General features: G+C 39.5%; 23 protein-coding genes (1 of these 23 running past the window's edge). 21 read left to right on the top strand and 2 right to left on the bottom strand.

Annotation, left to right across the window (positions count from 1 at the left end; genetic code table 11):
- Positions 1 to 1,185: the 3' portion of an L-rhamnose isomerase gene (locus tag ACRD69_RS04040; RefSeq protein WP_430813780.1), read on the top strand. 84 nt of this gene lie to the left of the window's left edge; the window shows 1,185 of its 1,269 coding nt (coding positions 85-1,269); the start codon falls outside the window, past its left edge; its stop codon occupies positions 1,183 to 1,185.
- Positions 1,186 to 1,426: 241 nt separating this feature from the next.
- Here ACRD69_RS04040 and ACRD69_RS04045 read toward each other — a convergent pair whose 3' ends face one another.
- Together ACRD69_RS04045 and ACRD69_RS04050 are read right to left on the bottom strand one after the other, a co-directional pair.
- Complete coding sequence (locus ACRD69_RS04045; protein WP_489685664.1) at positions 1,427 to 2,785, bottom strand: transposase; 1,359 nt, start codon at positions 2,783 to 2,785, stop codon at positions 1,427 to 1,429.
- Positions 2,786 to 3,023: 238 nt separating this feature from the next.
- A complete protein-coding gene (locus ACRD69_RS04050; protein ID WP_430813782.1) occupies positions 3,024 to 7,061 on the bottom strand; it encodes a hybrid sensor histidine kinase/response regulator transcription factor in 4,038 nt (1,345 codons plus the stop codon).
- Between the two features lie 367 nt (positions 7,062 to 7,428).
- On the opposite strand from ACRD69_RS04050, the gene ACRD69_RS04055 reads away from it, so the two are divergent.
- The 20 genes from ACRD69_RS04055 (at position 7,429) to ACRD69_RS04150 (ending at position 46,306) form a co-directional block, all read left to right on the top strand.
- A complete protein-coding gene (locus ACRD69_RS04055) occupies positions 7,429 to 10,557 on the top strand; it encodes a SusC/RagA family TonB-linked outer membrane protein (RefSeq protein ID WP_430813783.1) in 3,129 nt (1,042 codons plus the stop codon).
- 48 nt (positions 10,558 to 10,605) lie between these two features.
- Positions 10,606 to 12,444 carry a RagB/SusD family nutrient uptake outer membrane protein gene (locus ACRD69_RS04060; protein WP_430813784.1) on the top strand — a complete coding sequence of 613 codons (1,839 nt, stop codon included), beginning with the start codon at positions 10,606 to 10,608 and terminating at the stop codon, positions 12,442 to 12,444.
- Between the two features lie 33 nt (positions 12,445 to 12,477).
- Entirely contained in the window at positions 12,478 to 15,519 is a 3,042-nt protein-coding gene (locus ACRD69_RS04065) for a SusC/RagA family TonB-linked outer membrane protein (protein ID WP_430813785.1), read from the top strand.
- A 27-nt stretch (positions 15,520 to 15,546) separates the two neighbouring features.
- Complete coding sequence (locus tag ACRD69_RS04070; protein ID WP_430813786.1) at positions 15,547 to 17,283, top strand: RagB/SusD family nutrient uptake outer membrane protein; 1,737 nt, start codon at positions 15,547 to 15,549, stop codon at positions 17,281 to 17,283.
- A gap of 43 nt (positions 17,284 to 17,326) precedes the next feature.
- Positions 17,327 to 18,352, top strand: a complete 1,026-nt coding sequence (locus tag ACRD69_RS04075; protein WP_430813787.1) for a DUF5627 domain-containing protein — start codon at positions 17,327 to 17,329, stop codon at positions 18,350 to 18,352.
- Positions 18,353 to 18,363: 11 nt separating this feature from the next.
- Positions 18,364 to 20,016, top strand: a complete 1,653-nt coding sequence (locus tag ACRD69_RS04080; protein ID WP_430813788.1) for a cellulase family glycosylhydrolase — start codon at positions 18,364 to 18,366, stop codon at positions 20,014 to 20,016.
- Between the two features lie 105 nt (positions 20,017 to 20,121).
- Positions 20,122 to 22,668 carry a T9SS type A sorting domain-containing protein gene (locus tag ACRD69_RS04085; RefSeq protein WP_430813789.1) on the top strand — a complete coding sequence of 849 codons (2,547 nt, stop codon included), beginning with the start codon at positions 20,122 to 20,124 and terminating at the stop codon, positions 22,666 to 22,668.
- 90 nt (positions 22,669 to 22,758) lie between these two features.
- A complete protein-coding gene (locus tag ACRD69_RS04090; protein WP_430813790.1) occupies positions 22,759 to 24,948 on the top strand; it encodes a sulfatase-like hydrolase/transferase in 2,190 nt (729 codons plus the stop codon).
- A 33-nt stretch (positions 24,949 to 24,981) separates the two neighbouring features.
- Entirely contained in the window at positions 24,982 to 28,587 is a 3,606-nt protein-coding gene (locus tag ACRD69_RS04095; RefSeq protein ID WP_430813791.1) for a T9SS type A sorting domain-containing protein, read from the top strand.
- A gap of 171 nt (positions 28,588 to 28,758) precedes the next feature.
- Positions 28,759 to 32,373 (top strand): T9SS type A sorting domain-containing protein, encoded by a 3,615-nt coding sequence (locus tag ACRD69_RS04100; RefSeq protein WP_430813792.1) that lies wholly within the window; start codon positions 28,759 to 28,761, stop codon positions 32,371 to 32,373.
- A 67-nt stretch (positions 32,374 to 32,440) separates the two neighbouring features.
- Positions 32,441 to 34,078, top strand: coding sequence for a hypothetical protein (locus tag ACRD69_RS04105; RefSeq protein WP_430813793.1), 1,638 nt, complete (start codon positions 32,441 to 32,443; stop codon positions 34,076 to 34,078).
- 90 nt (positions 34,079 to 34,168) lie between these two features.
- Positions 34,169 to 35,350 carry a hypothetical protein gene (locus ACRD69_RS04110; protein ID WP_430813794.1) on the top strand — a complete coding sequence of 394 codons (1,182 nt, stop codon included), beginning with the start codon at positions 34,169 to 34,171 and terminating at the stop codon, positions 35,348 to 35,350.
- A gap of 7 nt (positions 35,351 to 35,357) precedes the next feature.
- A complete protein-coding gene (locus ACRD69_RS04115) occupies positions 35,358 to 37,175 on the top strand; it encodes a sulfatase-like hydrolase/transferase (RefSeq protein WP_430813795.1) in 1,818 nt (605 codons plus the stop codon).
- 185 nt (positions 37,176 to 37,360) lie between these two features.
- The gene (locus ACRD69_RS04120; RefSeq protein ID WP_430813796.1) at positions 37,361 to 38,794 is read left to right on the top strand and encodes a sulfatase family protein; all 1,434 of its coding nucleotides are present in this window, start codon (positions 37,361 to 37,363) and stop codon (positions 38,792 to 38,794) included.
- A gap of 490 nt (positions 38,795 to 39,284) precedes the next feature.
- Positions 39,285 to 42,050: a glycoside hydrolase family 78 protein gene (locus ACRD69_RS04125; protein WP_430813797.1), complete on the top strand. Its 2,766-nt coding sequence runs from the start codon at positions 39,285 to 39,287 to the stop codon at positions 42,048 to 42,050.
- Between the two features lie 167 nt (positions 42,051 to 42,217).
- Positions 42,218 to 42,358: a hypothetical protein gene (locus ACRD69_RS04130; protein WP_430813798.1), complete on the top strand. Its 141-nt coding sequence runs from the start codon at positions 42,218 to 42,220 to the stop codon at positions 42,356 to 42,358.
- A gap of 129 nt (positions 42,359 to 42,487) precedes the next feature.
- Complete coding sequence (locus ACRD69_RS04135; RefSeq protein WP_430813799.1) at positions 42,488 to 43,156, top strand: corrinoid protein; 669 nt, start codon at positions 42,488 to 42,490, stop codon at positions 43,154 to 43,156.
- Between the two features lie 41 nt (positions 43,157 to 43,197).
- A complete protein-coding gene (locus ACRD69_RS04140; protein WP_430813800.1) occupies positions 43,198 to 44,559 on the top strand; it encodes a uroporphyrinogen decarboxylase family protein in 1,362 nt (453 codons plus the stop codon).
- A 132-nt stretch (positions 44,560 to 44,691) separates the two neighbouring features.
- A complete protein-coding gene (locus ACRD69_RS04145) occupies positions 44,692 to 45,606 on the top strand; it encodes a GTP-binding protein (RefSeq protein WP_430813801.1) in 915 nt (304 codons plus the stop codon).
- Positions 45,607 to 45,616: 10 nt separating this feature from the next.
- Positions 45,617 to 46,306, top strand: a complete 690-nt coding sequence (locus tag ACRD69_RS04150; RefSeq protein WP_430813802.1) for a vitamin B12 dependent-methionine synthase activation domain-containing protein — start codon at positions 45,617 to 45,619, stop codon at positions 46,304 to 46,306.
- The last annotated feature ends 593 nt before the right edge of the window (positions 46,307 to 46,899 follow it).

The following is a 46,899-nucleotide window of genomic DNA, read 5'->3' on the forward strand; positions in this document are numbered from 1 at the left end:
TTAACGCAAATGCAAAAAATAGCCATCTCCTTACATTGTTGGCAAACCGATGATGGGGGTGGATTAGAATACGATGGCGCTGAGCTTTCCGGAGGAGGTATTCAGGCAACCGGAAATTTTCCGGGAAAATCACGGAATATGGGTGAGGTGCGCCAGGACCTTGAAAAAGTGTTTTCACTCTTGCCTGGAAATCATCGTTTAAACCTTCACTCTATTTATGGCGATTTCAGCAAGGGCTTGGTTGAACGCGATCAGTTCGGGCCCGAACATTTTGAAAGTTGGGTTGAATGGGCCAAAAAGCAAAATATAGGGATGGATTTTAACTGTACGCTTTATTCGCACCCTAAATCAGAATCGGGTTATACCTTATCTGATCTGAACAAAGAAACCCGTGATTTCTGGATTCAGCACGTCAAACAATGCCGTAAAATAGCTGCTTATATTGGAAAGGAATTGGGGAGCAGATGTGTGCATAATATTTGGATTCCAGATGGTTCGAAGGATGTGACCGTTAATCGCTTTAAGCACCGTGCCTTTTTAAAAGATTCGTTAGATCAGATTCTGGCTGAGCCGCAAAATCCCGAATATATGGCCGATGCTGTTGAGGCTAAACTTTTTGGTATTGGAGTGGAAGCTTTTACTGTAGGATCGCATGAATTCTATTTGGGTTATGCCGTAGATAAAAAGATGATGCTATGTCTCGATATTGGTCACTTCCACCCAACCGAGCAGGTGTCGGATAAAGTATCAGCAGTTTTTCAATTTATTCCCGAACTATTGTTCCATGTTACCCGTCCAATTCGTTGGGACAGTGATCATGTTGTAACACTCAGTGATGAAGTACGTAATTTATTTGAAGAGATCGTTTGGGCTGACAAACTCGATAAAGTAAACATTGGGCTCGATTTCTTTGATGGCAGCCTAAACCGCATTGGTGCCTATGTTGTGGGTACACGTGCTGCACAAAAGGCGATTCTTATGGCTTTGCTAAATCCAAGCGATGAAATACGATCCTACGAAGAAAAAGGGAAAAACTTCGAAAAACTAGCCAAGATGGAAGAAGCCAAATCTATGCCATTTGGTGCCATATGGGATTATTTCTGCCTGAAAAACAATGTTCCTGCAGGAGATGATTATATCGCGGAAATTCAGGAATATGAAAAAAACATATTGAGTAGGCGATAAATCCGGGCGAATATGGCTATTCGGGATCTCTCGGATCATATTTCCAGCCTTTTGGGGCATAATAGCAAAGATGTATATTCAGGCGATTTCAGAAGTGCCGCTAAAATAAAAAATATGAGGTTAATCGTGATTGGTCAGCCTCATTTGTTTTTCATAACTATATTATTGCTGTAAATAGACGAATATCAGTCACGAAAGGGCATACCGATCTCATTAATGAAATTTATTTTCGATAATTGATTTAGGCTGCTATGATTGCTTGATTCTGCATTCGTCTGCCTATTTCAAGGGCATTGCCAACATGGATGCCCATGAATATCCAGAGAGTCTCAGTGTCTTTTTTTCGGGCTTTAATTCGATTCAAGTAATAATGTTGCTTATCCTTTCCAAAACTACCTTCCAGGCGTGTTGCCCGCTCCTTTTTAATTTGTGCTGCCAATTGCTTACGGTGATGTTCGTGTTTGCCAGCCCGTCCTTTTCTCACAAAATCAGTTCGGATATTGTTAAAGGAGGCAAACCTTCGGTTAGCATTGGTAGCATAAATAGCATCTGCACCAATGATCTTTACTTTTGTATGAGTCAATGATTGAGCAAAGTATACCGATGACTTAAAATGAGTTCCTTCATTAAAGGCATCAAAACTAAGGTGCTCAATAAAACTGATGCCATTAATTTGTATTTTATTGACCTTGGCACCGAACTCTACAGCTTTCGTTTCTTTACCTCTGACAATGGGCCGAATATAGCTTTTTGAAAGACTGACAATCCGGTCTTCTGGTGATTTGCCCGTTGCAAACCTATAGCTTTGCTGCTTCAATACTTTTTCAATGATAGCGTATTGAGTATAATATCTTTCAGGCATTTGAACATCCAGCTGCTTAAGCATGACAACCAGTTCTTCCAGAAGTTTTTTAAGCAATTTCAATAATCCCCTGGTAATAGCAGTGCGTTCTTTTTTCGACTTCCGACGTTTACGACTATAGTTCCAATAGCGCTGTTTCCACTTATTATACTTGCTACGAGGCATGGCTTGTTTGCCATATGAGCAAAGTAGCTTCAACTGATTCTGGCACCAATCAGTAGCTTCCCATAGCAACTTCTGATCGGTTGGAAAACGTAAGCTGCTTTCGTAACAGGTGGCATCAGTGACAACCTGATCTAACTCTTCCATATAAGGCAGCCAATGCTTGGCTAAACACTTTTGTACTTTGTCAATATCCAACTTGGCTGACAGCTCGCATCGTATTTGACTAATGATTTTAAAATTATTGATTTGTTCTCCAATGCCGAGCAGTAAACGACAAAATAGCTGGTAATGGATATTGGAGTTTAACTGCTCCATTAAACGTTCATCTGAACAGCAGGCATAGTTCTTTAGAAACATTAAAGCTAGTTTACCTTGGGGGCTAAATATACAGTCTGGCCCCATTTTACTTTCAGTGATGCCGAATGAATCAACTAGCTCATCCCATGGGATGGCTTGGTAAATTTTGCCTAATGAAGTAGCAAGAAATTGATTGTAGACAAGCTGGAAATTATCTTCAATAGAAAAAAGTGGATGATGAGCCTGAAATTCTGGAATACTTTGTAATTTTATCACTAAGAGAAAAAAAGTAAACCCCGATTTATGGCAAAAGTGCCTGTTTTCGGGGTTTTGTTATACTTTTAAGATAGTGATAATTATCTAATTATCAAAGATGTAAATCAACTTCTGAATATCCCTATTCAAATAGATACCCCGTAAGCTTTCGACTGGGTATCTATTTGAATTACATATAAAGTCTGTTTGGGGGAATGGACTGCATATTACTGGCTTCGTCATCTGGATATATTTTGTTTTAACGATTTTTCTCTTTGTATTCTTTAGGGGTATTACCAACATGTTTTTTGAAAGCAGTAGAGAAGTTGGATTGCGAACTAAAGCCTAATTTATAGGCAATTTCTGAAATTGATAATTCATCTTGTTTTAGAAATTCTACAGCTTTATTAAATCTTATTTTTTGGGTGTATTCTTTGTACGAGATTCCGATGAGAGCTTTAAATTTTTTGTAAAGACTAGATTGGCTTAACCCCATTTCTCGACTCAGAGAAACCACACCGTAATCTTTGTTAGCCAGATTCTCAGAGATGATATAAGTCACTTTTTCTATAAATTCTTTATCTCTTGGATGCATTGCGATAGGGGTATCATTCACCTCTTCTGAGTCGGTTGTTTCTAATGATGCATTCCGTTTTTTGATGTTTTGTCTTATTGTTAAAGTGTTATTAATAATGGCAAACAAACTCTCTGGAACAAAAGGCTTACTAACATAATTGTCAGCCCCTGTTTTATAACCTTCTAATTGACTCTCAATGTCAGATTTCGCCGTCAATAGAATGATGGATATATGACAGGTGTTTATGTTCGATTTAAGCTTTCTACACAGCTCTATGCCATTCATTTCTGGCATCATAACATCACTAATAATGAGGTCGTAATCATTGTCATTAGCCATTTTTAGACCTTCTCGTCCATTAATAGCACTATGCACATTGTAATTCTCTTGCAATAGAGATGACAGGTAATCGCGTAGTTCATCATCATCCTCAACAATGAGTAAATGAGGTGTGTTCTCCTTAAAAGATGTTTTTTGCTCAAAAGGCGTATGGCTATCGCTTAACGGCAAGATGCTGTGCCCTTGCAAGCCCTGTGGTCGCCCCATGATTGTGTGTTCTTGCAGCTGGCTATTGGGCTCCTCAAAAGGGAAAGTGAGGAGTGCTTCTGTACCCACACCTTCTTCACTATTTATCTCAAAACTGCCACCATGAATTTCGATCAAACGTTTAGCATAGGCAATGCCTATGCCTGAACCATCGATATGTTCAGTGCCTGATCCTCTTACAAAGCGGGCTGTTATTTTACTGATTGTTTCACTTGTCATGCCAGAACCAGTGTCTCTAATGATTATTTTGATGTTGGTGTTTTCAATTTTTAGGTAAGTGAAAACTTGTCCTCCTTTGTTTGTATATTTTAAGGCATTATGAATAATGTTATTAACGATTTTTTCAATTTTATCTTTGTCAAAATAAGCCACACAAGTATTCATCTCAGATTTAAACTGTAAATTAATACCTTTTTGTTTAGCAAAGTCTGAGAAGAGTTCAACTGTATAAGCAACGCTTTGGACAATGTCAGCATTTTCTTTATAGAGCGGAAGTATGTCCTGCTCCATTCGTCTGAAATCGATGAGTTGATTAACTAAGTTCAATAAACGGTTTGAGTTATTGTGAATCTTGTTTAACTTCTTCTTTATGCCTGAGTTACCATGCAGGTGGTGGTCGGCCATAATCTCTCGTATTGGAGAAATAATAAGCGTAAGAGGTGTTTTAAACTCATGCGAAATATTAGTAAAAAAATTGACTTTCAGCTGGGTTAATTTTTCGTTTTGTTCTTTCTTAAGTCGTTCTAACGCTAAAGCATTTTTCATCTTTTGCTCATGGAGAATAAAGAGTCGTGATAAGTAGGTGATGGCTAAAATAATTAGGACATATAGGGTATAAGCCCACCAGCTCAACCAAGGCGGTCGTTTAATGATAAACGAAAACTCAGCACTATCTTCAGACCATATATTTTCGTTGTTAGTGGCAATTACCTTAAATGTATATTTTCCAGGAGGAAGTTTTGTATAAGTAACTTGATTGAGTTCTCCAACGTGTTGGAAGTCATTATCCAGGCCAATTAGTTTGTAGGCATACTGACTTTTACGTATTCTGGAGTAATTGAGGGTAGAATAATCAATACTTATGGTGTTTTCATTATACTTTAATTCTATGGGAGTGCCATTTAAAATAGCTGACTTTATTATAGTATTATTATTGTCGTGTGTTACTGCGCCATTGTTAACCGCTACGTTCTCAATATATAAAGGCAATTGAGTTTTAAAATTCTTTACCACATTGGGGTCGAATGCAACAATTCCATCTATTTTACCAAAAATTATTTGTCCATCTTCGGTCTTATAAGAACTGTTATCCAGAAATTCGCTATTGTTCAGCATGTCTGATAGAGTGTGGTTGCTTATCTCTCCACTAGAGTGGTTTAATTTTGAAATACCCAATTTTGAGGTCAACCATAAATTGTTGTCATTATCTTCTTCTATAGAGAGAATGTTATTGGAGGGGAAGCCTTGCTCTGTTGAATATTGAATAAAAGAATCTGTTTCACTTTCGTAGCAAAATAAACCATTGAATTCAGTACCCACCCATAGCTTGTCTTTGGAATCAACAAAAAGAGTTTTATAACGATACTCTGGCAGGTTGGGATAACGAGTGTTGCTGATATGCTCAAAATAGTTATTCTCGTTTTTTTTGTATAAACCATTAAGTGATGAGAGGACATACACCTCCCCTTTTCTGGTTTGCTCAATATTTACGATAGAAGGTATAAATTGGGGTTGATACTGGGTTATTTTTTCTGTTTCGGGGGCCATTGAGAAAATCTCATTAGTAGAACTAAACCATACTTGATCATCATTTCCTAATTCTATGTCACTTACTACTCTTTCCGCTAGAAATTTATAATTGTCGATTTCATAATAGTGTACTTTCTTTGCTTTCGTTTCGATTCTAGCTAAGGTTGAATAACCGCCACCAACCCATATATCTCCATTCTTTCCCTCCGTTATAGATAGTATAGAGATATCTTCTAATTTTTCTGCGTTTTTAAATAGAGATCCAATGCTTACGGGTTTCTGGTTTTTATCAAAGGCTAATAGGCCATTGTTCCATGTTCCAACTGTCCAAATTCCAGAATCATCTATGGATAAGCCTTCCACGCGCGAACTTGTTTCCTGAAGGTAGTTGTTTATTTTGGCGTGTTTAATCGTTTGGAAGGTTGTTTCAGAATATATGCATATTCCGCTATTGAAAGTGCCAAACCAAAGTTTATTTTGACTTCCGCTAGCACCACATGTAAAAGAATTTCCGGAAAATATCTCCACTTTAGGTGTGAAATCTAAGCCTGCCTTAATCTCGGAATACTTGATGAGCTGCTTTCCTCCCAACCAAACATCACCCATTCTACTTCTTATGGCAAATTGAATATTCAAGTCCTGCTGATTGTCAAGTCCTAAATATAATGGCTGTATTTTTTTACTCTTTTTGTTGAGCGTGAAAATACCGTGCCTGGCACACAACCAAAGGGTCTGATCATCGTATTCAAAGATGTGGTTAATATTCCCATAAGCGGGAGAGTTGAATAGGCTAAGTTTATTATTATTATAATCATAAAGGTAAAGGTGCTCCTGGGCGGCGACAAGCAAGGAGTTGTCATCTAACTGAACAACTGCACTGGCGCTAAATTCGGTTTCATTTTCAGGGAATATATGTTTATAACCAGTTGAATCGACACGACAAAGTTCACCAGTGTAACTCACCCAGATGTTCTCGTAGGAGTCTTTGTAGATATCCCTGATATATCGATTGATTAATTTTTCTTCAGAGTGAGTTTTTACTAGCACAAACTTATCATTCTCTCTATCATACCGGTACAAGCCATCGGACCATACGCCAAGCCATAATGTACTATCGGGGGCTTCGTAAAGACAAGTGATTTGATGGTAGCGCAGACCATTATCTTTTCCATCATCACTGCGGTAGGTCACAAACTCATACCCGTTATATTTGCAAAGTCCTTCTTCTGTGCCAAACCATAAGTATCCTTTGTAGTCTTGAAGAGCAGAAATGATGTAGCTGTTGGGCAGCCCATCTTTTCTGTCGAGGTATGAAAAATTCTCGTCAAGAATGTTCTTGGATAATATGTGGGAGGTAAAAGTAAATAAGAATAAAACCAGTAGAGCTTTAATTATTGAAGTGTAGCGTATGCTAATCAAATCCATATAGAGGAGTACTAATTGTAATTATTAATCAAGTTTTGTAAAAATACATTTATTTGTTTTTGAAATCATAAAAGTACTGTTTTTAAAACATTTTATACAGCAAGTCAAAATAGCTAATGCTTCTAAAACTCTTTATTTTACTAGTGTTGTAGCTTTGCTTTATTCTTTTTATGGTTTTAAATATGAGTGGTGTAATAAGTGTTGTTGTGGTCAAAAAAAACAATTTTCAAACATAAAAAACGAATTTTAACACATCTTCTTTTTCTTTTTATGACTTATTTGCATCATCAGAATTTACAGTTTATTTGGTCTGGCTTTTTGATAATAAAAAGGTCATTTATAACAACAATTTAAATTCAAATCTTAGATGAAAAGATCAGTGTTTGGCAAGAATAAGAAGTTAATAGTTATGCTTCTTTTTTGTTTAATTAATATTCCTATAATAGCTCAGAATGGCTATATATCAGGTAAAGTGACAGATTCAGGGGGCGAAGCAATACCTGGTGCAACAATTTTGTTGAAAGGAACAGTTCAAGGTACCATATCAGACATTGATGGCAACTATTCAATAAAAGCGAGTTCTGCACAAACTCTTGTTTTCTCTTTTATAGGTATGAAAAGTCAAGAAATTATGATTGGCAACCAAAAAGTAATAGATGTTGTATTGCTTGCAGATGCCATTGGTCTTGAGGATGTTGTTGTTGTGGGGTATGGTATTCAAAAGAAAGAAAGTGTCGTTGGTGCTATTGCTCAGGTCAAAGGTGATGATTTGATGCAAGCCGGTGGAGTTACAAATGTTGGGGAGGCGCTTCAAGGACGTTTACCAGGAGTAACAACACTATCTACCAGTGGTATGCCTGGAGAGGGTGATCCACAGATATTCATTAGAGGTCAAAGTTCCTGGAATGGAGGAGGGCAACCTCTTATTCTTGTGGATGGTATTGAGCGCCCTATGAGCGACATTGACATGAATGAAATAGAGCAGATGTCGGTACTAAAGGATGCTTCCGCTACAGCGGTATTTGGTGTAAAGGGTGCAAATGGTGTAATTATGATTACCACTAAGCGAGGGCAAACAGGTAAAGCAACACTTTCCCTTTCGGCCAATGCTACCACAAAGTTTTACTCTAAACTCCCCCAAAAGATGGATTCCTTTGACGGTATAAATATAGCCAATGAAGCCATTACGCGGGAGTTGGCCATGGAACCCACCTCCTGGAACGATATTGTTCCTTATGAAATCTTAACAAAATATCGTAGCCCATCATCAGTAGAGGAGGGTTATATGTATCCCAATGTTGATTGGGAGGATGTTGTATTGAAAGATTATGCGATGGATTATCGGGTTAACCTTACTGTAAGAGGGGGGTCGGATTTTGCCAAGTATTTTGGTAGTCTGGCCTACCAATCAGTTGGTGATTTATTCAATGCTTCGGGAAATCCCAATGGTAAAGGTTATGTGCCTGAGAATACCTATGACCGCTTTAACTACCGTAGTAACCTGGATTTTGAAATTAGCAAAACGACCAAGTTTTCAGTTAACCTTTCTGGTTTTCTTGCTTTTCAGCAAAAAACTTCCGGTGACTGGCATAGAATACTTTCCAGTATTTACATTCTACCCCCTTCTATTTATACACCTGTTTATCCTGATGGGTACTATGGAAGGACTGAGGCTGATACATGGATACACAAGAATCCTGTGGTGTTAATGAGCTCATCTGGTTACCAAAAGAATACTAAATTCCAGATGAATACCGATTTTGTGTTGGACCAAAAGCTGGATTTTATAACAAGAGGTTTAAGTTTTAAAGGTCGCTTATCTTATGATAATAGCATGATAAGTGTGCAAAACTTGCATGATGGATATGATAATGTCATATACAGATACTATGACAGCAATGGAAATGAAGTTATACATACGAAGCCTGGTATTAACGATTTTGACTTTGTCGTTAATCCATGGACTCTCAGTGCTTCTAATGTAAATAGTCATAGTCGATTGCGAAGGCTTAATTATGAGCTATATTTAAATTACAACCGCACTTTTTCTGAAGTACATAATACCACTGCATTATTCTTATTTAAACGGGAAGAATTTGCTGTAGGAGGCATGTTTCCCCGGTTTCGTGAAGATTGGGTAGGGCGTGTTACCTACAATTATGATACACGTTATTTTCTGGATGTCAATGGTGCTTATAATGGTTCTGAAAAATTTGGATCAGAATATCGCTTTGAGTTATTTCCATCGGCAGCATTAGGCTGGATGGTTTCAAATGAATCTTTTATGAGCGGATTTGAATGGCTTGACAAGTTAAAGATAAAAGGTTCTTATGGACTTGTGGGTGATGATAATTTTGCGGGGCGTTGGAAATACATGACACAATGGGCAAGTGGAGGCTATGCTTACTTGCAATCAAATGATGTACAGGGGCAATCGCCATATCTATGGTACAGAGAGGACGTGGTGGGTAATCCTGATCTGCATTGGGAAACGGCTGTGAAATCTAATATTGGTTTTGAAGTCTCTGTATTCAGAAATATGTTCTCGATAGATTTTGATTATTTTATGGAAGATCGCGACGACATCCTTATTCCTGGTGGTGCACGGGCTATTCCTGATTTATTTGGTTCCAGATCACGACCTGATGCCAACAGTGGTTCTGTTGAGGTACGTGGTTATGAACTGTTACTTGGTTTCAATCATCGATTTAATAATGACCTGAATCTTTGGGCAGATTTTAATTATACTGATGCCAGAGATGAGGTTACCTTCGGTGATGACCCCATGCTCAAACCAGCTTACCAGAAGGCAGAAGGCTATCCAATTGGGCAGTCCAGATCAGCTATTCCTGGAGATATTATGCGCAGTTGGGACGATGTTTATATGTCCACTCCGCTCAACCTTTATCAGGAAGCCCGCCGGCCTGGGTATTATGACTTGGCGGATTATAACAGTGACGGTAACTATGACGATTACTACGATATTGTTCCTTTTGGCTACCCTATTCGTCCACAAAAAACATGGTCGCTTACAGCAGGTGTAGGTTATAAAGGGTTTAACCTAATGGCGCAGTTCTATGGGGCACAAAATGCCACACGACTGTATGAAACTCTTACATTCGAGGCAAAGATGCCGGTGTATTTTGAGCACATGAAGGACTACTGGTCAGTAGATAACCCGGATGCTGAATATGCGCTAGAGCCATGGTCTTTAAACTCCGGCCCTGGCAACGACCCCCGTTCTTATTACTATGATGCTTCACTTGTACGATTAAAGACATTGGAGTTATCCTATGACGTTCCGAAAAGTTTCAGTAAGAAAATTGGGCTGGATGCACTTCGTCTTTTTGTTAACGGGAATAACCTTTTTCTGTGGACTAAGTTACCTGATGACAGAGAATATAACCAAGATGATAACAATGTTCAATACAGCTATAAGGTAGGACAATACCCTACTATGAAAAGAATCAATTTTGGATTAAATGTCACATTTTAAAAAGAATCAATAATACGAGATATAATCCACGAATGTAAAAATAAAGAAATGAAAATAAATATAATAAAATCAATGTTTTTACTAGTGCTTTTTTCACTCTCCTCGTGTGAGGATTATCTGGATAAAGCACCTGAGTCTAATTTAACTGTGGACGAAGTATTTAAAGATTTTGACCATGCCCAGGGATTTGTTGAGGAGATGTATGCCATGCTTGTTTACAAGGCCAATTGTGGTGGTAAGTTGGACTTCTTACATGGCGATGATGGTTGGATGAATGAGTGGTGGTATCAAAGTCGTCAGTTTGATAATGGACGATTAAGTACCTGTTGGGCTACAAGTGTCGGTTTTTTCTTTAATGGATGGAACTCTGCTAATAATTTTGATACAACTCATAGGCCTGGTGTTTGGGATGGCAGCCTTATGGGTATTCGTAAGGCCAATCTCGTTATTGAAAATATTGATAAAATGGTGGATGCCACCATTGAAGAACGCAGTGTACTTTTGGGGCAAGCCTATTTCTTCAGGGCATTATTCCATTTTGAGATCATGCAATACTGGGGGCGTTTCCCATACATCGACAAGGTGTTAACCGATGATTACAATCTGGTTCGCCCAGATACATACAAAGAAACAGCCTTAAAAGTAGATGAAGATTTTCAACGGGCGGCAGACCTTTTACCAATAGATTGGGATAATGAACCGTTTGGACAAAAAACCCTTGGCGATAATAAAGGCAGGGCAACCAAGGGAGCAGCATATGCCTTTAAGGGAAAGAACTTGTTAGTGGCTGCCAGTCCATTAATGAAAGGAACTACCAACACATACGATTATGATAAGGAATTGTGTGAAGAGGCTGTTAAGGCTTTTGCAGAGGTGCTGAAGTTGGACGAACAAGGAGTTTATGACCTGGTGCCTTTTGATAGGTATGAAGAGGTGTTTTGGAAAGTCCCTACTGCACGTAGCTTACCAGGTAGTACAGAGTCAATTTTTATCAATTCAGGAGGTAATTTTTGGGCTGTTTCAGTCAATTTAGCTGCTACTCTGGCAGATGCACAATACACCAGTAATAGTAATTGTATTAGTCCTACACATAACTTCATCCATAACAATTTTGGAATGGCTAACGGTCTTTCTATTAAAGATGATTTAAGTGGTGAGCATGGTGTCCCAACCTACAATAATAGCAAGCCTTTTGAGGGTAGGGATCCCAGGTTCTACAAATGGATTATCATTGATGGTGATAAACTTTCAGATAAAACGCTAACAGGAGCAGATGCAAAACATATGTATGCCCAGCTCTATAATGGAGGTACACACCGTACCTATTCAGGTTCTCATACCGGTTATCTCTTTAAGAAATACTTCCCAACGTATGCCACTAAATGGGATGCCAACAGGTTTGCTGAATCAACCCCAATGTGGATTAAAATGAGGCTCACCGATGTTTATTTAATGTATGCTGAGGCATTGCTTGCAGCGAGAGAAAGTCCGGTAGTACAGTCGGGCGTTACAGGTTTAAGTAATGACCTCTCTGCTTTAGATGTCATTAACATGATGCGCGACAGGGCATGGGAATCTCAAGATGTACCTGCAGTTCCCAACTCTATTGTCGCCGATTACCAAAAGTTTATGGATGAACTGAGGAGGGAGCGTAGTGTAGAGATGTGCTTTGAAATACATCGATGGTTAGATATTCGTCGATGGGTAATTGCTCATCTTCCGGAACAGAGAATTAAAACGGCCCTGGATTTTGATAAAGATCATACCATTTTCACTGAGAGTGTTCTTAAGGATAGGGTTTGTGAATATCCACAACATTATTGGTTGCCATTTTCGCCCGATCAGACACAAATGTATGAAGGTTTCCCTCAAAATCCTGGATGGTAATACCATTAGTTTTAATTTTTTAAAAAATCAAAAATGAAGAATAAAATATTATATAAACTTATTTTGATAGGATGTGTCGCTATTTTTAGTTTCGCCGATAGCACAATCGCACAAAATAAAGCTAATAGTATTACTGTTTCATCAATAATTGTGGATGAGGAGGATGAACCTATCAATGGAGTTAAGATTTATGCACCCAAGGGCAAATCGGCTATATCAGACCTCGATGGAAAGTTTCAAATAGAAGTACCAGCTAATGTTATCCTAAACATAGAGAAAGAAGGTTTTGACTCCAAATTGATAGTTGCTTCCTTTTTACCCTCAAAACTGGTATTAAATGCCTCTTTATTTATGGCCTCGGAAGGAGATGAGTTGAAGTTGGGGGTGTCAAATACCACCAGAAGAGCTATGGTGGGCGCAACTTCTGTTGTAGATGTTGATAAGCGTATTGTGTATGACAATACCCAATGGGTGAGAGACTATATTGAAGGCTTAGCGTTGGGAGTAAAAGGTTCTGCTAACATTAGAGGATTGGGTGCGGCCCTTTTTGTTATTGATGGAATTATAGGGCGCGATCCTAATATGTTGAACCTGGAAGAGGTTGAGCAGATAACTGTACTCAAAGATGCGAATGCGGTGGCATTATATGGGAGTCGGGCCAAGAATGGAGTGATAGTGATTAATACCAAGCGAGGTAAAGTGAATAGTAAAAGTGCAAAGGTTAATGTCAGATACGCTGCCAGAACGCCTATATCAACACCTAATTATCTTAATTCAGCCGACTATATGGACATGTACAATGAAGCTTGGGCGAATGATGGTAATGAACTACCCTATTATGAGGCTGATGAAATTGCCAACTATAGAAGTGGCAGTAATCCATACCGTTATCCTGATGTTGACCTGTACTCAGATGAGTATCTACGCTCTTTTGCCAATACGGCTAATATTACTTCTGAGTTTTCAGGAGGTAATGATAAAGCTCAATACTATGTAAATATGGGTTGGAGTTATGAACAGTCTATGGTCAACTTAAATCCAGAAGCCAATCGTGGAGCAAACCGCTTTAATGTAAGAGGTAATATGGATTTTAAGGTTAATAAATTTATTAAAAGTAGTATTGATGCAGTAGCAATTATTAACTCGAATAAATCATCTTCAACCAATGTGCTGGATCAGGCCGGTACCTTAAAGCCTAACGCTTACACGCCGTTATTGCCTATTTCAATGATTGATGTTGAAGGTAATCCAGTTTTGGCCAATCAGCTTGAAGCAGCCGAAAAATATGATGGTATGATTCTCGGTACTTCCCAGGTTTATCAGGGGAATGCTCCAATAGCAGATGCCATTGCCGGTGGTCGTAATAATGTGATGTATCGTTACTCTCAATTTAATAATGCCATCGATTTTGATTTGAGTATGCTAACAGATGGCCTGTCGGCTAAAACATATCTAAGCTTTGATTTTTATGATTCTTATAATCTGTTTATGAGAAATAAATACAGGGTTTATGAACCCACCTGGGTAGATAACTCTATTGTAGCTTTGACGGCTTACGGTGAGCCTGATCAAAAAGATCTGACAGAGAATGTGTCAAGAGGAACCTTTACAAGTAGATTAGGCTTTTATGGTTTATTAAACTATGATAAAACAATAGCAACTGATCATCATATTAACGCAAGTATACTAGGGTATACGAGTTCTATTTCGACGGATGGAAAAGTACAAACTGATAGAGACTCACATTTAGGCGTTCAGTTTTCGTATAATTTTAAAGATAAACTATACGCTGATTTCAGTGGTGCTTATTTGTATTCTATTAAATTACCCGAAGGCAATCGTACTGGCTTTTCTCCAACAGGAGGTTTAGCATACGTAATAAGTGAAGAGGGTTTTATGGATGGCCTCGGTTTCATTGATTATCTAAAGCTAAAGGCAACAGCCGGGCTTACAAAATCTGACATGGGGATTGGTTCATATTATATGTATGCTGAGACTTACGCAAATGACGGGGGCTTTGCCTGGGATGATGGCGCCTCATCAAACGTACGTCAAAAGATAGCTCGCATAGCGAACAATACAATGACTTTTGAAGAACGATTGGATATCAACCTTGGATTTGAAAGTTATCTTTTCAACTCTTTGTGGCTGGAGTTTAATTATTTTAATACAAAGATGAGCAATTTGCTTACTTTCCTTAATACGGAATATCCCTCGTACTATAATGAATTAAGGCCTTACACTAATTATAATGAGAATACATATAATGGATTTGAAATTGGGGCAGAATATAAAAAGACTTTTGGTGATTTTGATATCCTCATGGGAGGTAATGTAATGTATAGTGAAGTGCTTGCCACAAAACGCGATGAAATAAACCAATTTGACTATCAGAATATTGAAGGGGAAGCTGCTAATCGCCTATTTGCTCTTAGTGCAGATGGTTTTTATTCCGAAAATGATTTTACCATAGATGATAATGGGAATTATATCTTAAATGCAGGATTACCTGTGCCAGCTTACGGTTCTGTTAGGCCTGGCGATATTAAATATGTGAATCAAAACGATGATGAAATAATTGATGATAACGACCGGACACAGGTTGGTTTGTCAGGTAACCCTTGGACATATGGCTTAAATTTAAAAGTAAGCTATAAGGGATTTAGCTTGTATGCATTAGGAACAGGTCAATCTGGTGGTGAAGCCATTAAATCGGGTAACTACTATTGGGTTGATGGTAATGATAAGTACTCTGATGTTGTATTAGGGCGCTGGACACCAGAAACAGCCGGAATGGCCACATATCCTCGATTAACAGCCGGAACGGATAATCATAACTACAGACCATCAACTTTTTGGATGTACAACAATAGTTACTTCGATATAAGGCGTTTACAGCTTACTTATGAATTCAGCAAAGATATCTGTGAAAAATTAAAAATGAATAATATAAGTGTGAATCTGTCTGCTGCTAATTTATTGAGAATAGGAGAAAGTAAAGATATTCAGCAATTGAATACCTCAGGAATTCCTCAACTCAGAGCATTCACTCTTGGTTTGAGAACGACATTCTAATTCAACTTACTTCATAATTATAAACAGATGAAAAATATCATTAAATATATATCGATTATTATGGTTCTGACCGGCGTTTTCTCATGTGAGGATATGTTTGAGCCCATCGACCAAAACCTCATTACAAGTGATTATATCAACTCTGACCCGGCGTCAGCAGAAGGAATACTGCTTCAAGGCTATAAAAATTTTTATCACCAATTTGGGTTTTCAGAAGCAGCGACTGATGATGCAGTCAACAATCAACTAAATCATGCTTATAGTCGAATGGCTTCAGGTCAAATGTCAGCACAATTCTTTCCTCTCTCTCGTTGGGGAAATTATCAACCTGTCATTTACGTCAATGAGTTTATTGAAATTTTGGATAAAGGCGAAATACAATGGAGAGAAGACCATGAGATCGATTCCCTTTTCTACAGGCGCTTAAGGGGTGAAGCTTTGGCACTAAGAGCAATACACCATATGTATATCCTGCAAGCACATGCGGGCGAAGTAGGAGGAGAGTTGATGGGGGTACCCTATGTAACAGAAGCCATTGATCCTCAAAGTGAATTTGATTTAGTCCGTTTGAGCTTTAAAGCAACCATAGATTCTATAAGTAGCGATTTTGATAAATCACTTGAATTATTGCCATTTAAATACTCTAATAGTAATGCTTATCAGCCGGACGACTCTACCATTGATTTCGATAAATGGAAAATTGTAATGGGGGAGCAATATAATCTCAGAATGTCTGGAGAAATTGTAAGGGCGCTGCAAGCTCGTTTGGCCCTTTTTGCAGCCAGTCCATCGTTTTTAGATGGCGCCGGCGACTATTATCAAAAGGCTGCAGATATTGCTGGTGAATTTGTTTTTGATGCTTTTGGTCTGGCCATACCTGATGGTCATCTTTTTTATAATGAGGATTCAGATAAGGATTCAAAGGAACTAGTATGGCGAGGTTCCATAGAGGGAGAGAGTGCTCATCAGGAACAGAATCATTTTCCCCCTTCGGCGAATGGAAATGGGCAAGTAAATCCTACTCAGAATCTGATAGATGCCTTCCCAATGGCAGATGGGTATCCGATAGATAATCCATCGGGTAAATACACTTATGACCCTCAAAATCCGTTTGTTAATAGAGACCCACGTTTAGCACACTATATTGTTACTGATGGTTCTTCTATAGGGGGTAAAGTCATCCATACAGGAGTGGGGGGTGGCATCGATCGGCTGGATTCAATTTCCGGAAAATCTACCAGAACGGGCTATTACCTAAGAAAACTACTTCATCCTGATGTACGTATCAATGATGATGGATCGGTAGTAGGTCAAAGACACATTATTGTGTACATGAGAATGACCGAACTATTTTTGATTTTTGCTGAAGCTGCTAATGAAATAGGAGGACCTGATCATCAAATAGATCTTGGGCATGGCGCTCTTTTCTCAGCTAAACAAGCCATTGCTTCTGTTCGTAAAAGATCAGGCATCGAGCAACCTGATAGGTACTTGTCGAGTATTGATTCAAAAGAAGAAATGCGAAAGCTAATTCAAAATGAGCGCCGTCTGGAACTCTGTTTCGAAGGTTTTAGGTTTTTTGATCTCCGTCGTTGGGGCCTACCCTTAAATGTAGTACCTAAAGGTTATTTTTTTGATGGAAACCAGTATGTAGAGGTGGATAATGTAGAGGAGCGAAATTATCCTCAACATGCCACATATAATCCAATACCATACAGTGAGGTGTTAAAGTTTTCTGCTCTTGAGCAAAACACAGGTTGGTAGTAAGGTATAGGTAATTAATGATTTAAATAAAAGATGACAAAATATGAGAACGAGACTATTAATGCTAGTTGCACTTGCTTTAGGTTTTATAGCTTGCGAAAATCAGGATATTGAGTTTGATGATTATCATTTAAATTCAGTTTATTTTCCATTTCAACGTCCTGCACGTACACTCATTCTTGGGAATTATGACTTAGCCTTTAATGACAATGATAACGCTCATCGTTTCGAGATTGGCGTTACCATGTCAGGCGTATATGAAAATAAAACAGACCGGATTGTTCATTTTGAACTTGACAATAGTTTGATGGCAAATATTACAAATGTTATGCCCTTGCCATCTCATTATTATACCATCGAAACACAAAGCCCTGTAGTGATACCAGCAGGCGATTTTAAAGGCAGAATTACCGTGCAGCTAACGGATGCTTTTTTTGATGATCCTCTGTCTTTTGCAAATCTCAACCTGGTAAATTATGCCATTCCTTTGAGAATTACTAAAGCCGAAAATATTGATAGTGTATTAAGTGGAGTTCCTGCTGTTGAAAATCCAATTAAAGTAAATGATCATGATTGGTCAGTTTTACCTATGGACTACACCTTGTATGGTATAAAGTTTATCAATAAATACCATGCTGTATACCTTCGAAGAGGTGTCGATATCTCAACAAACGCTAATGATGAGACAGTCAGGAGCGTCTATCATAACGACTATGTGGAACGCGATGAAGAGGTAAGTATTAGCACTACCGGTAACAAAACCGTTAAGTATTCAAATCATGTTCGCAGAGGTGACTTAGCAAGTCCAGGAAAGGTCAATTTAGAACTTACTTTTGGAGACGATGATAACTGCATTGTCAATAGTAATGAAGGCGATACATATAATGTAACCGGGACAGGTAAGTTTGTCGAAAATGGTGACTCGTGGGGAGGTAAGGCGCGTGATGTGATTCACCTGGAGTACTCTTATACAGATGCCGCCAATGGGGAAAGTCATCAGGTGTATGACACCTTGGTGGTTAGAAATAGAAATGTTGTATTTGAAGAATTCTCTGTTAAACTTCAATAGATTTTAGATAGATGAAATATAGAAATACGCATGTCTTACTTGTTTTATGTATTGCCTTTTTTCTATTGGCGTGCAAGAAGAAACAAACCATGACCAATAAGCCAGATGGTGAACCTACAGCAAAGAAGGAATTCGTAACAGAACATCTGCCTTTGGTATATCTTTTAGATTATATCAAAGAAGATGGCAAAACGGTGCTTAGCTGGAAGTATAACGCCCGATATAAATTTATAAAAGCGATGCATCTGTCCGATGAGTCTGGCGAAACCATTGCGGAAGTCAGTTTTCCTTCAGAATACTACTCCTTAAGTGAGGGTTTCACAGGTAAAGGTGTCGTACTGCAGGTTGAAAATACAAATGGCGAGTTTTATAAGGCCGATACAATACGTTTTGACAAAGATGAGGAGTATGCGCGTTTATTAGAAACGACGCCTACAAAACGCCTGCTTATCAACTCTAACGACACACCCTATTTTCATAAAAAAGGCGAGGCCACACCATACCCACTTTATGGGGTCAACTATGTGGGTTTGAGAGGAGGTCACTCTACCTTTGAGGCAAAAACCCTCTTTACTGAAGCCGATTACAATCCATATCATGCCGAAACACTGTTTCGTACATTAAAGCATCGAGGGTTTAATTTTGTCCGTGTGTTTATTATTGGTCGTAAAGCCGATTTACCCGGAGTGGCCGGTTTACCATCTATGAATCAGCCATACTACGAGCCCTATCTCGATAATTTTATTGATTTCGTTCAGCGTGCAAAACGATACGGCATTTATGTATTCCCAACCTTTGGTGATGGCGAATTGCCCCGTAATCAATATTACCTGAGTAAAATTTCAACAGTCAGTACTTTAGATGCCCTAATGGCACTGAGAACCAATTTTACATTTGTTGAAGAGGCAGTAGACACGAAAGAAGAATACCTATGTTCGATATTGAATTATATCAATAAGAAAGATGAGACACTGGTACATTCGATTCTGGGATTCGAATTGCAAAATGAATTTGCCTTGCACAGCCATGTACAACCATTTAAGAATACCTCAGGAGAGTATCAGGCCTATTGGGGCGAAACCTATGACTTGTCAAATACAATCTCTCGCCAGAAGCTGGCGGATGATGCTGTTATTCGGTATCAAAACCAAATGGTAAAAGCATTGAAAGCCATTGATCCGGAGTTGCTTGTTGCCGAAGGCTTCTTTGCTAAGTGGCCTGTTGGCAAAGACCCTGTATCAGCTTTGGGAATTTATCCCGACAGGTTTCCTGATGACCGCTTCCCACCGTCATTTGATGTGGTAGTGCAGTCAAATATCGACTTCATAGATATTCATCATTACCCACTAAGGGACAAAGGAACAATACAGGACATGTTTAATGCATGTATGAACTCCATGCTTGATGGTAATACCCAACTAGGCGATATTCAAGCAAAGAAGCCAATGGTTTTTGGCGAGTTTGGGGCGTTCTACGAAAACGAACCGAGCGATGACATCAATCAAACGGCAAGCAGGATGGCTGAATTAACAGAATTGGCTATTGACGCAGGATTTGCAGGCTGGTGCTACTGGACCTTTGATACATTTGAACAAAAGAGAATACTCAATATGGTAGAAAATAATAAGGAGATAATGGACGCCATTAGCCCTATAAAACACTGATGTTTTATTAAGTAGATTATAAAAATAGCAAGGTAGCAAAAGGATTTAGCTTTCATGCTCTGAAATAAAAGATAACTCTTAATTATTAATTAAATTCTTAAAATTATGAAACAATTTAACTATTTAAGTAAAATGCTGGTTTTTTTACTTCTCTTGGGAAGCACAAATGCCTTCGCAATTACTGAAGATTTTGGACCTATTGAGGGTGATTGTACGATTGAATTTGATATTGAGGCAACGGGTTGGTGGAGCGATTTGTATATCAAACCACCCGCTGATGATCCTAATTATGACACACATTTTAACACACGCATAGCCTTTCATGTGGGGATATTAAGAATTTTCAATGGAGATTACCCAGATCCAGATGGCTATGTGTCTACATGGCAATATGAAATAGGCGTAAAAACAAATATGAGGCTCCATTTTCGTTTTAATGTTGATGGCCTGGGCAGTGTTGTAACCGTTGAGGCAAAAAAAGCTACTGATAACGACTGGACTGTTGTGTTTGAAGATTTTGGACAAGCATGGGGGTATGATAAGATTGGACAAATGATGGTTGCCCCTGATAATCTGGGTATAACAAATGTTAGGGCATACGAAGGTTCTCCATTGCCACTGAGCAAAACACTATCTATTCCTGTGGCAAGAACAACTCCAACATTAGATGGAGCTAAGGATGATATTTATGATTTATGTGAGCAACAATCCATTGATAGGTGGAATACCAACACTGATCAGCCGGGCGTTATAGATGGTAATGGTGATCCTTATTCTGGATTAGGAGCTAACTACTGGATGACCTATGATGAAGATAATTTCTACGTATACGGCGAAGTACAAGACGATGAATTCGTCGATAATGATATGTTGGGAATAAGTATTGATTTAACTAACTCAAAAACATTTTATGGCGAAACCGAAGGTGGTCAAAATGCCAACCCTTGGGTATACATGGGTATTAACAAAGCCGAATATGATGCCGCTGATAAAACTGCAGGATATGCCATGTTGGATAATATTGGTCAGGTTGTTATCAATCAGGAATCAGGAACCGAGAATTGGAATTTTGAGGTGCGTATTCCGATTAATTCATTAACGACTGATCAAACAGTAATAAGCCAAATTAAAGCAGGTCATGAAATTGGTTTTGATATTGGTATTAGCAACAGATATAGTGACGCAAGAGATTTGGGATATGAACAAGTTTATCAATGGTCAGGAGCCCGAAACCTCTTTTATCAGGAATCTACCTATTTAGGTACCGCAACTTTACAAAGTTTATCCAATAAGTTTGATTTAGGACCACATACGGCAGACTGTACAGTTGAGTTTGACATTGAGCCTAAGGCTTTAACAGCTGACATGTTGTATATCAAACCACCAACAAGCGACGCTAATTACGATACATATTATAATACCCATCTGGAGTTTAAAGATGGCGAAGTAGCTCTTTTTAATGCAAACAATCCAACAGGTCTTGTTGCTGATAATTTCATTTACGAAGCAAATACAGAGTACAACTTTAGAATATCATTGATTTTTGATGGCGATAATAAATTTGTAACTGTTCAAGCCAAAGCGGCAGGTACTTCTCAATGGCTTGTATTATTTGATAAATTAGAACAGGCGTATGGCTATGCTAATATTGGACAGTTATTAGTGGAGTTCAGTTCTTTGGGTACCACCAATGTCAGATCGTTTGACGGACTTACATTACCGGTAAAAGAAGTAACTATTCCGGAAGCAAGTAGCGCTATTACATTAGATGGTATGAAAGATGCCATGTATGATGATTGTGAAAAACTAATGATGGATAGATGGAATCGAAACACAGAGCAGGGTGGTGTAGAAGACGTGAATGGAGAGCCTTATGCTGGTTTAGGAGCTGACTTCTGGATGCTTTATGATGATGCCAATCTGTATGTGTATGGCGAGGTGATGGATGATGAGTTTGTAGATCTTGATGAACTAGGTGTTAGTATTGATTTAATGAACTCACAGCAAATATATGGTCCATCTTTAGGAGCGAAAAATGATAATCCATGGGTATGCATGTTTATTAATAAAGGTAACTACTTAGCAACATTTGATAATGATTTAGGATATGCTGTGATAAGTGGATTTGCTCACCTGGTTATTAAACAAACGTTTGGTAGCAATAATTGGAGTTTCGAATTACGTATTCCATTTGCATCATTAACCACTAATCAAAGTATTTTAGACCAGCTAGTAGCAGGTCATGAGATAGGTTTTGATATTGGACGTAAGAATAGATATGATACCGACGGCATGGACAAATTTAATGAGCACTGGTATCAGTGGTCAGGAACACGTAACATGTTCTGGAATGAATCTGTTAACCTTGGAACAGTGACCTTAAAGTCTACAGCTACAGCAATTGAGGGAGCAGAAGTTCAAAATGACATTTCGCTTTATCCTAATCCAGTTGATGATGTCTTAAATATTTCATCTGGCGCTAATATCGAATCAGCAGCCATTTATTCAATAAGCGGGCAGCTGGTAAAGACCGTATTATTATCCGGAACCAACGTGGCATCTGTAAATGTAGCAGATTTGCATAAAGGTGTATACATTATACAGGTTAATAGTAATAACGGACAGCATACAAAACGATTTGTTAAAAAGTAATTTGTTATTAACCTGATCAATTCATGAATTATTCAGGTATAGAGTTAGGGTTTCACATTATGTGAGACCCTGATTTATAAAATGAATAAAATGAATAAAGCTCAATTATTAAACTCAATTCTTTTACTCGTACTTCTAAGCTTTAGTAGTAATAGTATAAAAGCTCAATCTATAGCGCAAGGTAATCAACCAAATGTACTAATTATATATGCCGATGATTTAGGTTATGGAGATATTGGTTGCTACGGTGCAACAAAACTACAAACTCCCAATATTGACCGACTGGCCAGCGAAGGAGTTAGGTTCATGAATGCTTATTCGCCTTCCTCTACTTGTTCTCAATCACGGTATGGTCTGCTTTCAGGGCGCTATTGGTGGCACAGTAAGTTACATCCTCCCAAAGGAGTTGTTGCACCTGCTGGTCCCAATGTATTGCTGGAGGAAGGTATCACTTCAATGCCAGAAGTATTCAGAGAAAATGGCTACCAGACAGCCGGTTTTGGAAAATGGCATCTTGGTTTTGGTACAGGCAACTTTCACACCGACAGGTATGACTGGAATCAATCAGAATTGATAGGAGGCCCTCTAGAAGTAGGGTTTGATTACTATTTTGGGATAGCGGCTAATGTCTCAAATGAGCCATCTGTTTATTTTGAGAACCGTGACTTTGTGGGACGTGAAGAGGGCGATCAATTTATCATTGATGGAGACTATGCAACAGCGTGGAGCCAGAATGTTGTTTACAAAGAGAACGAAGTGGCTGGTGCAGTAACGGATAAAACAGTGGCGTATATTAAAAATGCAGAAACAGACAAACCTCTTTTTCTCTACTATTCATCGGTTATCCCTCATAAGCCTATTACGCCAGCCGACGAATATATAGGCACCAGCGATTGTGGTCTTTATGGTGATTTTATTCATGAATTGGACGCTCAGGTTGGAATGCTGATAACTGCACTTGAAGAGACAGGACGCTTAGGCAATACGCTTATTATCTTCACAAGTGATAATGGAGCAGTAATGGCAACGAGCGAAGAGTTTGCAGACCAATGGAATTTACACCCTATGTGGGAAGCTTATGATGCTGGTCACCGAAGTAACGGCATATTAAGAGCAGGAAAACATGCTGTTTACGAAGGAGGAAACCGCATACCATTTATTGTCAAATGGCCGAATAATGTGCCAAGCGGAGAAATATCTGGCGAACTATTTAGTCTGACAGATGTATTTCCATCCCTTTGTGGATTATTAGATATGACTTACCCGGAAGGGAATGGTACAGATGGTCTTGAACAATCGGCACTTTTCTTATCAGCAGCTGCTGAGGGGTTTAGAGAGTCTATGCCATCAAAAACCTCTAACGCCATCGCTGCTATCCGTCATGGAAAGTGGAAAATGGTGGAGCACGATCCAAACAATAATACACCCAGACAATCAGAAAATACCGATCAGCTTTATGATTTGGAAAACGACCCATCCGAGCAAAACAACATTTTCGATAATCATCCTGACGTAGTAGCAAATATAAAAACACATCTTGATTTATTAATGGAGAGTGAAACTGTTAATACTGATATTACAGAAGATATTGGTCCTTATACATCCAATTGTACTATCGAGTTTGACATTACACCACATGCTTATTGGAGTGACCTAAGAATAAAACCACCTAAAGATGATCCCGAATATGCAGCTCGTATGAATACTTACCTTCAGTTTGGAGGAAAAGCTGGAGGAAGTGGTCAGGGAGGAACTGTAGCTATATATAATCCTGATTATAGTACATCTCCGGGAAAAATTGCAGATAATTTTGAATATAACTTAGGCACTAAATATAATTTTAGAATTACACTCTTTTTCCCTGAAAAGCTTATAACAGTTGAAGCAAAAGAACATAACACGGATGAGTGGACTGTTTTGTTTGATAAATATAAACAGGCTCACGGTTATCCCAATATAGGACAGTTAGTGGTAGCACCTAATAATTTAGGAGTGACTAATATCTCATCTTCGCCAGGGATTGCTACAAGAATTGCTTCTAATATTGTGAAGTCACTTAAGCTATTTCCTAATCCTGTGGATAGTCATCTCAATATAACTTCGGTAGCTAATATGGAGTCTGTTAAAATATATTCAGAATCTGGGCAGTTGAAGAGCAGTATGGTATTGACTGGAGAAGATGCTCTGTCTTTGAATATTGCTGATTTTAATGCAGGTATTTATTTCCTGCACATTACCACAAATGATGGAGATGCAATTAAGAAATTTATAAAGAAGTAGAGACTTTCAGGTGTTTAACTAGATGTGAGTATTATGAAAAAAATCAAAAATGCAGTATTCTTATTTTGCTTACTCATAGGTAGCAATGTTGTTGCACAAGTGCATCCGGTATATTTCGCCGATGTTATTAAAGAAGGGGATGAGGAGGTGCTCCGCTTTGATTGGCGCCCCGATTATGATGCTTATGATAAGGTAGTTATAACCGACATAAACAGTAAAGTAGTTGGTGAAGTTGCTTTCCCGCAAAATGTCTTTGATATAAGTGGGTTAAAGGGGCATGACATTTTATATGTGACGGCAGTTAACACATCAAGCGTATCATCAACATCAGTTAGGGTTGACCTGAATAAAGACTACAGCCATTTGTATGCCCCAACCGCAACGGAGCAGATAACAGTGTATACACAAACAGGCGAAAATGCACGCTTTGTTAAGTCGCAAAGCGGTGAAGAGTTTATGGCAAAAGGGGTTAATTTCAGTGGCCTACGACATGGCGATCACGACACTTTCGAGCCGGATATGGTTGCCACACAAGGGCTTGTGGATAAGGTTCAAGAAATGGTCAACACCGGCTCATATTATTTACACCCCGTAGCCCTAGGTGACACCGTACAGTTTTACGACCCCTACCGTACCGAAACACTGATGAGGACTATGAAAGAGAACGGTTATAATTTGGTGCGTGTTTTCCTTAAAACAGGCGAAAGGGGATCACTAACTACAGGTGTAAAAGGAATGTCGGGCGATATTGGAACAGAAGGCCTTTGCGCCGATTACATGGATAATTTTATGGACTTTATGGTAAGGGCACAAAAGTATGGCCTGTACGTTATGCCTTGTTTTGCCGATAATGAAATGATGGACAATATTGAATTTAAAAATTTATCGAAAGGGGCAACTAAGTCCGAAATCCTTTTCTCTCAAGACGGTTTAAACGCAAAGAAACGTTATATCGAGTTGTTCTTGAAATACATTAAGGATGTTGATGCCACGCTTATCAACAACCTGTTTGCATTGACCATGCAGAACGAGTTTTATTTCCGCAGCGATATGGCTCCTTTTGACCAACTGTCGGGTACATACACTTTTCTTAACGACAGTACTTACGACATGGGCAATGACGACGAAAGACGCGCCCTTGCCAATGCCGCAATGAAAAACTATTTCTCCACAATGAAATCTACCATACAGGCCAATGCGCCCGGTCTGCTGTTGGGGGAAGGAACATTTGCTATGGGCGCCGTGGGTAAAACGTATGAAAACTCAAAAGGGATTCGGGAAGTTGCCGGGGTATCGGATTTAAGGTTTCCCATGACTGCCGTTGAATATCTCAATACGGACATTGATTTTCTTGATTACCATCTTTACCGTTGGGGCCAATCAGGGACAGGTGAGGATGTATTTAATTACTTTGCTGACAACATGAAGGTAACGACAACCGAATGTGCCGACTTAATGGAGAGTAAACCAATCTTAATGGGAGAGTTTGGCTCTTTTATTAACGATGAAACAAGCATAGGTGCAGCTTCAACACTTGTTAAGGAACTACAAACGGCCGCTCTTAGATATGGCTTTAAAGGGAGCATATACTGGACAATAAGCAGTTTTGAGCAAAGCCGGTTGTGGAACCTGATGTCGGAAGATGCAGAAATACTGGATGATTTCACCATGAACCTGGAACAGCCAATGACAGATAATTTCGTACTCGAATGGGATCTTATTGCCTCTGCTTACTGGTCCGATTTTTATATTAGGCCTCCATTGGGTGATCCTCATCAGGACGATTACTTTCAGACTAAACTGCAATTTGCGGGCGGTAACGGAGAAATTCTTCTTTTCAATAGTGACTATCAGTCAGGTTTGGTTGCGCCCGGTACTTATGTTACAAACCAGAATTACAACTTCAAATCGTATATGTCACCAGACTCCAAAAAGCAGACTATCATGTACAAAAAAGATACGGATCCTGAATGGACTGTTTTATTTGAGGATGTATTATGGGGTTATGGTTATACTCCTGTCGGACGAATTGATTTGCCTCAAAATAATATTACGATCACCAACGTCAAAGCAACTAAGATATTCGATGCCTCTTTCAATGTGAAAGATGCCTCAGGCGTTGTTTCGGGAGCATCCGTTATAATGGACGGCGACACCCTCACTACAGATGCCTCCGGCGATGTACTTTTTGCAGATAAAGCAGTGGGTACTTACGACTATTCTGTAACAGGCAGCGGATACGGAACGACCTACGGAAGTGTAGAAATCAGCGAAGCCAATATTGCCGACACCCTTACCCTGGACTCTAACAGAAACTTCACATTCCCCACACAGACAGAGGATTTTGTTCTTGAATTTGAGGCATTGGCAACAAACAACTGGTCCGATTTTTTCATCAAGCCCCCTTTTGATGATGTGCATCAAGACGACTATCAGCAGGTATATATCCAATGGGGCGGCGGTTTCTTTAAGTCTTATAACAGCAGTTATCCATCAGGATTGCTTGCAAGCGACGGATTCTCCCTAAATAAAACGTATGAGTTCAAAATTTATATGCTGGCAGGTCCAAAGAAACAGACAACAATGTACAGGGAAAAAGACTCTACCGACTGGATCGTTTTATTTGACGATTTGGCATGGTCTTATGGTTATACTACCGCTGGCAGAATTGTTTTACCACAGAACAACTTAAATATTTACAATGTCAGAACAAGCCGCATCAACTCAATAACCCTAACCGTAAACGACGGTACAAGTGCTGTTGTAGGTGCATCCGTAATAATGGACGGTGACACACTCACCACCGATATCTCAGGAAATGTTGTCTTCACCGATAAAGTGGGAACATTCAGCTACACAATAAGTGCAACGGGTTTTGAAATGGCAGAAGGCAGTGTAACCGCCTTTGAAAACGATGTTTCCAAAACGGTCACCCTGACACCTGTTCCGAACTACGAATTTACACCAATGACGGAAGACTTTATTCTGGAATTTGATGCTTATGCCAGCAATTACTGGAGTGATTTTTATATCAAACCACCTCTCGGAGACCCACATCAGGACGATTATTTTCAAACAAGATTACAATTTGGAGGAGGGGACATAATTCTTTTTAATGGTGATTATCCTTCCGGATTAATTGCGAATGTGGGCTACACGATATCAGAATTGTATAATTTCAGGATATATATGTACGCAAGCACCATGAGACAGGTCGTGACTTACAAAAAGTACACAGAATCAGAATACACAGTCTTATTTGACAGTGTTGCGTGGTCATACGGATACACTCCTGTTGGAAGAATTGTTTTGCCACAGAACAATATTTCTATATACAATATTGAAGCAAATACCATTGGTCTTAAGAGTGCTCAAATTGTAGAGTTTAGTGACTCCGTAATAAAAGACTTAGGATTAGTGGTATATCCTAATCCGGTAATCTCTGATGTGGTTATAAAAAGTAACAGTGAAATTCAGTGCGTGAAAATATTCTCGGTATCAGGTACTCTCATAAATGACATTGCGGTTGGGAGCGAAAAGGAGATAGCCATTAATTTAGGAAAACTATCAGCAGGTGTATATTTAATACAGGTATATTCTCAAAATGGATCTAGCACAAAACGGTTTGTAAAAAAATAGGATTGAGTAACTCCGGGGAGTGTTGATGACCTTCCCGGAGCCCCAAGTTGTTTTACAATAGTTTTTTAGTGAGTAGGTAGCATAGGTTTAATTTGATAAAACCCGGAACTACTATTAACATATTCTTATCCTTCTTTTTACGAGTCCGTTGCAGTGAATTAATGGTGTGAAATGAATTTAAAAAACATAAATAATACGAATCGAATGACCATCAAAAAAGCATATCTATTGTTAATTCCATTGTTGTTGGGATTCAACACTCTCACAAATGCACAAGTGCATCCGGTATATTTTGCCGATGTGATAAAAGAAGGCGGAAAAGAAGTACTCCATTTTGAGTGGCGTTCTGATTATCCCTATTACCACAAGGCAATTATTTCTGATCAAAACTATAACATATTGGGCGAAGTGATATTCCCTAATAAAACCTTTGATTTAAATAAGCTACAGGGGCATCAGACTGTTTTGATAACTGCTGTTTCTCCTACTGGTACGCCATCTGAATCTGTACGGGTAGATTTGAATAAGGATTATAGTAGTCTGTTGGCTACCAGGGAGCAAGAGCAAATAATTGTAAATAAGCACACGGGAGGCAATGCAGCTTTTGTGGGAGCCAATAGTGGTGAAGAGTTCATAGCAAAAGGGGTTAATTTCTGTGGGATACGATTGGGTGATCACGATACCTTTCAACCTGATATTGTGGCAAAACAAGCTCACCTTGATCGAATAGAATATTTGAAGGAAAATTCAAGCTTTACTGTTCATAATGTTAAAATTGGGGATGTCATTCAATTTTATGATCCCTATAGAACAGAAACATTAATGCGCACGATGAAAAGTCAAGGTTATAACCTCGTTCGTGTATTCTTAAAAACTGGGCAGAGAGGCTCTGGCCAAACAGAGGTGTGGGGTATGTCTGGTCCTATACAAACAGAAGGACTACATATGCCTTATATGGATAATTTTGTCGACTTCCTGACCCGTGCACAGAGCTATGGGATATATGTGATGCCTTGCTTTACAGAAAATGAGATGATGGATAATTATGAGTTCAGAGAATTATCAAAGGGAGCAAGTGGTCAGTCCATTCTTTTTTCTGAAGATGGTATCATTGCCAAGCAACATTACATTGAGTTAGTGCTAAAGTATATTAAAGATATTGACCCTTCACTTATTAATACACTCTTTGCTTTGACTATGCAGAATGAGTTTGCCTGGCATAGCTACGAAGCCCCCTTTGACCAGACTTCCGGAACATACACTTTTCTTGATGGAAGCACATATGATATGAGTAGTGATGATGAAAGACGAGCTTTAGCAAATGTTGCTATCCAAAACTACTATTCCAGGATGAAGGAAGTAGTTGAAGCTAATGCCCCCGGTTTATTAATTGGCGAAGGTACATTTGCCATGGGTTCGGTAGGTAAAACCTATGAAAACTCAAAGGGCATACGTCCTGTTAATGGCGTGAACGATTTACGCTTTCCTATGACGGCTGTGGAGTATTTAAATACAGATATAGACTTCTTAGATTTTCATATTTACCGTTGGGGACAAAGTGGTACAGGGGCAGATGTCTTTGATTACTTTGCCGAGAATATGAAGGTAAAAACACCGGAGTGTACAGAACTGATGAAAAGTAAACCCATCGTGATGGGTGAGTTTGGTTCTTTTAAGGAAAATGAGGCTACCATAGAGGAGGCGATTACTTTTACACAAGAACTAAAGGATGCTGCTTTAGATTATGGCTTTAAAGGTACTGTCTATTGGACCATCAATACCTTTGAGCAGTCACGCTTATGGAATATGATGTTTGATAACGGTAAGATGTTAAAATCGACAGGTTTGAACTTTAATGAGCCAATGAATGAGACTTTTTTACTCGAATTTGAAGCGAATGCTTCGGCAAACTGGACTGACTTTTATATTCGACCACCATTGGGTGATGAACATCAGGATGATTATTACCAGCTAAAGTTACAATTTGCAGGTGGAGAGTTTAAACTTTTTAATGGGGATCATCAAGAGGGGCTGGCAGCAGGCACATACAACACCAATAAAAACTATGAGTTCAGGGTATATATGGATGCTGATGCAATGAAACAGAAAATTAGCTACAGAGCAGAAGGTGAATTTGAATGGACAGTATTGTATGATGGTGTATCATGGGCGTATGGATACGTGCCTGCAGGCAGGATAGAGTTATCGCACGATCATCTGTCAATTACAAATGTAAAAACAACCCCACTATACTCTCTTGCGCTTACTGTGAACGATGGCACTGATCCTGTGGCTGGTGCAACGGTGATTATGGGAGACGAAACCTATTCGAGTGATGCCTCTGGGAATGTGACATTTCCCAACCTGACTAAAGGACTTTATGAGTATACGGTTATCGCAAATGGATTTGGCGAGTATAGTAATCAGGTGATACTTGATGCTAACCACTCTTCAACAGTGACTCTAAGCACTGGTGTTAATTATAATTTCTCAGAACAGAACAACAATTTCTTATTAGAATTTAATGCAAAGGTAACTAATCACGGGTGTGATTTTTATATCAAACCACCAATGGGTGATGCTCATCAAGATGATTACTATCAAGTTCATCTATTATTTGATAATGGAGATATAACGCTTTTTAATACAGAGAATCAGTCCGGCTTAACAGCAGAGAGTGGTTATAGTTTGGATCAGTCTTATGACTTTAGAGTCTACATGGACTCAGGAAATAAAACACAGACGATTGCTTACAAAGCCCAGCAGTCGGGTGAGTGGATCACTTTGTTTAGTGATGTCTCATGGGCTTATGGATATACACCTGTAGGGCGAATTGTTACAGGGCAGAATAATATGACTATTTCAAATATCTCCATAGAAAGAGTGTATGATGTTGATATAGTAGTAAATGGTAACGGAGCTGCTTTAGAGGGAGCTACGGTGGTATTGGATGGCGAGACACTTTTGACGGATGAGAATGGGCGTGTTACCTTTTTTTACAAGGGATTTGGAACGTACATGTATAGTGTTGCCGCTGAAGGCTTTCAGTCTTTAGATGGAAATATTACTGTTACCAGTCGTGATATTGTAAAACAGCTTGATTTAATAAAAGAAGTGAATTATGACTTTGGTTCAATGACCGAAGATTTCCTTTTAGAGTTTGATGTGATTGTAGCAGGAAACGGAGAGATGTATATCAAACCACCAACAGGCGATGCACATCAAGATGATTATTATCAGATGAGAATGTCATTTACCGATGGTGTAATAAAATGGCATAATGGAGATATGCCTTCAGGGTTTATTGCTGATAGTGGCTACGAATTTTTCCAAAAATATAACTTCAAATTGAATTTCAACATCAATACCAAAAAAGTGAAAGTGGAGTTTAAAGCAGATACTGAAACAAGATACACTACCCTGTTTGAGGGTGTTAGCTTTGCTTATGGTTACAGCCCCGTTGGACGCTTTGTTTTGCCTGACAATAACTTCTTACTGTCCAATATCACTGTTAATGGAGTGTCAACAGACATTACTTCAGCTAATGATAAGGAGGAGACATTTGTGATATACCCTAATCCTGTACAAAATACCCTGCATATCAATGCCCAATCAGAACTTGAGTCTATCAAAGTATTTTCGGCCTCAGGTAAATTGATGATGCAGAAACAACTATCTACTGTCAAAGGGTACAGTCTGAATGTTTCAACTTTGGGCACAGGTATCTATTTTATACAAGTGGGGAGCAGGCAAGGGATCTCAATCAGACAAATTATTAAAAAATAACAGGGAAGATATGATAATGTGGGACTTACCCATTATTATCAACAAAATTTATTAAAGCAATAAATATATGAAAAGAATAGTAGTTGTATTATTAACAGCTTTGGCATTAAATGTTGTGGCTAAAGCAGAGGTGTATCCGGTTTATTTTGCCGACGTGATTAAAGAAGGAAAGAATACCACATTACATTTTGAGTGGAGGCCCGATTTTAAAAATTATGATAAAGCTATTATTACCAATGAAAATAACAAGGTAGTAGGAGAACTCAAGTATCCCGACAATCATTTTAGTATAAAAAAGCCAAACGGGTATAAGAATTTATTTGTTACTGCGGTATGTATGAATGGTGAAAAGTCAGAAGCGGTAAAAGTTGAAATAAATAAAGACTACAGTAACCTGGTTGTCACTGCACCGGCCGAACAGATCGTAATTAAGAAAGGAAAGGGCAAGAATGCCTGTTTTGTAGGAGCTCAAAGCGGAAAAGAATTTATTGCCAAAGGGGTTAATTTCTGTGGCATCCGTACGGGAGATCACGATTCTTTTGAGCCTACTTTTAAGGTCCGTAAGGCCCATCTTAATTTTCAAAAAGCATCAAAAGGCAATCCAACCTTCGTGCTTCATGATATTGAGATAGGACAGGAACTTATTTGTTACGATCCCTATCGTTCTGAAACCTTTATGAGAACAATTAAAGCCAATGGGTTCAATATCGCCAGAGTATTTATAAAATTAGGTGAAAGAGGATCGAAGCAATCTGATGTTAGAGGTTTGTCGGGAACACGTGATACAAAAGGAATTTCCGCCGCATATATGGATAATTTCATCGATTTCTTAACCCGTGCTCAAAAATATGGTATCTATGTTATGCCTTGTTTCACAGAGAATGAAATGCTGGATAATGATTACTTTAGACAAATATCTAAAGGAGCCACAAGGCAGGCGATTCTGTTTTCAGAAGATGGTATAAAGGCCAAGCAGCATTATATCGAACTCTTTCTAAAATACATCAAAGAGAAAGATGCATCCCTAATCAGTTCTTTATTTGCACTTACCATGCAAAATGAGTTCGCATGGCACAGCAATGAAGCTCCTTTTAACCAAACGAAAGGGACTTATACTTTTATCGATGGGAGCGAATATGATATGACAGATGATAATGAAAGGCGTGCATTGGCCAATGCTGCTATTCAAAACTATATGTCCAAAATGAAAGAGGCCGTTGAGGCAAACGCGCCCGGTATGCTTATTGGCGAAGGCACTTTCTCAATGGGTGGTGTTGGCAAAACCTACGATAACTCTAAAGGCATTCGTACTATTGAAGGAAATAATGACATTCGCTTTCCAATGACGGCTGTGGAGTATCTGAATACCGATATCGATTTTCTTGATTTCCATCTTTATCGTTGGGGGGCAAAAGGAACAGGTCAAGATGTATTCAACCACTTCGCCGAGAATATGAAACTTTTTACCCCTGAAGCTAAGGAGTTAATGAAAAGTAAACCTATCATTATGGGGGAGTTTGGTTCTTTTAAAGAGAATGAAGCCACTTTAGACGAGGCCATCGTTTTTGTACAGGAATTAGAGAAAGCTGCCATGGATTTCGGCTTCAAAGGAAGCCTTTACTGGACAATAGACACATTCGTGCAAACACGTTTATGGAACCTGATGTGGGAGGATGGTCAGATGCTGAAGGCTTTTAAAGAATAATACAATTGGATTTCCATTATTTTAAAAACAAACTCCAACATTATAGTAATAATCAGGGATAAAAAAATAATGGTTATTAATGAATCATAAATGAGAAAATATCAAAGTAGAAATAGAATGATTAACCAGGTTAATATGACAACTTCATGCCGATTTATATCAAAGATAATGCAAGCTTTTATGATGTTTTTACTGGCAATCGTTATTGTGGCTTGTGGTGATGCTGATGACACGGGCATTAATATACCTGATGATAAGCCACCTGTTATTAACAGAGAAGGTGCGAGTATCTGGCTAGGACCAAGTCCGATGGATATAACAACAGATCGGTCAATTACTTCTGATTATATAGAGGTTGTTACTCAACCAGAAAAGTATTACAGTGCGGTGTTTGAAGAAACCAAAGTACTCAAGTTATACATTGAAGCATTAAACAGGTATTCTGCTGCAGATATTCAGGCATTAGCCTATTTTGCCAATGCCAATTCACTTGAAATAGCTGTGGAGCTCGGAGGTATCCGTATGGCTGTGGGGAAAACTGCTGATTCCAGGATAGGGCTTGAAGCGGCAATAATGGAATTTAGTGTTTTAAAGAAACTGTTGGATGTTGGAGGCCTTGTTAACTACATTACCACCGACCACTCAATGGCGCCCTACCTCACAGGTTTGGATGATGCTCTGGCAGACCTAAGCCAGGAGCAAATTATGGTTCAGCAAATGGAGTATTTCCAATACATGCAAGAGCGTATTCCCGAATTAAAGGTTGGAGTTATTGAATCTTTGGGTTGGTTTTGGGTAAATGGTGATCGTCAATATGAGGCCACCAGTGCCAATTTAGGACGTGTGGATTTTGAAAGTTATTTTGACACCTACCTTAAAGTAGCAGAACAAGAAGGAATTGTAATAGATCATTTTCATATTGATTTTGGCGATCATGATATCCACTATGATGGCGGTTATGGAAGGGTATTGGCGGTTGAAGATTATGTATTGTCCAAGGGGGTGAACTCCGGATTCATTGCCACAAACGCATTCCACAACAATTTCCGTGAAGAGGTCACTGATCCGGAAAAAGCATCAAGGGAGGCCGCAGAGAATACCCTTGATTATTTTGAGGGCTATATGGCAGTCAGTGGCAAATCAGAGTTAATCTTGCAACGCTGGCAACCTTATCCTATACTCTTGGGCTCCGATGAAGAACCTTACACGCAGATGGGGATTTTTCACTCCATTGTAAGCAGTAGCTATTTCAAGAAAGATCCAAATCAATAATGTCAATATGGACAAATCGTTGAAGGCTTTACATCTTGTCGTCTTTTTCTTGATGTATTCAATATCTGTACCAGCGGTTAAAAAGTCAGAAGAGAGACCAAATATCCTGATTATCGTCTCAGATGATCAGGGGTATGGTGATTTTGGCTTCACAGGCAATAAACTGGTCAAAACGCCCAACCTGGATAGACTTTCAGAAGAAGGCGCATTCTACCCACACCTTTTGGTAGGACCTGCTTGCACGCCTACTCGTTCAGCCTTATTTACCGGTCGCAGTTATCTCGATGCAGGTGTTTGGGGAGTGGGTTCCCGTGGCCAGGTACGCCGGGACGAAACCATGATGCCCAAATTCTTTAGCCCGTCAGGATACCATACCTGGGCATTTGGAAAGATGGACGGTGGCTTGTCCATGATGGAGATAACCCCTGCCGACCGCGGTTTCGATGTTTCTTCTTATACCGGAGGTGGTGGAAAATGCACAAGCCCTGTTCCGGGGTATTGCCATTTGACAAAGAAAGGCTGGGTTGCCGAATTAGTAACAGATGCGGCGATTAAGAAAATAGAAGCTGCTGATGACAAGCCTTGGCTTATGGTCATGGCCTATATCATTCCGCACTTGCCATGGTTATGTCCTGATGACTATGCCAATCCCTACCGCCAGGAAGGCTACTCGGAGGATATTGCACAACTGTACGGTTCTATCCATCAAATGGATGATCAGATTGGGCGGTTGTTGGCAGCTCTTGACAAAACAGGACAGGCAGACAATACCATTGTGTTGTTTTTGAGTGATAACGGACCAGTGGATGCCGTTAATAACAAAGAAGTAGGTGTTTGGGAAAATTATGAATACAAGAATGAACATACCAAAGACTGGGACATGCGTAACGTTTGCGACCTGGTAGGCCGTAAAGGGGAAGTGTGGGATAATGGTATCCGCAGTCCATTGTTGGTACGTTGGCCCAAGCGTATAAAACCCGGTATCCGCAAGCAGGCCATAGGTGTGGAAGATATATTGCCTACCCTTATGGACTTGGCAGAAATACCGGATAATACGCATCCCGAACATCTCCCTTTAGCAGGGAAAACTTTCCGTGCCTCGCTAGAGGACAAGGGTTATGCCGATGAGCGCGATATATTCCGGTTGGCAACCGGAGGGCCAGGCACACCGGGCAGTGTAGACGGCATTGTGCCCGATGCTACAAAGTTGGATTATTCCATGCTGCACACCATCTTGCGCAGTGGCAAATATAAGTACCATAACTTGCCCGGTGGTGAGCAGCGTCTCTATGATATGGAAAAGGATCCCGGAGAGAAATATGACCTTAGCGGAAAATATCCCGAGCGTACTTCGCAAATGGCCGTTCGTTGCCAGGCACAATGGGAAGAAATAGCCAAGCGGCAACGGACTTTCCCCATGCGACAACTGGTGATTAACAATGCTAGTCACTCTCGTAAATCATGGAAATTCCCGGTAACACACGTGCTGGAATTTGAGGGCCAGATGAAAACGCGCGATTTTGGCGGTGGGGTGACGGGTTTTCAATCGCCTGGCGACAAAGCGGAATATACCATTGAGGTGCAGAAGTCCCTTAAAGTATCTGTCGTAGCTATTGGAAAAAGATTTGATCAATGTGCGCCCATCAATCTCATGATTGATGGAAAGGTGCTTGAGGTGAAATCTCGTGAAGCTGATAAGATTGTTTTCGGTGCCGTAAATTTACAGGCAGGAAATATTCCTGTTTCTTTCTTTGTGGACCGAAATGCCAAGAAAGGAGTTGATATGGGTGAAATACTTAGCGTAACACTCAATGTAGAACGCTAACATAACTTGGATAAGTTAATAATAAAGTGGCTCTACCGGATTTGTAATCCAGAAGCTTGAGACATAAGGATTTGTAATACAAATGAGCCTCTCCTTAGTAACAAATCAACAGCTTTTGGGCTTAGGCAACTTGTTGGTTAGTTTTGTGATTTAAATGCCTAATTTGAAAATTAAAAAGAATAACAATGAAAAATAAAGCAATAGCAATTGTTTTCTTCTTAGCATGCGCCCTAGCACATGCTATAGAAAAACCCAACATTGTATTTGTAATGGTTGATGATATGGCGCCTGATGCCATATTCCATAACAGATTTGATTTTCTTGAGTTACCCAACATTTCGCGCTTAGCTGACGAGGGGGCAGTGTTTGACAATATGATGGTCACCACTTCGCTTTGTTCACCCAGTCGGGCGTCCATCCTAACCGGAACCTATTCTCACATCCACAAGGTAAGGTATAATGAGATACAAGACCCGGAATCCCATTTAGAGCAGTTCCCACAAGCCTTACAGAAGGAGGGTTACAAGACTGCCCTCATTGGTAAATGGCATATGGCACATCATGCTAATCCACGCCCCGGATTTGATTACTGGTTAAGTTTTAAAGGGCAGGGAGTCTATAATAATCCCGAGCTTAATATAAACGGAAAAGTGGTCAATGAGTCAGGCTATATTACCGATATTCTTTCAGATAAGACCGTTGATTTTATAAAGGATAACCCTAATGACCCATTTTGTGTTTTACTATGGCACAAAGCCTGTCATGCACCGTTTACACCTGCTGAAAGACACAAAGATGCATTCCCCGAGGGTACATTCAATGAGCCTGAGAGTTGGTCTATTGACTTTTCAAAAAGCCCTCAATGGAGAAGGCGCTGTGCCATATATGGTGAGCACTACCAAAAATGGGTAGATAGTGAAGGTAAACCTGTCCCACAGAGTATTCCCCCAAAAAAATGGCAGGCAAAAAATAATACAAGTCTAAACATGTTACGTTGTCTGCTTGCTGTTGATGAAGGATTGGGCAAGGTGATAAATGCTCTGGAAGAAGAGGGGAAACTAGATAATACGGTAATTATTTTCATGGCGGATAATGGTTGGTTCTTTGGAGAGCAGCGCAAGAGCGACAAGCGATTGGCCTATGAAGAATCTATACGTGTGCCATTTGCCATGCGTTACCCATCAGTGCTGGGAGGGGAGCAGCGCATTAGTGGCATGGTGTGTAATATTGATATTGGCCCGACTCTTTTAGAATTAGCCGGTGCCAAAACACCTCAAACGATGCAGGGCGAATCATTTGTTACTGTTATGGAAGGTAAAGCAGAAGGACGTACTTCGCCATTCTTTTACGAATACTTTCAGGAAAAATATGCACCCGGAATCCCAACGGTATTGTCTGTACGCACACCCAAATGGAAATACATGCACTTTCCTTACGAGTCGGCCGAAGCAGGCAACTTTGATGAATTGTACGACCTGGTGAACGACCCCAAAGAAATGAATAACCTTATTCATTCTCCTGAGGCAGCCGGACAGCTGAAGAAGATGAAAAAGTTATTGAATAAGGCACTTAAGCAATATGACTATGTGGAGCCACCGTATAAATATTCAGCACAATAATAGGTGATTAATTGCGCCCTAAGTTTTAATTTGATTATTAGAGAGGGTGTTCAAAATAGAGACGCCTTTCTTTTGCGTTAAAAATTGCATTTCTTGTTTAATGGTTTGAGGGAATTAAACTATTAATTTCAAGGTCATTTAATTTGTTTTCGTAATATAATATCAGTTGAAACGAATTCCAGGAAAGCTAATAATTTAGCTTCCAAATAGTCAAGCCTGTATTTATTATATAAATAAATAAAAATTAGTAATTCAGGTATTTACGTCTTTTGTGTATAACACTGGTTAAGACAGTAATCTTCCTTTATTTGAAAAAAAACCATTTTTCAAATCAAAAATAATTATTCTCAAAATTGAGCCCACCAGTTTTTTACCTTATTGCAACCTTAAAGTTTATTTGACCTTCTCATGAGGGTGTAGGCCAAGGTTGTATCTGTTTTTTTAAACAGGTTCCATGATAAAATGAAATTCAAATTGAATATAGATAAATATGAAAAAATCAGTTGTGTTTTTAATTGTTTCCATAATGTTATGGAGTTGCGCGAACAACAATCCATTAAAAAATGGAGCTTGCGAGGGAGTAAATCTACAATGTGAATACCTTAATAATCCTTTGGGAATTGATGTATTATCCCCTCGATTGAGTTGGGAATTAAGCTCTGAAGCTAAAGGTAAATCACAATCAGCCTATCGAATTATTGTAGCCTCCAACTTAGAGTTATTGAATAAAAATAAAGGTGATTTATGGGATACGAAAAAAGTAGTATCTGATCAATCCATTAATATAAGCTATGAAGGAAAGGCTTTAACATCAAGGCAGCGTTGTTATTGGAAGGTAATGGCGTGGGACGAGAAAGATGGGGCATCGGAGTGGAGTGAGGCTGCCAATTGGGAGATGGCTTTATTAGATGAAAACGATTGGACTGCAACATGGATCGAAGCCCCGCAGGTCTATAGCTGGCCTCAGTTCAAAAGTGATGTGCACAATATAAAGCGCGCTGCAAAAAGGAAGACATACGATGCTGCACCTTATTTGCGCAAGGAGTTTAAAGTTGAAAAAGAGGTGGTAAAGGCAAGGGCTTATATTTCAGGCATGGGTTTGTACGAACTATCTATCAATGGCGCAAAAATAGGCGACCATGTACTTGACCCTACCTACACGAACTTTGATAACCGCGTACATTATGTTACTTATGACGTAACAGCCCAATTACAGCAAGGAGAAAATGCTGTTGGCGTTCATCTTGGTAATGGATGGTACAACGTAGATAGCAGAGCGGTATGGGGTTACAATAAAGCACCGTGGAAAGACAGGCCCACTTGTCTGCTACAGTTGGAAATGGAATACAGCGATGGTACTTCAAGCACAGTGATTACGGACGAAAGTTGGAAAGCTTTCCCTTCCCCTATTGTCTATACCGATATACGCCAGGGAGAAAAATACGACGCAACCAAAGAGTCGCCTAACTGGAACACAACTGATTTTGATGATTCTGATTGGGCAGCTGTTCGTACAAAGTCCGGTCCCAAGGGAGTGCTCAAAGCCCAAATGATGCCAGCTAATAAGGTGATGCGTGAACTGACTCCAGTTTCTGTTAAAACTCCCAAAGCAGGTGTGCATATAGTAGATATGGGCCAAAACATGGCAGGCTGGATACAGCTAAAGGTTAAGGGCAAGAAAGGCGATGTTGTTAAGATGAAATTTGGTGAAATACTGGATGAAAAAGGATGCTTAGACCAATATAATATCAACCGTCATCACCGGGAGACCGAATTTCAAGTGGCAGAATATACCATCAAAGGGGATGGTGAAGAAGTTTGGGAAGCCAAATTTACCTATTTTGGATTTCAATACATTGAGATAGAAGGATACCCCGGCAAACTTACTACGGATGATATTACAGGAAGAGTAGTGCATACCTCTTTCGATCAGGCAGGGGCATTCTCTTGTTCTAACGAAACAGTTAACAAGATAACTCATGCTACGGAATGGGCATTTATCAGTAACTTTCTGGGTTACCCAACCGATTGTCCACAACGCGAAAAGAATGGCTGGACGGGTGATGCCCATCTTTCTGCGGAAACGGCCCTTCTGACGTTTAAGCCCCAAAGCTCTTACACAAAATGGCTGTACGACTGCCAGGATGCGCAATCCGAAGAAGGGATTTTACCGGGTATTGTGCCAACCTGTGGTTGGGGTTACGCTCTAGGTGATCAACCAACCGGATATGGACCTGCATGGGATGGGGCATATATCTGGGTTCCCTGGTATATGTACCTTTATTCGGGCGATGAGGAAGTATTGCGTACACATTACACCAATATGAAGAAAAGCATTGCTTTTATGGAAAGTAATGCAAAGGATAATATACTGGATATTGGATTGGGAGATTGGGTGTTTATCAATACCTATGCCCCATCAGCCCTTACAGGCACCGCATGTTATTACGATCTTACAATGAAAGTTTCGCAAATAGCAACTATTCTTGAAAAACCGAATGAAGCGGAGCAATATGCCAGTCAGGCAAAAGCGATTAAAAAAGCCTTTAATAAAACCTTTTATAAGGCAAACGAAAAAACCTATGCCGGTAGCGAGCAAACTTCTTTGGCCGCAGCCCTCTATTTTGATCTGGTACCAACAGACGATAAGAAGGAAGTAGCTGCTACCCTGGCTGATGTAATACATAAAAATGATGGCTTACTGGATTGTGGTGTACTTGGGGCAAAATGGATCCCACATGCGCTTTCTGATAATGGGCATGCTGATTTGTTCTATCAAATAGCAACTGACAAACGCTACCCGGGTTGGGGATATTGGTTAGAGCAAGGAGCAACTACTTTATGGGAAGACTTTAATATCAAATCACTGGACAATTCACGCAACCATATGTTTTTTGGGGATATCGTTCATTGGTTCTACAAAGAATTAGCAGGAATTAGACCTGATGAACAAAACGCCGGTTTTAAGCACTTCTATATCAAACCCTATTATGAAAAATCCTTGGATTTTGTGACAGCAGAACACGACTGTCTTTATGGGAAAATCAGAAGCGAATGGAAAAAGAATGAGAACAGTGTTGAGATGCTGGTTGAAATTCCTGCCAATACAACATCTACAGTTGTACTGCCTAAGGGCGATGTAATAATAAATGGAAAAGCTTCAAATGAATCAAAAGATATAATTGAATCTAAAATAGATGAGGAACTTCAGTATTTTAAATTTGGTTCAGGAGTGTATAGTATCCAAATCAACTAGTAAAGTAAGGCACAATAATTCAGTTTTAATAGTAGAAGGGTATTATGTGTTATAGGTTAAAAAATAACTGCATTAACATTTGTAGTGCTGTTGTCTGGAATAATTTAAATGCACAAAAGCTACTTGAATAGAATTTTGCCCAGCCTGGCTAATGCTATTGGCCTGGTGTGTTTTGGTATTGGCTTAACGGTTATATAAGCAAAGAGGGTATTGATGCCGACCTTGGAACCAATAAAGAGGCAGGGATTGAACGCGTAATAGCTTATAATGTAAAGCAGATATTTTGCTCCGGCCATTACTTCTGTTAGAGGATATTAGGATGAAATAAGTTACTTAAAACCCAAACTAATAATGGATACAAAAAAGACTTCAAGCATTTTTCAACACATCATCGAACCAACATTAGTAATTAGAGAGACCTAGATAAATAAAAGAACATGGAAGAACTATATCAGAAATTAGCAGAGTGCGTAGAGTCTGGTAAAATAAATAAGGCCGCACCGTTTCCTCCCAACATGAAAGGGCAAAATGGATCAGAAGAAATAACCAAACAATTATTAGAAGCAGGAGCTGAAGCGGGCGAAGTACTGGAAAAATCTCTCATCGTTGGCATGAGTGCCATCGGCGTTAAGTTCCGCGAAAACAAAGTGTTTGTACCGCAGGTATTGATGGCTGCCAAAGCCATGAGTACTTCAATGGAACAGCTGAAGCCATTGTTTGCAGCGGGTATCAATACTCGTAAGGGTGTTTTTGTAATTGGAACAGTTGAAGGCGACCTGCATGATATTGGTAAGAACCTGGTAGCGATGATGGTAGAAGGTAATGGATATGAAGTGATTGACCTGGGAACGGATGTGAAGGCAGAAGCTTTTATCGAGCAGCTAGAGAAAACACCGGATTGTACCTTGGGCATGAGTGCTTTGTTAACAACCACCATGGTTAACATGGAAAAGATTGTGAAAGAAGTGAAAGCCAAATACCCGGAGCAAAAAATATGCATTGGCGGTGCGCCGGTAAATCAGGATTTCTGTGATAAGATTGGAGCCGATAGTTACAATCCAGACCCACAAGGAGTAGTGGAATTTTTAGATAACATGGCATCGTAAAAAAGCTAATAGCTAGCAGCTAGTAGCCAAAAGCTAAAATTATGAAAGGATTAGAATTGATTAAAAAAGCGATGCGCCTCGAGGAGGTGGAACGCATACCGTGGGTTCCTTTTGTTGGGGCTCATGCCGGTGAATTATTAGGATTAAGTGCCACCGATTATTTGCAATCAACGGACAAGATTGTAGAAGGCGTTAATAAAGCCATTGAGTTATACAATCCGGATGGCATACCTGTTGCCTTTGATTTACAAATTGAAGCAGAGGCTCTGGGCTGCAAATTGGCCTGGGCTGATGATAACCCGCCTGCAGTAGTATCGCACCCACTAACCGAAGGTGTTAATATAGCAGACATGCAAGTACCTTGTCCATGTAAAGGACGTATTCCAGTAGTGATGGAAGCAACGCGTCAGCTGCGTGAACAGCATCCCGACCTGGCTTTGTACGGCCTTATCACCGGCCCCTTTACTCTGGCTCTTCACCTTTTAGGCACCGACATTTTTATGCAAATGATGATGGAGCCGGAAAAGGTAAATCAAATCATGCGTTTTACAACCAATGTGGCCAAAATGATGGCTGGTAATTATATTGAGTCGGGCACCGATGTGGTGGCCATTGTCGATCCTATGACCAGTCAAATTGACCCCATGAGTTTCGAAACCTTTGTTACGCCATATGTTACTGAAATCAATGAATTTATTCGTGAGATGGATGCTTTGAGTTCCTTTTTTGTGTGCGGTAACGCACAGCAAAACATTGAAGTGATGTGCGAAACAAAGCCGGATAATATCTCCATTGATGAAAACATACCATTGGATTTTGTGCGCGATATGGCTTTAAAGCACCAAGTAAGTTTTGGAGGTAATATCAAGCTGACCGTAGTGTTGCTGATGGGTGATGAAGAGGCCTCACGCCGTGATGCATTGGAGTGTATGGATATTGGCGGTAAGAAAGGGTTTATCCTGGCACCAGGTTGTGACTTGGCTATGGCCTCACCTCAACAGAACCTGGTAGCTGTGGCAGATTTAGTACATGATGAGATTTTGCAAGGGGAGTTGCGTGCTTCGGAAGCGCAAGAAATGGATGTGGAAACACTTGATTTAACCAGCCATTGGAGCGAAGATAAAGTAATGATTGATGTGATTACCCTGGATTCATCTTCTTGTGCACCTTGTCAGTACATGATGGATGCCGTTGAACGCGCAGCTCAAGAGTATGGTGATAAAGTAGTGATTAAAGAGCATCGTATTAAGGAGAAAGAGGGTGTGCAGATGATGTTGTCGCTGGGTGTGCAGAACCTGCCCACCATTGTGATGGATGGTAATATTGACTTCATTTCCCAGATTCCTCCTATTCAGGATATTAAGGAGAAGATAAAAGGTTATTTGTCAGTAAAAAGTAATTAAGGAATACAACTCGTCAGGTTACAGTTTGAAGAAGTAAAAGGGATAGTTTGCCGGAAACAAACGTCTCTTTTGCTTCTGTTTTATATGTATTCGGCAGTGGACTGAGGACCTGATTTGTAGAAATTTTCACTAATGATTCAGTTTCATCTTATAACAGGCTTTCTAGGCAGCGGTAAAACCACGCTTTTATCTAACTTATTAAAGGAGTTGGCACCTGTACACAAGGTGGCGGTTATTCAGAATGAGTTTGCACCAACTGGCATTGATGGGAAAGAATTAAAGCAAAATGCCGGTGGTTTTAAGTTGGTTGAAATAAATAACGGTTCGGTCTTTTGTGTTTGTCAGCTTGGTAGCTTCCATCAAAACATGCAAAAAATGATACAGGATTATATGCCTGAACACATTTTTTTAGAAGCTTCTGGCCTGGCCGACCCGATAAGTATTGTGGAACTGTTGCAGTCTGATGATTTAAAAAGTAAGGTGACCTTAGGCCAGGTCATCAGTTTAGTGGACGCCCCCAACTTTTTTAAGGGTTTAAACTGTGTAACGCGATTCAAACACCAATTGATGATTGCCGATACCATCATTGTTAATAAAACCGATCTGATTGATAGCCAAATAATCAGCGAAATTAAAGCTGAGGTGGAAGCGTTAAATCCATTTGCTCAAATCCGCCCTTCTGTTTATGCGAATGTGGATTGGCGCAGTTGTATAGGAGGTGATGCAAAAGGGCAGGCGGCTCAACGCTTCATTGGCAAGGCATCAGAGGGACGACCCAATATGCACACCAGTGTGCTGCGCACGCATGATAAAATATCACTGAACCAGCTGAATCAATTCATTAAAGCTATACATAAGCAGTGCATCCGTATCAAAGGCTTCATGAATTTAACTGATGGCAAAGTGGTCTCCATTCATAGCGTGTATGATGTCTTCGAAATAAAAGTATTGGATAACTATGCCGGCCCATCTGAACTCATTGTGTTTAGTGAATCGATAAGCCTTACTCAATTACGGCAGTGTTTTAAGCAATATCAACAGAATTGAATCGAAGAACATGAGTACAATAAAAAAAAATACATTTGAACTGGACGAGTTAGGTCTTGATATTTCGTCGATAGGCCGGATGATGGGCTATAAAGAAGGCGTGCCAGATGGCATTTCAGAGATGATTGAAAACGAGTTACAACAACTCAAACATGTTAATGGTATTATAGGCGGCTACCAGCTCTTGGATTCAACGTTTAAAGTGCAGGAGCACGCATTGACCATTGGAGCACATGATTTTCACGTTGGGAAGTCTGTGTTTCATCACTTGAAAAAATCGGATCAGATGGCCTTGTTTATCTGCACGGCTGGTTCCACTATATCTGAGCGCTCGAAGATGTTGATGAATAAAGGTGATTTGATGGAAGGGTATGTGGTGGATGTGATTGGTTCGCTGGCTGTTGAGACAGCCATGGATATTATCAGTATACGGCTTGGAACTTTGTTATCCACCAGAGGTCAAAAGTGTACCAATCGATACAGTCCGGGATATTGCGGCTGGGATGTGGCCGAACAATCAAAACTGTTTTCTTTCTTTCCGGATAAGTTCTGTGGCGTAACACTCAATGATTCCTGCCTGATGTCACCGGTTAAATCAGTGAGTGGAATAATGGGAGTTGGCAAAAATGTTCAGTTTAAGAAATATACCTGCCACGCATGTGGCAGTGTCCAGTGTATCTATCGGGGAAAGAAAAAATAAATTTGAATTTTCAGTGAGAAATTAGTCTTAACTCTAAATGGCTGTGATACTAGTCTAAGAAAGTTCCTGCTAATAAAAGTGGAGATGTTAAAAAGCATAAGGCAATATGTTTACGACCATACTAATGGGGGCAAAATTCCTTTGATTTTTTTGTCGACAGACAACATCGGGTATAGCTTGAAGCAAATGATGAAGGATAGCCTATCAAATATGGTTTGAAAATTACGTTTAATAGTCCTAATGCTTCAATCATTAGCCATAAGAGAGCTTGGATACTAAGCTTTGTAATGCCGTTGAGAACACAGAAGCCTTTAAAGATAATCAAACATTGACATTCTTGGGGAGGGACAACTACGAAGGAGAAAGAGGACGTGTTAGTTTTGAAGTGATACCAGGTGGGATAATGCAAAGATGGAGCCCATTCGTGGCGAAGAAAATTATTATGGTCGTAATAGTTTTATCACAGATATACTCTAATAAATTACAATTTTTTAAGCCACTTTTTCATTGGAGCTGTTCATATTTCTTTCTCTAGGATCAAGACAAATATAGTCTTGACTGTATGGTTTCTTGTTTTGAACAACACTATAAAT

The organism is Carboxylicivirga agarovorans (genome assembly GCF_050589845.1).
Taxonomy (GTDB): domain Bacteria; phylum Bacteroidota; class Bacteroidia; order Bacteroidales; family Marinilabiliaceae; genus Carboxylicivirga; species Carboxylicivirga agarovorans.

Bases quoted from the DNA above. Each gene is read 5' to 3' on its own strand.
- ACRD69_RS04050 (WP_430813782.1), bottom strand. From the start codon at position 7,061: ATGGATTTGATTAGCATACGCTACACTTCAATAATTAAAGCTCTACTG.
- ACRD69_RS04055 (WP_430813783.1), top strand. From the start codon at position 7,429: ATGAAAAGATCAGTGTTTGGCAAGAATAAGAAGTTAATAGTTATGCTT.
- ACRD69_RS04060 (WP_430813784.1), top strand. From the start codon at position 10,606: ATGAAAATAAATATAATAAAATCAATGTTTTTACTAGTGCTTTTTTCA.
- ACRD69_RS04065 (WP_430813785.1), top strand. From the start codon at position 12,478: ATGAAGAATAAAATATTATATAAACTTATTTTGATAGGATGTGTCGCT.
- ACRD69_RS04070 (WP_430813786.1), top strand. From the start codon at position 15,547: ATGAAAAATATCATTAAATATATATCGATTATTATGGTTCTGACCGGC.
- ACRD69_RS04075 (WP_430813787.1), top strand. From the start codon at position 17,327: ATGAGAACGAGACTATTAATGCTAGTTGCACTTGCTTTAGGTTTTATA.
- ACRD69_RS04080 (WP_430813788.1), top strand. From the start codon at position 18,364: ATGAAATATAGAAATACGCATGTCTTACTTGTTTTATGTATTGCCTTT.
- ACRD69_RS04085 (WP_430813789.1), top strand. From the start codon at position 20,122: ATGAAACAATTTAACTATTTAAGTAAAATGCTGGTTTTTTTACTTCTC.
- ACRD69_RS04090 (WP_430813790.1), top strand. From the start codon at position 22,759: ATGAATAAAGCTCAATTATTAAACTCAATTCTTTTACTCGTACTTCTA.
- ACRD69_RS04095 (WP_430813791.1), top strand. From the start codon at position 24,982: ATGAAAAAAATCAAAAATGCAGTATTCTTATTTTGCTTACTCATAGGT.
- ACRD69_RS04100 (WP_430813792.1), top strand. From the start codon at position 28,759: ATGAATTTAAAAAACATAAATAATACGAATCGAATGACCATCAAAAAA.
- ACRD69_RS04105 (WP_430813793.1), top strand. From the start codon at position 32,441: ATGAAAAGAATAGTAGTTGTATTATTAACAGCTTTGGCATTAAATGTT.
- ACRD69_RS04110 (WP_430813794.1), top strand. From the start codon at position 34,169: ATGAGAAAATATCAAAGTAGAAATAGAATGATTAACCAGGTTAATATG.
- ACRD69_RS04115 (WP_430813795.1), top strand. From the start codon at position 35,358: ATGGACAAATCGTTGAAGGCTTTACATCTTGTCGTCTTTTTCTTGATG.
- ACRD69_RS04120 (WP_430813796.1), top strand. From the start codon at position 37,361: ATGAAAAATAAAGCAATAGCAATTGTTTTCTTCTTAGCATGCGCCCTA.
- ACRD69_RS04125 (WP_430813797.1), top strand. From the start codon at position 39,285: ATGAAAAAATCAGTTGTGTTTTTAATTGTTTCCATAATGTTATGGAGT.
- ACRD69_RS04135 (WP_430813799.1), top strand. From the start codon at position 42,488: ATGGAAGAACTATATCAGAAATTAGCAGAGTGCGTAGAGTCTGGTAAA.
- ACRD69_RS04140 (WP_430813800.1), top strand. From the start codon at position 43,198: ATGAAAGGATTAGAATTGATTAAAAAAGCGATGCGCCTCGAGGAGGTG.
- ACRD69_RS04145 (WP_430813801.1), top strand. From the start codon at position 44,692: ATGATTCAGTTTCATCTTATAACAGGCTTTCTAGGCAGCGGTAAAACC.
- ACRD69_RS04150 (WP_430813802.1), top strand. From the start codon at position 45,617: ATGAGTACAATAAAAAAAAATACATTTGAACTGGACGAGTTAGGTCTT.